A 57671-nucleotide genomic window follows, 5' to 3' on the forward strand; every position below is an offset into this window, starting at 1 on the left:
GTCATGTCACGATTACACCGACAAAACCTATTCCTGAAGGTAACGTCACTGCCAAGGCAACGGACAATGCAGAACATCCGAATAGTTCTACATCTGATCCTGTTAAAGCAACTGATACAACGCCACCAACTACTCCAACACTTGATACGGATTTAGGTGGTAAAGCTGGTACTCAAACACCTATTACGGTGACTACAGATCCAAATACGCATGTTGATTTACTTGATAAAGATGGTAATATCATTGGTTCGGGTACAACGGATGATACGGGACATGTCACGATTACACCGACGAAACCTATTCCGGAAGGTGATATTTACGCTAAAGCAATAGATAATGCTGAACATCCAAATAGCTCTGTATCTAAGCCAGTAAAAGCTACTAAATTGATTGTAAAATCTGATAAAAAAGCATTTATAAATGACCATTCAAAAGAGGATGGAAGCCATAATTCAACAAATAATAAACATACAATACCTGTTGAAAAAGGAAATATAACTAATACTATTACTAAAAATAAAGGAAAAGATTTACCAAGTACTGGTGAAAAAGAATCAACTAATAATTCTTTACCTTATTTAGTTACACTACTAGGTAGCTTTGCATTACTAATTAGTAGAAAAAAGGAAAGAAAAGATAACAACAGAAATAAGTAATTCTAATATATATACTAATTAGAAAAAATCCACTGAAATCTTAAATGATTTCGGTGGATTTTTGATTTTAACTATATTTATATTTGAAATAAAATTCATACAAAAATTCACATCAATTTTACTCGTAAAAATTTCTGTAATTTCTAAAAATATAAATTTACATCTACACATAGTTATGAAGAAACATTTTTATGAAATATTGATTAAGTCATAACTTCAACTCATTTATAAACGCATTAAAAAGAGACTACTATTTTTAAATATCACAACACTTATTATTAAATGAATTATATAATAAAATTATATAAATTAAGTTTGATTTCTATCTTTAGTATGAAATTAAACTAACAGTTATATATATTGAGTAAAATTGAAATGTCGTAATTATGAACTTAATTCAATATATTTCCTTAATATTACTGTTATTAATTTAATTAATTTTCATTTAAAAAAGTAAAGGAGAATATCGCACCTATGAATCAACATAATCAATTACAAAAATTTAGCATTCGTAAATATGCAATCGGTACTTTTTCAACCTTAGTAGCGACATTCGTATTTTTAGGAGTAAACCATGACGCACAAGCTAGTGAGCAATTAAATACCACTCAACAACATTCGAATAGCAATCATGAAAATTCAATTAACGAAAGCGCTAATACGCCAATTAAACCTTTAGATAATAAAATTACCACAGGTCAAGTTCAATCAAAACAAATCAATGACAATGTTAAAGAAACTAAATTAAATACACAAACTAACAATAAACAACAAGCTAATAACGATTTGAATGTTTCAAATCAGCCATCAAACACACATGTTAGAAAAAAGAGAGCTACTAATTCAGATGAAATTGATTTTAATCGAGTAGTAACAGGATCAGTTGATAATTCATCTGTTGCTGCACCAAATACTTCATCATCAACGCCTAATGATCAGCAAGCACCGCTTATTAAACCAACTTTCATTACAAGTGTAGGAGATGCAGCTAATACGAAAAGACCAATTGAGATTTTGACTTCACCAAATACTGATGTAGCTTTATTAGATAAAGATGGTGCGACAATGGGTACTGGTAGAACAAATGAAACTGGTCATGTCACTATTGTACCGCAACAATGGATTCCTAAAGGCAATGTTTCAGCTAAAGCAACACGTGGTTCAGAAAGTGTTACGTCAGACCCTGTTGAAGCATTAAATACTGATCCTCAACATAGACCATTTGTAATTGAAGTCACAACGGATCCTTTTACAAGAATAGAATTAAGAGACAAATATAATAAACCACTTGGAGCTTCTAGAACAAATGATAAAGGTCATGCGTATATCGTGCCAACAAGACCAATCCCAGAAGGTAATGTGACGGCTGTGGCAACAGATGATAGTGGTAACTCATCTACTTCAGATCCTAAAAAAGCAACTGACACAACACCACCTGACAAACCAATTATTCATACAAATTTAGTTGATAAGGTTGGTACATTAACTCCTATAGAAATCACAACTGACCCTGATACTAAAGTGGAATTATTTGATAAAGATAATCACTTAATAGGTAGTGGAATGACAGATCATACTGGACACATTACAATCACTCCTAGCAAACCATTAGTTGAAGGACCGATTACCGCTAAAGCAACTGATGATGCTGAAACGCCAAATAGTAGTTATTCAGATCCTGCAAATGTAACGGATTTAACACCACCAACTTCGCCTAATTTAGAAACTGACTTAGTTGGTAAAGCGGGTACCCAAACGCCAATCACTGTTACAACTGATCCGAACACTACTGTAGAATTGTTTGATAAAGATGGTAATAGTTTAGGAAGAGGGACAACTGATTCTACTGGACACGTAACGATTATACCTAATCGACCGATTCCTGAAGGCGATGTTACTGCGAAAGCGACTGACAACGCAGAACACCCGAACAGTTCTACTTCTCAACCTAAAAAAGCAACTGACACAACACCGCCTATCGTTCCAACAATTAATACAGATATAGCAGGTAAAGCGGGTACCCAAACACCAATCACTGTTACGACTGATCCGAACACTACTGTAGAACTGTTTGATAAAGATGGTAATAGTCTCGGTTCTGGAGAAACAGATGGTTCTGGTCAGGTGACAATCATACCTAATAAAGCGATACCTGAAGGTAATATCATTGCTAAGGCGACTGACCATGCAGAACATCCGAATAGTTCTACTTCTGAGCCAGTAAAGGCAACTGATACAACGCCACCTACAAAACCATCTGTTGTAGGTAGCTTAGATGGTAAAGCTGGCACTACTGATCCTGTGGAAGTTACTACAGATCCTAATACAAAAGTTGAACTTTTAGATAAAGATGGTAATGTGATTGGTTCAGGAGTGACTGATGGTACTGGTCATGCCTTTATTACGCCGATTAAACCTATTCCCGAAGGCAATGTGACAGTTAGAGCAACTGATAATGCTGAAGTTCCAAATAGTTCAACATCTGATCCAGTTAAAGCAACTGATACGACGCCACCAAATGCACCAACTTTTGATACTGATATCTCTGAAAAAGGGGGAACATTGACACCAATTTCAGTAACAACTGACCCTAATACACACGTAGATATTGTTGATAAAGATGGTAATATCATTGGCTCTGGCACAACAGACGATCAGGGTCATGTTACAATAACGTCTAATGTTCCAATTCCTGAAGGTAATATTTTCGCAAAAGCAACTGATAATGCTGAACATCCGAATAGTTCTACATCTCAACCTGTTAACGTTATAGATACTACACCTCCAATTAAACCAACCGTTCCTGGTGGGCTAGTAGGTAAAGCTAATACACAGGATCCTATTGAAGTTGTAACTGATCCTAATACGCACATAGAAATTTTCGATAAAGATGGACAACTCATCGGTACAGGCGATACAGATCAAAATGGTCATGCTCTAATTACACCTACAAAACCAATTCCTGAAGGACCAGTAACGATTAAAGCGACAGATCATGCCGAACATCCTAATAGTTCAACATCTGATCCAATCGACGCGACAGACACAACACCGCCTATAGTACCTAAAGTGAATACGGGTCTTGATGGAAAAGCAAACACTTATACACCAGTATCAATAACAACTGATCCTAACACTAAAGTAGAATTATTAGACAAAGATTTACATGTTATTGGCTCTGGCGTTACTGATGAAAAAGGTAATGCGATAATTACACCAACAAAGCCAATTCCTGAAGGTAATGTTTATGCAAAAGCAACTGACAATGCTACAAAACCTAATAGTTCAATATCAAAACCTGTCAAAGCAACTGATACAACACCACCACCTAAACCAGTAGTTAAAGGTAGTATGAATGGTAAAGCGGGTACTAAAGATCCTATTGAAATTATCACTGAACCATACACTTATGTAGAGATCATTGATAAAGATGGGCGCGTGATTGGCTCTGGTAAAACGGATAAAAATGGACATGTGGTCATCACACCAACCAAACCTTATCCAGAGGGCACTATAATTATTAAAGCAACTGATAATGCTCAACCGCCGAATAGTTCATTCTCAGATCCAATTAAAGTAACGGATACTACAGCACCTAAAGAACCAGTAATTCATACAACATTAATTCATAAAGCTAATACAAAAACACCTGTTAAAGTTACAACTGATCCTTACACACTTGTCGAATTACTAGACAAATATGGACATGTCATTGGTAAAGCTACAACGGATGGCAATGGTAATGCAACGATAAAACCAACAACACCAATACCTGAAGGTGACGTGACTGTGAGAGCTACGGATAATGCAGAACATCCCAATAGTTCATTATCAAAACCTGCCAAAGCCACATTGTCTGATAATGATAAATCAGGTAAAAATAACGGTCATACTGGAAATGAAATTCCAAAAGATTTAAAACATAATGAAAAATCAAGTGGTCAAAATGATTATTTAAGCGACTATAATGAAAAGGATAATAACTCTAATGATCACAATCGAAATAAAGTTAATTCATTACCTGACACAGGTCTTAACAAAGACAATGCATCATCATCTGCATTATTATTTACTTCATTATTAGGTGGAATTGCATTATTAACAAGAAGACATAAAAAAGAAGAAAAATAGTATTTTGCTAAATAACTAAAATAACGAGTCCGGGACATAAAGTTCTTGGATAAGTGAATAAAAGACAATTTCTATTGAAATAATATAGAAATTGTCTTTTTTATAAATTTTTTGATTATTTTCAGCTCGTTGAGCTACTACTTTTCTTATATTAAGTGCCATTAATACAAAACCAAGTTCTCTTTTGACTTTATTGAGTCCTCGGACAGACATCCGAGTGAAACCCAAAATAGCCTTCATAAATCCAAAAACATGTTCCACATCAATTTTTCTTTGACTGTAGATATTTTTTGTTTTTGGTTCTGAAATCTTTTTATTAATTTGGGCTTTAAAATATTCCCAATTATAATTCTTCATTATTCTTTTATTTGTTTTTGAATTGAAGTTCATACATTGATTTTTCAGAGGACATTCTCAACAATCATCACATTCATATAATTTAAAGTCTCATTTAAAACCATATTTATCATGGCGATTGGCATTCGCCTCAACTTTCGTACCATCAATAAAAATAGCCTGTTCATCTATAAGATTTTGTTTCAAACATTGACTATGAAATTGAATAAATAGTGATTCTAATAAAGCATCTACTTTTGGATTTACTCTAAATCGACTAATTGTTTTATAAGAAGGTTTTTGATTTTGTGATAGCCACATCATTCGGATGCTATCATTAAGTATTTTTTTAAGTAATACAATGTAAAATTACATATAAATACAAAGTATTTTGGCGAGACTCTTACGTTGATTATTAATGAACATAAGTGCTAGCGCACTTATGTAAGGAATTCTAGAGATGAATGACGAATGTTGTTGCGCGACTCCTAGTGGAAAAGAAAGTGTCGAGTGACTACAGGCACGAGCCTTTCCCACAGGAAAGCGTCGCAACTATAATGAGTGAATATGCATCTAAGAATTTCTTTAGAGGACTACAGGCTGAAGCTGTCCCCTAAGAAGGGCCCCAACACAGAGAAACTGAGTTAATCAGTTTCTACAAGCAAAGAGCGTTGGGCTAGCGAGCCAACAATACGGAGTATTGTAAATAAAGAAGCCAGTAAATGAATTTCTTAAAACTCATTTACTGGCTGTTTCTCTAGGAATTATGTCCCAGACTCGTTATATAATTAAATAATTCTATTTTTTCTTTTTAGTTAGTTTAAATAGGGTTTGTTGAGCTATTTGATTAGCTTCTTTATTTTGCTCTCTAGGGATCCATTTAACAAATAACAAGTCAAAACTTTGTTCAAGTATTTCTAAATTTTCAAAATAGGGCTTAAATCTAGCATTCTTTACGAATCCTTGATTGACACTATCTTCTATCAACTTTGAATCAGTATACAATAGCGCATTAACAACATTTAGCTCACGAGCATGTTCAAGTGCATATATCAGAGTTGCCCATTCTGCACTATGATTATCTAATTCACCTAAGTCATGCGTATATACATATCTTTTATCTTCTTCCTTAATAACTATGCCACAAGCACTTCTCCCAGGATTACCTTTAGTCGCTGCATCAAAGTAAATTTTTGCCATATAAATTTTACACCTTTTTAGATTTATTAATTACTTTAATTTTATCAAAGTATGAAATATGAAAATAGGGAATGACAAGAATTCACTAAGAACGCTTTTCCACTCCCTTAAAAAATTTTAATATCCTTCATCTAATTTATGAATTCGACCTTTACGATACATAGATTTAGCTACATAACCGAATGGTACGTTGAAAATTGTCGAAATTAGTTTTAATAAATACGTTGTTATAAATATTTCAAGTACAACCATATTTGGTAAAGTACCTGCAAAAGCAATTGTTACGAACAGTGCTGTATCAATAATTGAACTTAACATTGTGCTTCCGTATGCACGTATGATAAACGTCTTATCTGAACTAAATATTTTCTTAATAGCTGAAAAGATGAATACATCAACATGTTGTCCAATTATATACGCAATAATTGAACCTAATGCAATTCTAGGCACCAAATCAAAAATCGTTGAGAGTGATTTTTGAGCCATATCCTCAGGTGCTGGTATAAAATGAAGAGACATTTGCATCACAATGATCATGACCAACGTGGATGAAAAGCCTAACCACACAGCTCTTTTAGCAACTTTGCGCCCATATATATCATTTAAAATATCTGTTGCTAAATAAATTGACGCAAACATTACATTACCTAAAGTAGCAGATATGCCAAAAATATGAACTGTTTTTATTACTTGAATATTAGCAATAATAGTTCCAATTGCAACCCAGGCAATTAAACCTTGTTTACCAAAACATCGGAACATTACCACCATTAAAATAAATGTAACAAGAAACGATGCTACACCAAAAATCTCATTATACATAAAAAATCCTCCTAAATTTTGATGATGCGGGTGTTTAGAAACCGCAAAAACAACTTATTTATTTTATAGCAATTTATTGGCAATTGCAATAACCAACATCACATATATAATCATTTATCAATTATTAAATCGATTATTTCAAAATAACTCCAAATTAAGTTATACTTGTTCCATGCTTATAATAAAGTAATACTGTGCTTAAGGAGTGACGGTTATACTTACACATTCCGAAAAAAATGCAATTGATAAAATTGATGAATTAATGAACACTTATTGTGATAAATGCTTACTAAAAACACATATAAGAAAAACAGAAGGTAAAACACAGGCACATCATTTTTGTATTTCCGAGTGTTCAATTGGTAAACAAATCAAACAATTAGGAAATGAACTTCAATAGGAGGTAAGGACTATGCATATCGTTTCAATCGAAGAAACACCAAATCATAACACTATGAAGATTAATTTAAGTGAAAAGAGAGAAGATAATAAATCTAATACATTTACTTCTGCACAAGAAGGACAACCAGATTTTATAAATAACTTATTCGAAATTGACGGGGTAAAATCAATATTTTATGTTATGGATTTTATTTCTGTAGATAAAGAAGCCAATGCAGATTGGAATAATGTACTACCACAAATTCAATCTACTTTTGAATAAAGCATTATAAGGGGACATGTAGTTATGGAAATTGTACGAATAGAGCCAACACCAAGTCCTAATACAATGAAAATCGTCTTGTCTGAAAAGAGGGAAGACAATAAATCTAATACATTTACACAAATAGATGAGCATCAACCTCAATTTATTAATGATTTATTAGCAATTGATGATGTCAAATCTATTTTCTACGTAATGGACTTCTTAGCTATCGATAAGCAACCGAAATCTGATTGGGAAGTGGTCTTACCTCAAATCACTTCAACATTAAATAACGAATCATCGATTGATAGTGCTCAACAGCCTGATGAACATTATGGTGAAATTAAAGCTGAGACACTTATGTTTAAAGGCATCCCTTATCAAATTAAACTGACTACCGCTTCAGAAGAACGTCGCGAACAATTGCCGAACCATTTCGTTGATAGAATGTTAAAGACACAAAAAGACGGTGACAATGTTGTATTCTTACGTAAGTGGGAAGATCTTGGTATTAGATATGGTGAATTAGATGACGTTATGAATGAAGTATATGAAGAAATGATTGCACTATACCCAACTGAAAGGTTAGACGCGCTCGTTCAAACTGCATTAGAGACAGATGTTGTAGTTCCACAACAACAGTATCATCATGTTACTGTTAACGAATTTAAAGCAGCGTCTGATTGGAAAGATAAATTAAGAATGCTTAAAGCATTTCCATCACCAACAGTCGAAGATTTAGATTTATTAGACTTAGCCTTACAAGAAGAAAAAGCACCATTAAGACGACAAGCCATTGTATTAATCGGCATGATTGAAGATAAGGAAATCCTTCCATATTTATATAAAGGCTTACATGATAAAAGTCCAGCTGTTAGACGCACCGCTGGAGATTGTTTGAGTGATTTAGGGTTTAAAGAGGCATTACCAGAAATGGAACAAGCTTTAAATGACCCACAAAAAATAGTCCGTTGGAGAGCGGCAATGTTTTTATTTGATGAAGGTGGGCCAGAACAGTTACCAAGTTTAAAATCACACGCCGATGATCCTGCCTATGAAGTTAAACTTCAAATAGAAATGGCAATTTCTAGAATTGAAAAAGGCGATGAAGCGTTAGGCTCTGTATGGAAACAAATTGCAAATCGCAATAAGTCATAAATTTCAAGAAAAACTAAAATAGGAGTGGAAATAATGAATCCTTATGAACAATACATGAAAGAATTAGCTCAACAAATGCGAGCTGAACTTACTGAAAATGGTTTTAAAAGTTTAGAGACAAGTGAAGATGTATCAAATTATATGAATAATGTTAATGAAGAAGATACAACATTTGTAGTAATTAACTCTACATGTGGCTGTGCTGCTGGTTTAGCTAGACCCGCAGCTGTTGCAGTAGCTGAACAAAATGATAAAAAACCGACAAACAAAATCACAGTATTTGCTGGTCAAGACAAAGAAGCAACACAAACAATGCGTGACTACATCCAACAAGTGCCTTCTAGTCCATCATATGCATTATTCAAAGGGACAGAATTAAAGCATTTTATTCCTAGAGAGCATATTGAAGGCCGTGACATTCAAGATATCTGTATGGATATTAAAGATGCATTTGATGAAAATTGTTAAGAAACCTATTTGACTTACCAATCCCAAATATAAAATTAATAGTTAATTTTATATTTGGGATTTTTTTATTTTAATTTTATAAGTACGTATTATCTAGTATAATAAACAGTAATATAAACAATTCTAGGAGATGAACAAGATGTTAAATTCATTTGATTCAGCCTACCATGCTCTATGTGAAGAAATATTGGAAATTGGCAATCAACGTGATGATCGTACGCATACAGGTACTATATCTAAGTTTGGTCATCAATTACGTTTTGATTTGACCAAAGGTTTTCCATTACTTACAACGAAGAAAGTATCGTTTAAACTTATAGCTACTGAATTACTATGGTTTATTAAAGGCGATACAAATATACAATATTTATTAAAATATAATAATAATATTTGGAATGAGTGGGCATTTGAGAAATACGTACAATCAAATGATTACCACGGACCTGATATGACTAATTTTGGACATAGGGCGCTCCAAGACGAGGATTTTAATCAACAATACAAAGAGGAAATGTCTAAATTCAAACAACATATATTAAATGACGATGCATTCGCTAAAAAGTACGGAGATTTAGGTAACGTTTATGGTAAACAATGGCGAGATTGGGTAGATAAAGAAGGCAATCATTTCGATCAACTTAAAACTGTAATTGATCAAATAAAGCATAATCCAAATTCTCGACGCCATATTGTTTCAGCATGGAATCCTACAGAAATTGATAGCATGGCCTTGCCACCATGTCATACGATGTTCCAATTCTATGTTCAAGATGGTAAGTTAAGTTGTCAATTGTATCAACGTAGTGCAGATATCTTCTTAGGTGTACCATTTAATATTGCGAGCTATGCATTATTGACACATTTAATAGCAAAAGAATGTAATTTAGATGTCGGAGAATTTGTTCATACATTTGGTGATGCTCATATTTATTCTAATCATATTGAAGCAATTCAAACACAATTATCTAGAGATAGTTTTGAGCCACCAACCCTAAAAATCAATTCTGATGCTTCAATTTTTGAAATCAATTATGAAGATTTGGAGTTGGTTGGATATAACGCGCATCCTGCTATTAAAGCACCTATAGCAGTGTGATAAACAAAAGTACTAATTTAATCTAAATAAATTATAGATACGGAGGGGAATTATGACTTTATCCATTTTAGTTGCACACGATCAACAACGCGTCATAGGCTATAAGAATGATTTACCATGGCATTTGCCTAATGACCTCAAACACGTTAAAAAACTATCAACTGGAAATACATTGGTAATGGGAAGAAGAACCTTTGAGTCAATTGGTAAACCGCTTCCTAACAGAAGAAATGTCGTATTAACGAGTGATACATCTTTCAACGTCGAAGGTGTAGATGTGATTCATTCTATTGACGATATTTACAACTTAGAAGGTCATATTTTTATCTTTGGCGGCCAATCATTATTTGAAGAAATGATTGATAAAGTAGATGATATGTACATTACGGTAGTCGATGGTAAACACCAAGGTGACACATTCTTCCCACCTTATACATTTGAAGAATGGGAAGTAGAATCATCAGTAGAAGGAGAACTAGATGATAAAAACAGAATTCCACATACATTTCTACACTTAGTACGTAAACATTAAATTAAATTAAATTGATTAACCGGAGGCACTTATGACTAAACAAATTATCGTGACTGATTCTACATCAGATTTATCACATGACTATTTAAATCAACATAATATCCACGTTGTACCTTTAAGCTTAACGATTGATGGTAAATCATTCGTCGATCAAATTGACATTTCATCTGAGGCATATATTCAACGCATTGAAGAAAATGCGGATGTTAAAACAAGTCAACCACCAATCGGTAAATTCATTGAATTATATGAAGAACTTGGTAAAGAAGATGTTGAAATTTTTAGTATTCATATGTCATCAGGTCTAAGTGGAACATATCAAACTGCTCTTCAAGCCAGTGATATAGTCGACACTAAAGTAACCGTGATTGATTCTAAATCCATTTCATATGGACTCGGATACCAAATTCAACGTCTTGTTGAACTCATAAATACTAATCTTTCATCAAATGAAATTGTTGGTAAACTTAAAGAACTACAAAAAAACATCAAGCTTTTTGTTGTTATTGGACAGTTAAATCAATTAATCAAAGGTGGACGCATAAGTAAGACTAAAGGGTTGATTGGTAATATTATGAAAATCAAACCTATCGGTACATTAGAAGATGGGTATTTGGAAATTGTGCATAATGCACGAACACAAAATTCAAGTATACAATATTTAAAAAAAGAAATTTCAGAATTTATTGATAAACATAAAATTAAATCTATTGGTGTTGCTCACGCTAACGTACTTGATTTTGTTGACAAACTTAAATCACAGTTTGATGAAGCATTTGGGCAGCAAATATATGATGTGAATGTAACTACGCCAGTTATATCAACGCATACTGGTCAAGGTGCAATTGGTTTGGTTGTTGTTCGTGAACCAAACTAAACACGCATTTTATTACTTGCTTCCTATTTATATTAAATAAATAAAAGTATCGTTGTGAGTAGATTACTTTAAATTAACAAAGTTATATCGTAAATTTAATTAATGACAGAGGAGGTAATAATATGGCATATGCAACATTAGCTGGAGGATGTTTCTGGTGTATGGTTAAACCCTTTACATCATATCCAGGAATTGAAGATGTCGTATCTGGATATAGTGGAGGACATGTTGAAAATCCTACGTACGAACAAGTTTGCACTAATCAAACTGGTCATAGAGAAGCCGTGCAAATTCAATTTAATTCTGACATTACGTCCTTTGAAAATATCTTAGATGTGTATTTTAAAACATTTGACCCAACAGATGGTGGTGGTCAATTTTTCGATAGAGGCGAAAGTTATGAACCAGCTATCTTTTATCACGATGATGAACAAAAGAAAGCAGCAGAACTTAAAATTCAACAACTGAACGAGGAAGGCATTTTTAACAAACCGGTTATAACACCAATTCTTCCTTATAAGAATTTTTATCCTGCAGAAGCATATCATCAAGATTATTATAAGAAGAATCCTGCACACTATGAGCAATACCAACGTGGATCAGGAAGAAAATCATTCATCGAAACACATTGGGGGTCTCAAAATGATTAAAAAAGATAAGCATGAACTCAATGACATGGAATATCTTGTTACACAAGAAAATGGTACTGAACCTCCATTTCAAAATGAATATTGGAATCATTTTGAAAAGGGGATTTATGTAGATAAAATTTCAGGTAAACCATTATTTACTTCTGAAGAAAAGTTTGAATCTAACTGTGGTTGGCCAAGTTTTTCGAAAGCGCTTGATGATGATGAAATCATTGAACTGGTTGATAAAACATTCGGCATGGTTAGAACTGAAGTTAGGTCAGAAGAAGCTAATAGCCACTTAGGACATGTATTTAATGACGGTCCTAAAGAAAGTGGTGGATTACGCTATTGTATTAATTCAGCAGCAATTCAATTTATCCCATATGATAAATTAGAAGCGCTAGGCTACGGTGATTTAATTCCACATTTTGAAAAATAGGAGTGACTAATAATGTTTAAAAAATTATTCGGTAAAGGTAAAGAAGTTAATAAAGAAATTGAAATTTATGCACCACTAACTGGTGAATATATCAATATTGAAGATATCCCAGACCCAGTTTTCGCACAAAAAATGATGGGTGAAGGATTTGGTATTAACCCAACTGAAGGAGAAGTAGTTTCACCAATCGAAGGTAAAGTTGATAATGTATTCCCTACAAGACATGCAATTGGTCTTAAAGCAGATAACGGTTTAGAAATTTTAGTTCATATTGGATTAGATACAGTTCAATTGGATGGTCAAGGTTTCGAAATCTTAGTAAGTAGCGGTGATACTGTACAAGTTGGTGACCCTTTACTTAAATTTGATTTAGAATATATTAAAAATAATGCGAAAGATGTCATTTCACCAATCATTATTACAAATTCAGATCAAACTGAATCAATTTATGTTAATGATGTTAAAGCAGTGATTAAAGGTGAAACTAAAGTCGTAGATGTGACAATGAGCTAATGAAAGAACATTCTTTTTATCAATTTGCGCTAACAGCTAGAGGCCGTAAAGATAGCAAAGGAGATTTAGCTGAAGAAATATTTAATGATTTATCTTTTCCTAAACATGAAAAAGATTTCAATCAATTATCTGATTATATAGAAATGCAAAGTGATATAACATTACCGATGTCAGTATTTGATGATTTATATGAAGAATATACAGAATGGCTGAAATTCTAAATTTAAAATAGTCAATTCAAGTATATATAATTTTATGTTTTGCATTGTACATTCGCATTAGTTGACTGAATGAAACATGTGTTTGAAACAAGTTTTTAATTCTAGTTAACCTTGCCGGGGTGGAACTCTGAATTCACAACGAATTCTGTTCCACTCCTTTATCATTTTTATGTGTATATAGGTATTTGTTTTCTAATAAGTTGCGTTTATGTTTAAATAACGACATACTTATATTATCTTTTTAGATGAAATTAATATAAATACATACGATGTTATACGAGGAAGTGGTTTTATGAGTCATCATTCTGAGGAGAGACACAATCATGTTGACGCCAAACAAGATAATGGCAAATCTTCAAATAAGAAAATTCGATTTAAAGCTTGGCAATTCATATTACTTATATTAGGAATTATAGTATTAACGGCTGGAATAACAGTTGCCGCTACAATAGGTATTAGTCACAAAATAAGTGGATTAAATAAAGAGGAACGCCAAGAAATGAAAAAAATCGAGTATGCCTACAAGACACTTAATAATGATTATTATAAGAAACAAAGTGCTAGCGATTTATCTGAAGCCGCTATAGATGGCATGGTAAAAGAACTCAAAGATCCATACTCTGAGTACATGACTAAAGATGAGACGAAAAGTTTCAATGAGGATGTTTCAGGTGACTTTGTAGGAATTGGCGCTGAAATGCAGAAAAAAGATAAACAAATCATGATTACTAGCCCAATGAAAGATTCACCTGCCGAAAAAGCCGGTATACAACCTAAAGATGTTGTAACTAAAGTGAATGGAAAATCGGTTGTAGGTAAGCCATTAGACCAAGTAGTTAAATTAGTTCGTGGTAAAGAAGGAACAACCGTCAAATTAACGATCAAACGTGGTTCACAAGAAAAAGATATTAATATTAAGCGTGGAAAAATTCATGTAAAAAGCGTGGAGTATAAGAAAAAAGGCCATATTGGTGTCTTCACAATTAATAAATTCCAAGATAATACTGCTGGAGAACTCAAGTCAGCAATCATAAAAGCGCATAAAGACGGTGTGCGTAATATTGTATTAGATTTAAGAAATAACCCTGGTGGTTTACTTGATGAAGCAGTTAAAATGGCGAATATCTTTATTGATAAAAATCAAACGGTTGTCAAACTTGAAAAAGGTGACGATACTGAATCCATTAAAACGTCGAATGATGCTACAAAAGAAGCTAAAGACATGAAAGTCAGTATTTTAGTAAATGAGGGCTCTGCAAGTGCTTCTGAAGTCTTTACAGGTGCTATGAGAGACCACCATAAAGCAAAAGTTTACGGTTCAAAAACATTTGGTAAGGGAATAGTACAAACAACTCGTGAATTCAAAGATGGTTCATTATTGAAATATACTCAAATGAAATGGTTAACACCTGATGGTCATTATATTCACGGTAAAGGTATCCAACCTGATACTAAAATTGCATCACCTAAATATCAATCTATCAGTGTCATTCCTACTGATAAAACATATACTGTGGGTGATAACACCAAATATGTAAAATCAATTAAAATTGGCTTAGATGCGTTAGGTTATGACGTTGACGATGAATCAAATCAATTTGATACACAATTAGAAACAGCTATAAATTCATTCCAATCAGACCACCAATTACAAGTGAATGGTAAATTTGATAAAGAAACCAACGAGAAATTTACACAATTATTAGTTGAAAAAGCTAATAAAGAAGATAAAGTATTAGATGATTTAATAAACAAATTAAAATAAAGAGGTGTTTTTAAAACAATGATTAGGTTAGGTAAATTACAAGATATTTCACAAATAGAGGCATTAGTTGAGGAAGCTAAAGCATTAATGAAAGAATTTAATAATAATCAATGGGATGATAAATACCCAGTGTCAGAACATTTTGAAGAGGATATCAAAGCTGAAACACTATATGTTTTAGAAGAAAATGACACAATTTATGGCTTTATCGTGGTCGACCAACAACAATCAGAATGGTATGATGATTTAGAATGGCCAATCGAACGTCAAGGCGCCTATGTCATTCATAGACTTGCTGGCTCACAACAATACAAAGGTGCAGCTACAGCATTATTTGATTTTGCTGTAAAATTAGCTGAAGATCATAATATCCATGTTATATTAACAGACACGTTTGCTTTAAATAAGCCAGCACAAGGATTATTTGAAAAATTTGGTTTCATAAAAGTCGGTGAAGCAGAAATTGACTATCATCCATTTGATAGAGGCGCACCATTCTATGCATATTATAAAAATATTTAAGAATAGAGGTTAATTACTATGTCTAAAATAGCATTTACCGGTGGCGGTACTGTTGGACATGTTTCGGTCAATCTAAGTTTAATTCCAACAGCTACTGATAAAGGACACGACTCATTTTATATTGGTTCTAAAACAGGTATTGAACGTGAAATGATTGAATCACAGTTACCTAATATTAAATATTATCCAATATCTAGCGGTAAATTACGTCGATATTTATCAGTCAATAACGCGAAAGACGTATTCAAAGTTTTAAAAGGGATCATTGATGCACGTAAAGTATTAAAAAAAGAAAAGCCAGACTTGCTATTTTCTAAAGGAGGATTTGTATCAGTTCCTGTAGTCATAGCAGCACGCTCATTGAATATACCAACGATTATCCATGAATCAGATTTAACACCTGGTTTAGCTAATAAAATTTCATTAAAATTTGCTAAAAAAATCTATACTACGTTTGAAGATACTTTGAAGTACTTGCCTAAAGAAAAAGCAGACTTCGTAGGCGCTACGATTCGTCAAGACTTAAAAGAGGGTAATCAAGCACGAGGCTATCAATTAACCGGTTTCGATGATTCTAAAAAAGTATTACTTGTTATGGGCGGTAGTTTAGGTAGTAAAAAACTAAATCAAGCTATCCGTGAAAATTTAGAAGCCTTGCTTCAAGATTATCAAATCATTCATTTAACTGGACATGGATTAGTAGATGATCGTATCGATGCTAAAGGCTATGTTCAATATGAATTCGTAAAAGAAACATTAACAGATTTACTAGCTATTACAGACACTGTCGTGAGTCGTGCAGGATCTAACGCAATCTATGAGTTCTTAACATTGCGTATTCCTATGTTATTGATACCGTTAGGACTTGATCAATCTCGTGGGGATCAAATCGATAATGCAAAGAATTTCGAATCTAAAGGCTATGGTAGAATGATTCCTGAAGACCAGCTTACACAAGTTAAATTATTGGAACAACTTAAAGATATTGAGCATAATCGAGAATCGATTGTGAAACAAATGGAGACATACAACGAAAGTTATACCAAAGAGGATTTATTTAATAAAATTCTACAAGACGCTTTATAAACTCAGGAGGTGTAGACAATGAATCGCGCGAAACGTATTACCTTATTAATCGTTTTTACATTAATATTTGGTATCATTGCATCCTTCCATGAGTCTAGATTGGGTAAATGGATTGATACAGAAGTGTATGAATTTATTTATTCATCTGAAAGTTTTATCACTACCTCAATCCTTTTGGGGGCCACGAAAATTGGAGAAGTATGGGCCATGGTATGCCTTTCATTGATGCTTGTCGCTTATTTAATGCTAAAACGTTTCAAAATCGAAGCACTATTCTTCGTGATTGTCATGTCGCTATCTAGTATATTAAATCCATTATTAAAAAATATCTTCGACCGTGAACGTCCAACGTTATTGCGACTAATAGATATATCAGGATTTAGTTTTCCTAGTGGTCATGCTATGGGCTCAACATCATTCTTTGGTAGTGCAATGTTCATAGCAAATCGACAAGCGAATGGCAATAATAAAGGTATTATTATCGGATTATGTGCACTATTTATTCTTCTTATTTCTATTTCAAGAGTATATCTAGGCGTGCATTATCCTACAGATGTCATTGCTGGCATAATTGGTGGTGCTTTCTGTATCGTCCTTTCAACTTTAATACTTAAAAACCACTTATATCCAACCATTTAAACAAGAGGCTGGGACAAAAAATAATATAATGAAGCTATTTTGCAAATTCGCAGTAGCTGACTGAACTGAGAAGGCGCTTAATTCAAGCTTTTCTCAGTTCTAATCACCCTTGCGGGCGGGGCCCCAGCAAAGAGAATTTCATCAAGAAATTCTACAAGCAAAGCAAGCTGGGGGGGACAACGAATTTAAAAAGAATTCTGTCCCACTCCCTTCTATTTTAAAGTCATATGAATAAAGTATTCATAAATTAATCACGCCTTTGAAATTTAAATATATCATTCTCAACACTACATATAAAAAAAGCAGTGAACCTCGGCATTAGATTCACTGCTTTTTATTAAAACGTTTAAAGTAAGTTTGAAACTTTAACGTTAGTCTTTTACGGGCATATAAAAGGGGAATAACTTGAAAATGACCAATCCTTTAAGAACGAAATATATGTGGGGGGAATTGTCTTATTCGGTATTGATAATCATTTTCAAATACTATTATACATTATTGATAATCATTGTCAATTATAATTGCGAAAAATTCTCAATTAAATTTGATTATCTATTTACAATTTCAATCATTTATCTAATTCCAATCTCTGATGTGATAAAATGTAGGTTATGTTATGATAAAGTGCATTTGACTTAGTTCGAGCCAAAATGATTAATTTTAATGATGATCTCGCAAATTTACAATAGATGATTGAAATGAGAAAGTACTTTAATTAAACTTTTCTAAATGCTAGTCATTCTTGTGACGACATCCCGTCAAAGCGCATTTCCAGATGAGCAGTGCAATCTGGAAATCAAGACATTAGCATTTAGAATTCTGTCACGCTCACTTTAAAACTAAGATTAATGCATCTAAATAGAGGTGGAAATAAAAATGACCAACATTCTTATTGTTGAAGATGAACAGAACTTAGCTCGCTTCTTAGAACTAGAATTAACACACGATAATTATAGTGTAGATATAGAATATGAAGGGCAATCAGGACTTGATAAAGCGTTAAGTAACAATTATGACTTAATCATATTAGACTTAATGTTACCAAATATAAATGGTTTAGAAATATGTCGTCGTGTGAGACAAGAACAATCAACACCAATCATTATTATTACAGCGAAGAGTGATACATATGATAAAGTGACTGGCTTAGATTATGGTGCTGATGATTATATTGTAAAGCCCTTTGAAATTGAAGAACTCTTTGCACGTATTCGAGCAGTATTACGCCGTCAACCTCAGAAAGATATTATCGATATTAATGGTATTAAAATAGATGTTGATGCGTTTAAAGTTACAATCAATGGCGAACAGTTAGATTTCACTAAGACTGAATACGATTTACTCTATTTGTTAGCAACTAACCGAAATCGTGTGTTACAAAGAGAACAAATTTTAGATCATGTTTGGGGCTATGATAGTGAAGTCGAAACAAATGTCGTAGATGTCTATATTCGATATTTACGAAACAAACTTAAACCTTTTGATAAAGAAAAAACAATTGAAACCGTACGCGGTGTCGGGTATGTGATTAGATGATTAAAAAAGGTACGTTAAAATATAAATGGATGATAATTACAACACTGATAATGTTTAGTACCATTATTCTTTTTTGTTTAGTTATCATATTCTTTTTAAAAGCCACTTTAAGAGATGGAGAAATAGATGAAGCTGAACACAGTTCTAGTGATATCGTTAATTTAGTTGAATCTCGGTCAATGGATGATATCACAACGTTAGATTTGTCTGCTACTTTAGAGAACTTTGAAAAAGCGATTATTTACGACCGTAATGGTAAACAATTGATGCAATCTTCGAATGAAAATATGATTAATTTCAAACCTGAAGTGGACTTTGTTAATCCTGAAACAATTCAAATTACAAAACATCATGGTGTGCCATATTTAATCATAACTGAGCCAATACATAGTGACCGTTTTGAAGGTTACAGTGTTTTAATACATTCACTTGAAGGCTACAACAATGTTGTTCGGTCATTGTATTTTGTGGCAATCGCATTTGGCTTATTAGCAACAATCATCATGGCAGGTATTAGTTATATCTTTTCAACGCAATTAACGAAGCCCTTAGTAACAATGTCTAATAAGATGATTCAAATACGTCGTGATGGCTTTCAAAATAAACTTGAGCTTAAGACAAACTATGAGGAAACAGATAATTTAATTGATACCTTTAATGATATGATGTATCAAATTGAAGAATCTTTTAATCAACAACGCCAATTTGTTGAAGATGCTTCTCATGAATTACGTACACCGCTTCAAATCATTCAAGGTCATTTAAATTTAATTCAACGTTGGGGCAAAAAAGATCCGGCCGTCCTTGAAGAATCTTTGAATATCTCACTTGAAGAAATGAACCGAATAACAAAACTAGTAGAAGAATTATTGCTACTAACTAAAGATAAAGTGAACAATCAAGCTTTAGAGTTTGAAGAAGTAAACATCAATGAGGAAATACGTTCACGTATTAAATCTTTAAAACAATTGCATCCAGATTATGAATTTGAAACACATTTGTCCAAGAAGCCATTAACATTACAAATCAATCGTCATCAATTTGAACAACTGTTACTGATTTTTATAGATAATGCGATGAAGTATGATAAAGATAATAAGCAAATAGAAATAGCGACGCGATTAAGAAATAAACAAATCAGTATTGAAATTACAGACCATGGCCTCGGCATTCCTAAAGAGGATCAAGAATTTATTTTTGACCGTTTTTATAGAGTGGATAAATCACGAGCGAGAAGCCAAGGTGGTAATGGACTAGGTCTTTCAATTGCTGAGAAGATTGTTCAGCAGTATGGTGGTTACATTACGGTTGATAGTGAAGTAAACGAATACACAACGTTCAAAATTATATTTAAATAACGACATTAATTCAAGAGCCTGGGACAAGTACGATGTCTCAGGCTACAAATAAATATTGGCAATAGTTGACTGAATTAAACATGCACTTACAACAACCATTTTTTAATTTTAGTCTACCTTGCCGGCAGGGCCCCAGCAAAGAGAATTCATCAAGACATTCTACAATCTAAGCAAGCTAGGAGAGGAACAGAAATAAATTTTTAAAACTTTATTTCAAGTCCTCTCCCTTTTTCTACTTGATCATCTATCTAAATTAAGACTAACCAAACCTCATGTTCCAATTTCAATTCTACTTTTTATGATTTTATCATTAATCTTCACTCATAATTAGATAAATTTAGTGCACTTATTTTAGTTATTTTGTTTTTTCCATAATATTCTGTTAATGGACTTTATCAATGCTAGAAATAGTGCTATTATTGACCTGTAAGCGGTTTAACTATTTTGTGGAGGGTAATATTATGGCAAAGGATAACAAGGATGTTACAGAAGCTCCTGTAAACTTTGGCGCTAATCTAGGTCTAATGTTAGATTTATATGATGATTACTTACAAGACCCAAGTTCGGTTCCAGATGATTTACAAGTGCTTTTCAGCACAATTAAAAACGGCGAAGCTCACGTTGAAGCTAAGTCTACCACTGAAGGGAGTGGTTCATCAGCAGGCGACGGTACAATTAAACGTATTATGCGTTTAATTGATAATATTAGACAATACGGTCACCTTAAAGCTGACATTTACCCTGTTAACGCTCCAGAAAGAACCAATCTTCCTAAGTTAGAAATTGAAGAATTTAACTTAGATAAAGAAACATTGGAGAATGTCTCAGCAGATATCGTATCTGATCATTTCAAAGATATTTATGATAATGCTTACGAGGCAATTCAACGAATGGAGAAACGTTATAAAGGGCCGATTGCTTTTGAATATAATCATATTAATAACAATAAAGAACGTACGTGGTTAAAACGTCGTATCGAAACACCTTATAGAGCAAACATCAATAATGACGAAAGAAAGCAATTATTCGATACTTTAGCGCATGTTGAAGGCTTTGAGAAGTATCTGCACAAAAACTTTGTTGGTGCTAAACGATTCTCAATTGAAGGTGTCGATACATTAGTACCAATGTTACAACATACATTAAAGCGTGCAGCTGAAGTTGACATTAATAATATTCAAATTGGTATGGCACACAGAGGTCGTTTAAATGTTTTAACTCACGTACTCGAAAAACCATACGAAATGATGATTTCTGAATTTATGCACACAGACCCAATGAAATTCTTACCTGAAGACGGCAGCCTTGAATTAACTGCTGGTTGGACAGGAGATGTGAAGTATCATTTAGGTGGTGTGAAGACAACTTCATCATATGGTATTGAACAACGTATTTCATTAGCTAATAACCCAAGTCACTTGGAAATCGTTGCGCCAGTTGTAATTGGTAAGACACGTGCATCACAAGATGATACACACCATGCTGGTAAACCAACAACAGACTTCCATAAAGGTATGCCTATTATTATACATGGGGATGCTGCATACCCAGGACAAGGTATTAACTTTGAAACAATGAATTTAAGTAACCTAGATGGTTACTCAACTGGTGGTGCATTACATATCATCACTAATAATAGAATTGGATTTACAACAGAACCAGTGGATGGTCGTTCAACAACGTATTCTACTGATATTGCAAAAGGATACGATGTACCGATTCTGCATGTAAACGCAGACGATGTAGAAGCAACAATTGAAGCTATTGATATTGCAATGGAATTCCGCAAAGAATTTCATAAAGATTTTGTAATTGATTTAGTTGGTTATCGTCGATACGGGCATAATGAAATGGATGAACCTTCAATTACAAATCCACTTCCATATCAAAATATTCGTAAACATGATTCTGTTGAAATCATCTATGGTAATCAATTAGTGGCGGATGGCGTTATTTCTAAAGAACAAATGGATGACGTTATGGATAAAGTTCAAAAAGAAATGCGTGCTGCCCAAGATAAGATTGATAAATCAGATAAAATGGATAATCCAGATATGGAGAAACCTGAATCATTACAAGAACCATTGCAAAGTGATGATAAAGATTTCTCAATAGATCATCTTAAAGAAATCAATGATGCTATGCTTTCATATCCTGAAGATTTCCACATACTTAAAAAACTTAATAAAGTACTTGAAAAACGTCGAGAACCTTTTGAAAAAGAAAATGGTTTAGTTGATTGGGCTCAAGCAGAGCAACTAGCTTTTGCAACCATCGTTCAAGATGGCATTTCTGTTCGCCTAACAGGACAAGATAGTGAACGTGGTACATTCAGTCATAGACATGCTGTGTTACACGATGAAGAAAATGGTGATACCTATACACCGTTGCATCATGTACCTAATCAAAAAGCGACATTTGAAGTGCACAACAGTCCATTATCTGAAGCTGCCGTGGTTGGTTTCGAGTATGGTTATAATGTTGAGAATAAAAATAGTATGAATATTTGGGAAGCGCAGTATGGAGACTTCTCAAATATGGCTCAAATGATGTTTGATAATTTCATGTCATCAGCTCGTGCGAAGTGGGGAGAACGAAGTGGCTTAACACTATTCTTACCGCACGCATTTGAAGGTCAAGGCCCTGAACACTCTTCAGCACGTTTAGAAAGATTTTTACAATTAGCTGCAGAGAATAACAGTACGGTCGTTAACTTATCAAGTTCAAGCAACTATTTCCATCTATTAAGAGCACAAGCTAAAAGTTTGGGCACTGAAGCGATGAGACCTCTAATTGTAATGTCTCCGAAAAGTTTATTAAGAAATAAAACAGTAGCTAAGCCTATTGATCAATTCACCACAGGTGGATTCAAACCAATTATTGTTGAAGATGGAAATAAAGACAAAGTGACTAAACTCGTACTAGCTTCAGGTAAAATGTTTATTGATTTAAAAGAACATTTAGCTAAAAATCCTGACGATTCAATTTTGCTAGTTGCAGTTGAACGTTTATATCCATTCCCTGAAGGGGAAATTAAAGAAGTATTAAATGAATTACCAAATCTTGAGACTGTATCTTGGGTTCAAGAAGAACCTAAAAACCAAGGGGCTTGGTTGTTTGTTTATCCTTACTTAAAATCACTTGTAGGTAACCAATATAATTTAAGTTATCATGGTAGAATACAACGTGCAGCACCAGCTGAAGGTGATGGAGAAATTCATAAGCTTGTTCAAAATCAAATCATTGAAAGTAGCATTGAAAAATAACTAGGGGGAAATATTATGCCAGAGGTAAAAGTTCCAGAATTAGCAGAATCTATAACAGAGGGTACCATTGCAGAATGGTTAAAAAATGTGGGAGATAGCGTTGAAAAAGGCGAAGCTATTTTAGAATTAGAAACAGATAAAGTTAACGTTGAAGTAGTTTCTGAAGAAGAAGGTGTACTTCAAGAACAGTTAGCTTCAGAAGGCGATACAGTAGAAGTTGGTCAAGTCATCGCTACGGTTGGTGAAGGTAGTGGAAATTCATCAGCAAGTAAATCAGAGGTGTCAGAAGACGCTCAATCTAATAGTTCAGATGATAGCGGTAAGAAGGACGCACAACCAACTGAACCACAATCTAATAAAGAAGAGGAACCATCATCTTCTAACAATCAACGTATTAATGCGACACCATCAGCACGTCGTCATGCACGTGAAAATGGCGTGGATTTAAGTACTGTTTCTGGAAAAGGAAACGATGTTGTTCGTAAAGATGATGTTGAAAATAGCCAAAAATCAACTCAATCACAACCTTCGCAAGAAGCTAGCAAAAAAGAAGCACCTAAAAAAGCTTCAAGTGCGCCTAATAAACCAGTAATTAGAGAAAAAATGTCACGTAGAAAGAAAACAGCTGCTAAAAAATTATTAGAAGTATCTAATAATTCAGCTATGTTAACGACGTTTAATGAAGTTGACATGACAAACGTAATGGAATTACGTAAGCGTAAAAAAGAACAATTTATTAAAGATCATGATGGTACAAAATTAGGATTCATGTCATTCTTCACTAAAGCCGCTGTCGCAGCATTGAAGAAATATCCAGAAGTAAATGCTGAAATTGATGGCGATGATATGATTACTAAACAATATTATGATATTGGTGTCGCTGTTTCTACTGATGATGGTCTATTAGTTCCATTCGTACGAGACTGTGATAAGAAAAACTTTGCAGAACTAGAAAGAGCGATTGCTGACCTAGCAGTTAAAGCGCGCGAGAAAAAACTCGGCCTAGATGATATGGTCAATGGTTCATTCACAATCACTAATGGTGGTGTATTTGGATCAATGATGAGTACACCTATTATCAACGGTAATCAAGCAGCAATTCTTGGTATGCACTCTATTATTACTCGACCAATTGCAATCGATAAAGATACTATTGAAAATAGACCTATGATGTACATTGCTTTAAGTTATGACCACAGAATTATTGATGGTAAAGAAGCAGTAGGATTCTTAAAAACGATAAAAGAATTGATCGAAAGCCCTGAAGACCTACTATTAGAAAGCTAATCATAACGGAAAACAACCTCAAACTAATATTGATAAGGCTGGGGCATCAATCCTAGCTAAATAAAAGCTGAGACATAAATAATATAATGAAGCTATTTTGCAAATTCGCAGTAGCTGACTGAACTGAGAAGACGCTTAAATCAAGCTTTTCTCAGTTCTAATCATCCTTTTGGGGGGTGGGACAACGAATTTAAAAAGAATTCTGTCCCACTCTCTTCTTTATTTACGATACTTCCTATTGGTAGCTCGCTAGTCCAACTTTCTATGTATGAAAACTGTTTATTCGATATTTTCTATGGTGGGCCCCACACTAAACTCCGTTTCATGATCCATTTTAGAACTACTTAAGCCGGGTTAACCATTTTACAAAATTCACAGTTGCTGACTGTACTGAAAAGGCATTTGAACATACAAAAACCTTAGAATAACTCACTATTAGTTAGCAGTCTAAACTATGTTAATTTATATCTCTAGGCTATGTAAGTATGGCGTTAAATGATAAATATTTCTGCTCACATATTTATCACACTCAAACTTCGAAATGTTGCAAATACAAATAAAAACCATGTAAAACGAACTATCACAAAAATTTAAATGAACAACTACTACAACAACAACTTACTATTAAACACCCCCTTCCTATTCATCAAAGGATAGGGGAGTAGTTATATATTTGTTTTATAGGATATTAAATATATTTTATAAACAGACTTTATTAAGTTTTATATTTATATAATACGATTTTTGAAATTCTTAGACTTCGCCAATGCTTTATGTAGTTCATGATATAAATCGTATTTAAAATGCGTTATAATGAATAGGAAAAGACAAATATTAGGGGTGTCATTGCATGAGTGGACTTAGAAGTGTCACATTAGGGACAAGTGATCTTTCTAAAACAAACAAATTATTTAAAGATATTTTAGGACTTAATGTAGCAACTAAAAATAAAGCATTACGTTTTGGTGATGCAGATTTAAGTCCAGGTACACGAATACACTTTGTTGAAGTGCCAAATCCTGAATACCAAAACCAACATATCGCTAGTGTTGGTTTAAGAACACCATCTGATTCAGGTTTAGAAGAGTATCAAACCATTTTGAAAGATAATGATTTTAAGTTTGGTGAAGTAACTGAGTTAAATGGTAATAAGCATTTTAATTTTGAGGATAATAACGACCAAATCTTTGATATTTATTCAAATGAACTTAATACTGGTGTTGGTTTAGGTACACCTACTTTTGAAAGTACAGTAAACCCACTTCATCAAATCCAGGGTTTGGGACCTATTATTATTAAAGTGAATGAATTACCAGTTACCGCTTCTATTCTGACAAATGTATTTAACCTAACGCATTATGCAGAATATGAATCGTCAGCTTTTCCTGAAACAATGATTCAAGTGTTTCAAATTGGAGAAGGCGGTTTAGGTGGCGAAATTCATTTATATCAACCTAAAGATCCTATTGAACTAAAAGAAGAAGGTATTGTTGAACAAGTTGAGTTTAGTGCAAACTCTCAAGAGGCATTCGCACATGCGCAAAAGGAATTAGACGATATTGGAATTCCTTACCAAACGTTAGATCAAGGCGATGCTCAGTCATTACGCATTACCGAGAATAGTGGCATCTCGTTTATTTACACATTAGAAAAGTAATACAAAGACAATATGGAGGATTTAAATTTATGGCTATGTTACATGAAATGTGGAAAACACGTACACCAATTAAAAAAGTAGAAGTTATCAATACTGATGCAAAAAAATTCACAGTATCTGATATGTTAACAGTTGGTAAACAATATGATGTGATTAACGAAACCGAAGAGTACTATCAAATTATTGATAATTCTGGTTTAGTTGGTGGCTATTACAAATCATATTTTAAAGAAATTTAGTATAAATCGTTATGTATGTTCATGATTAAATTAAGACTTAGGGGTTAACTTTGGATATTAGATGATGTATAGGTTGTGCTAAACAATACATTACCTTCATTCAATTTAATCTCTTAGTCTATTTTTCATTTTAAAGAAGGAGCGTAAGTAATCAAAATGATTAAAAATCAATATATCAATTCAGATGAGTCAGTATTCAATGATGCTAAAGCTTTATTTAGTTTAAATAAGAACATTTTACTAAAAGGACCTACAGGTTCGGGTAAAACAAAATTAGCCGAAACACTTAGTGCTACTGTAGATACACCAATGCATCAAGTCAACTGTTCTGTAGATTTAGATGCTGAAAGTTTACTTGGATTCAAAACAATTAAAACTAATGATCAAGGGCAACAAGAAATTGTGTTTATCGATGGTCCCGTTATTAAAGCCATGCGTGAAGGTCATATCCTTTATATCGATGAAATTAATATGGCTAAACCTGAAACATTGCCAATTCTCAATGGTGTGCTAGATTACCGACGTCAACTTACTAATCCATTTACTGGCGAAGTGATCAAAGCTGCGCCTGGATTCAATGTCATCGCCGCAATTAACGAAGGGTATGTAGGTACACTTCCTATGAATGAAGCTCTAAAAAACCGCTTTGTCGTCATTCAAGTAGATTACATTGATGGTGATATACTTAAAGACGTTATTAAACAGCAAAGCCAACTTCAAGATGATGCAATTATTGAGCAAATCATTAAATTTAACGAAGATTTGCGCACGATGTCTAAACAGGGACAAATTTCTGAAGAAGCAGCAAGTATTAGGGCATTAATTGACTTAAGTGATTTAATTACTGTCATGCCAATTGAACGTGCGATTCAACGTACGATTATTGATAAATTAGAAGATGAGCGTGAACAACAAGCAATCAAAAATGCGATTGAATTAAACTTTTAGAGAGGGATTATTATGAGCGATCGTTTTATCAAATTTAATGATGAGCAATTAGATGCTAAGCAAGTTATGATGTTGCAAGACTTAGCACGCTTACTTCTCAAAAATGAACAAACACAAGTTAAAATTCAAAAATTCCCTTATTATGATCCAATCAACAACACATTGATTACAAGTTGGTTCTGGTCGCACCGTCCCGACCATATAGAGAAAGCTGGGCTTAAAACAGATGTCATGCTTGCCGCTTACGGATATCAAATGATGGATGAAACTATTGTTAATAATGTACTTCATGATGATGAATTTGCACATCCGAAGTTCTATCAACAACTTTTTAGATTACTTGAAGATATGCGTGTATTTAATCATATTCGTATTGCACGTCCTAGCACAGCTAAATTAATAGATTTACGTTTACAAACGCGATTGTCTTATACGGAGTCTCAAATCAAATTTTATAAGACTAAAACAGTATATACTGACTTGCTATTTTTATATTTAGAAAAAGCATTTCTAAGCCAAAACTTCTATGATATTCCAACCATAGATTCACAATTAGATGATATTTTGAATTCAATGTTTCTGTACTTACCTAACTTTTTCCAAAATGAAACATCAGAAGATAATATGTACTTAGCACAACGCATCATGTTTCAAATCGATGATATATTAAACAAAGATATGTTAAACGAATATTATCATCTTCCTCGAAGGGTATATGAAGCAATCCACGAAATGTCATTTGATGAGTTGAAACGAACAGATGCAAGTAACGTCGACGGTAAAGATAATACATCTGAAGATACAGATGCAGAAACTGCTGAAGCTGAAACAAAAGCTCAAGATAGCAAATCAGAAGGCGGCGCATATCTTGAAATGGAACTTCATGAGGGTGAAAATAGTGAGGTTATGAGTGATAATGATACTGCGCGTGAGGGTGATTCCACAGACGACATGACGGATATGATGACTAAAAAAGGGCGCGGGTCAGAAAATACACTGAACAACGATGAAGGCGGGTTCATTGGCGAGAACGCTTCATTTGCACTTAAAGGAATTAATGAAAATGTTGAAATTAAATGGAATGTACCTGATATTGAACCTGATTTCTTGCCAGCATATCAAGATGTTAAAAATGATGTTCAATTCGAAACAAAAGATTTAATTCAAATTATTAAAAAGACGATTGATCGAGAACATGTAGATGAACGTCACAATTTAACTAAAGGTCGTTTACAACGAGATTTAACTAATTGGTTTATCGATGACCAATATAAATTATTTTATAAGAAACAAGATTTAAGTAAGACGTTCGATGCTACTTTCACATTACTAATTGATGTGTCTGCAAGTATGTTCGATAAGATGGAGGAAACAATCAAGGGTGTTGTGCTTTTCCATGAAACGCTTAAAGCACTAAATGTTAAACATGAAATACTGGCATTCAATGAAGATGCATTTGATTCTGATGATCGTAAACAGCCTAACATCATTGATGAAATTGTTCATTACGATTATTCAACTATGGAAAAAAGCGGGCCACGAATTATGTCGTTACACCCGCAAGACGATAACCGTGACGGTGTAGCCATACGTATTGCTAGCGAACGTTTACTAAGAAGAAGTCATAATCAACGTTTCCTAATCGTCTTTTCTGATGGAGAACCTTCAGCTTACAATTATGCGCAAGATGGTATTTTAGACACGTATGAAGGGGTAGAAATGGCACGTAAATATGGTATTGAAGTATTTAATGTGTTCTTGAGTCAAGATGTTATTACAGAAGACATTGAACAAACTATTCATAATATTTATGGACAATATGCCTTATTTGTTGAGGGCGTAGAAAATCTTCCAAGCCATCTATCACCATTACTCGAAAAATTACTACTAAAATCATTTTAAAATTTTGTATAAGTATAGCTTTAAATATATATCAACTTTTCAAATTTTCTGAAATCACATAGACTTGCAATTCCTTTTTATGCTAGAATGTTTAATATTGCAAACATACACATAAAAAGGAGCAATTCTATGAATAAGAATACTTGGATTGTAGGATTTACGTTATTCGCTATGTTTTTCGGCGCAGGTAATCTTATTTTTCCACCAAATTTAGGTCAAGATAGTGGTCATTTCTTTTGGCCCGCTGTGATCGCATTTTGTTTAACAGGCATTGGCTTACCGTTACTAGGCGTTATTGTAGGCGCTTTAGACAAGCAAGGTTACGTAGGTTCTTTAAACAAAATATCACCTAAATTTTCAATTATATTTTTAATTATTATATATTTAACAATCGGACCTCTGTTTGCAATTCCGCGTACAGCTTCAACTTCATTCGAGATGACTGTCACACCAATTGCTCATACAAATAGTAATCTTATACTATTCATATTTACGTTGATTTATTTCCTAGTCGTTCTTTACCTTTGTATTAATCCAGGTAAAATTGTAGATCGCATCGGATCATTGTTAACACCACTATTGTTGATAACAATTTTAGCCATGATTATTAAAGGTTTCGTCGATTATAGTGGTAATACGCCATCTCATGGAAATCAAGTTGATTATAGTTCAGCTATCGGAAGTTTTTCGAAAGGCTTTACAGAAGGTTATTTAACGATGGATGCAATTGCAGCAATTGCTTTCTCAATGATTGTAGTGAATGCAATAAAAGCAACTGGGGTAAAACATGCAGATCAAATATTTAAACAAACAGTAATGTCAGGTTTGATTGCAGCTGTAGCACTCATCTTCATATACGTATCATTAGGATTTATAGGTAATCATATGAACGTAGACAATGAAACACTTAAAAATTTAACTGCTAAGGATCAAAATGTAGGTGCCTACTTATTAACAACAATGGCAGCAAGTGGTTTTGGTGTCTTTGGCAAATATTTATTAGGTATTATTGTTGCATTAGCTTGTTTGACAACTGCTTGCGGCTTAATAGTGGCTGTAAGTCAGTATTTCAATAGAATATTCCCTAAAGTTTCGTATAAAGCTTATACAATATTCTTTACTTTAATTAGTTTTATATTGTCCAATTTAGGTTTAAATGCAGTAATATCCATGTCTGTTCCAGTATTGAGTATTATTTATCCTGTTGCAATAACTGTGGTATTACTTATCTTACTTGCAAGATTTATACCAACTAAGCGAATTGCTCAACAAATACCAATTGTTGTCATTAGTATCGTTTCAATTTTGAGCGTTATTAGTTCTAATGGTTGGGTGAAGATGTCATTTATAGATGCTTTACCATTAAAGCAATATTCATTAGAGTGGTTCCCCATAGCAGTGATTGCTACCATTATTGGTTATATAGTCGCTAAGTTTGTAAAACAGGACTATATTATTTATCAAAAAGAATAGTTCTTTAACAAAATTTGCAACAAGTCGAAGATATTAAAAAGCACATCAGACTCAAATTGAGTTGTGATGTGCTTTTGTTTATGTGCTATTCTTTCTTCATAGAAAGTAAGTGTTGTTTTAATTCATCTTCTAAACCAACGAGTTCTTTTTCTGCTTCTTTACGTTTTTGGCGACCATTTTGTTGAATTTGAAGTGTTTGTTCTATCGTTTCGATAATATCGCTTTGTGTCGATTTAAGTGTTTCAATATCAACAATACCGCGCTCATTTTCAGTTGCAGTTTCAATTGCATTTTGTTTTAGCATCGCCGCATTTTGCGTAAGCAAATCATTGGTTGTATCAGTTACAGCACGTTGCGCGGACACTGCATTACGTTGTCTCATCAATGTAAGGGCAATCGCCATTTGATTTTTCCATAGAGGAATACTTGTTAAAATCGAACTTTGAATTTTCTCAGCTAAAGCCTGATTCACATTTTGAATCATACGGATTTGTGGTGCAGTTTGTATTGCAATTTGACGAGATAATTGTAAATCATAAATGCGTTTATCTAAACGATCAACAAATTGTTCCATATCCGCGACAGCTTGGATATCCATTTGATTGCCACTTTGATGCGCATTTGCTTGTAATTTTGGAATATCCTCAGCTTGTATTTCATGTTTTTTTCTTTTAGCAGCAGCAATATATAAATTAACATCATCAAAGTAATCTTTATTTTGTTGGTATAAACCATCTAATAATTTAATGTCTTTAGATAGATTATTTTTGTGTCTATCAAGTTGAATAGTAATTCTATCAATTTGCGAACTAACAGATTGCATTCTTGAAAACACTTCATTAATAGAAGCTTTCGTACGTTTAAATAAACGTTTCAACTTAGATTGTTTCTCTGGATTTAATTCATCAGGGTTGACGGCTTTTAGTTTTGACATTAGCTGATTAAGTGAATCCCCAACAGGTCCAATATCTTTTGTCTGCACTTCATCCAACATTTTATGCGAGAATTGAGACATGTTTTCTTGTAAATGAGTACCATAAGTTAGTAACCCATCATTATCTAAAGGTTTAATTTGTTGACTAATAGTTTCAATCTTTTGTAGTTCTTTATCAGTAAATTGTTGATGAAAATCGTCTAAAACTGTATTATCATGTGCTAGGTTAATGTTGTTTTCATTATTTAAATTATTAAACTGTTGTTGTTCTATATAATCATCTAATGGATGTGCGTTGTTAAATTGTTCATCTCGAGACATTTAAGTAAATCGCTCCATTTCTTTATTCTATTTATCTTTATGACGTGTTTGTTCCAATTTATTAAGTTGCATTTCAACATCTAGACGTTCGTAATCATCTTCATTGATTCTCTTCAAATCAGCAATTAGTGTACGTTTCACTTCATCTAGCGTGATACGTGTTTGTTCTAATTTTTGCTTTTCTTCAACTGATTTTTTTGGCATTTTAGCCAGTCGAGTATACGACTCAATTAAATTTAAAGCATTGTCTATATGTGAATAAAAGAAACTTTCAACTTTAAAGAACATTGCTGGTCGTTGTTTAACAGCAAAGTGAATAGACTTTGATATTCTATAGATGTCATTTATTTGTCTAAAATCCTGAATAGATCTTACATTGATAAATGACTTCAATATAGTACGTATCTTGTCTTGGGTTTGCTTTAAATGGTTTCTCACGTAATAATAGTCTCTTCGTGAAAGGCCAATTTCTGTTAAATACTTCTTAGACGTAAGTCGTTGAGTAGGGAAGTAGGACACAAAAAACATCCCAATTCCTATTAAACCATCAATAATGAATGATAAATCAAAGCCAAAAACGCTGATCAACCATGACACTATTGCTACTGGAACCCCCACAATCACGCCAAAAAGTCGAGAAATATTGTATCTCAAATGACATCTTCCTTTTTATATTTAAATCGATTTAAAGTCTGTAAAATCTTCACTCAAATTAGTTTCTTCAAGTTCATAGTGTGTAACATGTGAAGCAGGTGATGCACCATTGATCACAGCATTAATAAACTGATCAATATTATCGTCATTACCTATTGCATATATTTCAACATAATCATCTACATTCTGAACTGTACCTTTAACATGATATTTGATTGCTAATCTTTGAGTGTAATATCGAAAACCTACACCTTGAACAGTTCCAAACACTTGTAAATGCTTTTGCTTCATAGTATCACCTCTTAAACTTATTATACGTAGTTTTATACTAAAAAACTAATATTTACTATTGAATCAAGAGGCTATCAGTCAAAAGTATGAGCCGTTATATTTTTAATTCAGATATAAAATAGTTAAAATAAGTATTATAGGTTAATTGAGAGGGGATTTATATATGTGGACAGTTACCAAGATCAGAGCTGACTACGAGGGATGGTGGTTATTTAGTGACTGGACAGATAAAATTGTTGAACAACATCAATTTTCAACGTATGCTGAAATGATTGATTACTATAAAGATATAATTGCAAAAAGTAAAAATGATTATGATAATTATGTTGTTGGTAAATACAATATTCATGCATTTTATAACAACTGTGATTTAAACTTTTGTGAAGATTGTGAAGAAGACTTACAAATATTTTATAGTTTTATTGTATTAAATAATAAAGAAGTATATTATAATCTACCTAAAATTAATTAAAAGATAATTTTCTATAATTGTATTGCAATTTGGTAAGAACTAACATATAATTACTACTAAGCAATGGTTTTATTCCATATTGCAAAGAATATCTGTAAGAGTTATTTATAGCGTTTCGTTATTCATACATAATTGTCACATGTATTTTTTGTAATATGCGAATAATGCATATTGAAAGAATTTAGTCTTGGAGGTTTCAGAATTATGAAACAAGGTACAGTTAAATGGTTTAACGCTGAAAAAGGTTTTGGTTTTATCGAAGTTGAAGGTGAAAACGACGTATTCGTACACTTCTCAGCAATTAACCAAGATGGTTACAAATCATTAGAAGAAGGTCAATCAGTTGAATTTGAAGTAGTTGAAGGCGACCGCGGTCCTCAAGCTGCAAACGTTGTAAAACTATAATAAATAGATTGTAAAATATTGACTTTAGTAACACCTTACCAAGATGTAAGGTGTTTTTTATTTGGTTCTAAGAGAAATGCGGTTGATGAAACAAATTGATTGTTTCATTAACCGCATTTTTTATACAAAAAGAGCGCAAATATCTCTATAATATTAAGTGACCAAACCAAATAAAAGGAGAGATATCGCGCTTATGAGTAATTGTATCGCAGAAACATTAGAAATTAAAGATGAAAATATTATTTGGGAAAACCGTGTAGAACGTTTTTCCAATGGATATATAACAGCTAAATGTTATTTTGGCACATTAACTTATACGCCTAATCATTGTGAGAACTGTGGCTTCCCAAATGAAAACCATCGTATTGTTAAAAATGGTAAACGCCAAATATTAATTAAAGTACCTAAAGTTTCAGAAGTTCCTACGTATATTTCGCTCAAAAAACAACGTTTTTTATGTCGCCAATGCCATAGTACCTTTGTCGCTCAATCTGAAATAGTAGACAAACATTGTGTGATTTCAAATAATACAAAAAAATAATCTTAAATAAAAGTGTTCAAGACCGTTCGGTCAAATCTATTAGTGAAAGTACCAATACCTCATTCCATACGGTTACGCGTATTATTAATGAAGCAGCTAAAGAGATAGCTCAGACACCATCTAAATCCTTACCAGAACACATTATGATTGATGAACTTAAAACAGTAAACGGTCAAATGAGCATTGTGTACTGTGATGGCTTAACACATCAATTTGGAGATATCATCGAAAGTCGTAAAAAACGATTTGTTCTTGACTACTTTTATCATTTTTCTTTAGAAGAACGTAAAAAAGTAAAAACTGTTTCCATTGATATGTTTGAAGCTTATATTTACATGATTCAGGAATTATTCCCTAATGCGCGCATCATTATTGATCGTTTTCACATTGTTCAATCTATCAATAGAGAAATTAACACTGCGCGTATCCGTTTGATGAATGAAGTTAGATACACAGATCACCGATTTTATAATAAGTTAAAACGGCATTGGAAGATATTTCTTACCGATACAGAAAATCTAGAAAGCTTTGTTTATGGCCCTGTTAAACTCTTCGACAAATGGATGACACCTCAAGGTGTCTTGGATTATATGCTAGAAGGAAATGACATACTTAAATTTACGCATCAAGTAGGCCATCAGCTTAGACGGGCTTTAAAACTCAATCAATCGGAAAAGTTCTTTAGTTGTATTAAAGACGAAACATCTATTTCTAAAGGTTTAAATAGAGTATTAAATACATTCGATAAATTTTCACCACATATTATGAATACGTTCAATTTTCCACATTTATCAAATGGACCTATCGAAGGTTTTAATAATAAAATTAAAGTTCAAAAACGTATAGCTTACGGTTATCATAACTTCGAGAATTTCAAATGTCGTATAATCATCAAAGAACGATTATTTAAAAAAACAAAAAGGAAACCAAGACTAAAAAAGTCTGATTTCCACCTTGTCGCTTAATCTTATTATAATTAAATAATTTTTTTATTTATCAACCGATGTTTGCGTAGAACCTTTTATTTTAAGTTAATAATGGCTTTAGAAAAGGATTGTACGAAAAATGAGTTTACCTTTTATTGAATGGTACAAAATAAAATATTGTTTTTATTGTATAAATATATTATTATTATACTGATAAGTAGGAGAAAGGAGAGATGATTATGTTAAAACTTTTAGATATATTCCAATTTTCAATTGGTAGATTTTATATCGGCTATCGTGGCCGTCATATTAAATGGTAATATCAATCTTAAAAAATCGAAGAATAATTTGTATATTTGCAATTATTTGTATAATACTCAGTAGTTCAATGATGCTAAATTTATTAATAGGCTTAACTGCTTATCTAATAAAATCAGAATTTTTAGAGTTTATAGTTTTATTGTTAAGTATTAACATCTGTTTTTTAATAATACCTACTTATCTTTCTTCAATTTTTTCTTATAAATTCGATCCATACTCAATGTATAAATTTTCAAATATATTAATTTACACAATTATTTTTATTTTAGTGTTTTATTTTTTTGATGATTTTAAATTAACATTATTTTATTTAACAATTGCAATGGGAGAAGAATATTTATTTAGAGAAGTTGTTTATAAAATTCTATTAAATAATTTTAGTTTTATCAATTCAATTATTATAGGTTCTTTATTGTTTTCTTTGTTATTACATTTAAATGAGTCAATAATAACAAATTTATTAATTAGATTCCCATCTAGTATTTTATTATATTTATTAAGATATGCTTTTGGTCTTAGGGCATCTATAAGTGTTCATTGGATTTATAATATTTTAGTTTCAAAAGTAATAGGGTGATTGTATGAAATTAGCACTTATTTCGATTTTAGTAAATTGTATTTTTTATATTTATTTAGCTTATTTGGGCTTAGATATAAATTTATTTTTATCAACTGTTTTAACTATTATTATTCCTTGCTTAATTTCTTCAATAGCAATAATCTTTGTTAAACCATCAATATTACATGTGTTAATCACTGTTGCATTTAATGTTTTTTATTATATAATTTACAGTTTATATATTATGAATTTAGATGGTTATTTAGAATATGTTTCTAAATATAATATTGATAATAATGATATAAATATACAAGTGTCACCAAATATGTTAGAAATCTCTCAAGTAATTTTTTTAATATTGGCTTATTTAATACCTCAACTATTCATAATATTTATTAAATTTAAAAAAGGGAGAAACATGTTAGAATTTAAAGATATTTCAAAAAAGTATCATAAAAAAGCAATTTTAGAAAATATAAATTTCAAAATATGTAAAGGTGAAAAAGTCGGTTTGCTTGGTACTAATGGGGCAGGTAAAACTACTTTAATGAAGCTAATTGCTAAATCTCAGTTGCCTACCCAAGGTCATATTTTTTATAATGGCATTGATATAAATAGTAAAGATAACGTTTTAAATGATTTTGCATTTATGATTAATCAAATCTATTTCCCTGAAATTAGCGCTAGAAAAAATTTAGAATATTACTTAGAAATTAATAATAAAAAAGAATATTCTAACGATATAAGTAAAATTTTAAATCTAGTTGCTCTAGAAGATAACTCGAAGAAAGTAAAATACTTTTCATATGGTATGAAACAGCGATTATGTTTGGCGTTATGTTTAATAATCAAACCAAAAGTTGCTATTTTAGATGAACCATTTTTAGGTTTAGATCCTATTGGAGTACAAAAATTAATAACAATAATCGAACAATTTTCTAAAGAGAATGACACAATTTTTTTAATATCTAGTCATCAATTAAAAGAATTAGAAGGATTGTGCACAAGGTTTTTATTATTAAATAAACGAAAGATTACAGAAATAGATGTTAAAGAACAAAACAATATTATAAAATTGAAATTTAAAAAAACAATTAACAATATTGACAATTTACTTTCTAAGTTCTCATTTATTGAAAAAATCGACTTAAATATTGTCACTATAAAAAATGAGAACGATAACTTGTCTAAATTACTTGTAGAGTTAAGTGATAATTCTTTATTAGAAGTTATACATAACTCACATGATTTAGAATCATATTTTTATCAAGAGTAGGTATTACTAATGTTTAAATTTATATTCATGTTTGTTTTTAAGATACGTGCCACATGGTTACTTTTAATTTTAGGTCTATATCCTTTATTAATATTTTTAGCACAATTTTTAAATAGTAATTTCTTATCACTCTCAGCTAGTCAAGCTGGTAGTGTAAACTTTTTGGAAACCTTTATTGCGATATATGATACCCAGCAAAAGTCAATGCTATCATTAATAATAGTTGCTTATTTAGCATCAATATTATTCTATAATGAAATTAGTACTAGTCGTCTTCTTTTTTTCAAAGATCAGAATAGAAATAAAATTTTTAATAATAAATTTTTATCAATCATTATAGTTTATATTACTTTTCTAATTATATTATGTGTATCCTCAATAATTGTTTATTTATATTTTGTGAATAATCATGATTATTCATCACATTCTTTATTATTAAAAGATACTAAATATAATCATTATCTAATGACAAATTTGATAGGCTTATTTTTTACCGATGCTATTTTAATATTTTTATCACTTATTGCATCTATACGTTTTAATACTGGAGTAACTATTATTACTTTAATTACAGGATTTATTCTCATAAAAGTTACAGACAGTATTGATAAAATTAAGCTTTTCCCTTCTAATTTTATCAAATTAGATAGTAATATTAGCTTTTCGCAAAATTTATTAATAATGAGTGTTATTACTTTAGTATACATAGTAGTTATATATCTTGTATCAAAACTTATTTTTAAAAAAATACAATATTAATATATATATAATAGAATTAATTATTAAGATATTAAAAACCTACGTAGCAAAATTTATAAAGTCTACGTAGGTTTTAAGTTTAAATTTTTCTTTTAACATTCTTTAGAATTATTTTTAAAATTGATAATTGTTATTTAGTATCGTTAATAATCAATTGTCGTAATGATTGGCGTTTAATAACTTCACGTGCTTTACCATCTTTTAAGAAAAACACAGGTGGTTTCTGCATTTGATTGTAATTAGAAGCCATTGAGTAATGATATGCTCCTGTAGAAAGAATCGCTAGGTAATCACCACGTTGAACAGAAGAAGGGAGTTTCGCATTGCGAATAATAATATCGCCTGATTCACATAATTTACCAGCAATCGTTACCGTATCATCAGCTTCTTCATGACGATTCACTAATAACGCTTGATATTTCGCATCGTATAAAGCTGTTCTAATATGATCACTCATACCGCCATCAATCGATACATATTTATTCACATTAGGAATTTCTTTAATTGTGCCAACTTCATATAATGTTATACCAGCTTCACCAACGATTGAACGACCAGGTTCAATACCTATTTCTGGCACTTCATAATTCAATTTATCAGTTTCCGCTTTAATTGCGTTAGTTATTTCTGAGATGCCTTCCTCAATAGGGAAGCTAACATCACCTTCAATATATTTAATACCAAAACCTCCACCGATATTAAGCAGCTCAATTTTAATATCATTGTCAGATAACCAATTTAGTACTATTTTAGCAGTTTCAATCATTGCTTCAGTACCCTCGATTTGAGAACCGATATGGAAGTGAACGCCTTTTAAATGTAGACGTTTTGAATCACGCACTTTATTAACCGCTTCGATAGCCAAACCATGACGAATAGATAAACCGAATTTACTATCTTCTTGTCCTGTTTGAATAAACTCATGTGTATGCGCTTCAACACCTGGATTAACACGTATAACTACATCCACCGAATCACTTGCGTATTTATCGATTAATTCAATTTCTTCAAGAGAATCGATGACGAAGTAACCAACGCCATTTTCTAGAGCATATCGAATCTCATGTTTTGTTTTATTGTTACCATGGAAGTGAATTTTATTAGGATCAAATTTCGCCTCTAATGCAGTATATAATTCACCCTCAGATACTACATCTAATTGTAAATCCTCTTCTTGTACTAATTTAACCATTTGTATACAAGTGAAAGCTTTAGATGCATAAGAAATATTATATTTCAAACCGCTTTCTTGAAAAGCTTTATGGTATCTACGCATTTGATTGCGGATTTCATCTTCATCATAAACAATAGTAGGGGTACCAAAGCTTTGAGCAAGCGTCTTTAAACTTGTGCCTGCCATTGTTAATTCACCATAATCATTATATTTTACTGCCATTTTATCTATACTCCTTTATGAGAGAATCATGATTCATCGCACTAAGTTGTTCTGAGTTAGCGCCTACACCTTTGAATGTATATTCATCAATGCGTATATCGTTATTATATAATATCACTTCATCTTGTGCATCGACTTCATCATCAACTTCCACAAACATATGACTCATCATTAATGCGCGAATAGGGTAACGCTTACCATTAATTAATGCGTCATGTTTAGCTCTCGATTTAAGGATACCATCACCATAACCGATGTCTACAACTGCTAATCGTGTGTGATCACGAGTCGCTTCGAATGCGAAACTATACCCACAATAATCACCAACATTGACTTCACGCACTTGAATCACATTACCTTTAACAGTCAGTGATTGCTTAATAATCTGTGTGTCTAATCGACTATAAGGACGAGAACCATATAACGCGATGCCTACACGTGCATGGGTATGTTGCGGTAATAGTATTTGACCTTCACGATAATAGCTTGCACTATTTTGCGCATGAATGAAATCAAACTGATAACCCTCTTTTAACAATGCATTCACCACATTTATCCAAGCCTCTCGCTCTACACCATACTCTGGAACATCAAATTCATCCGCATAACCAAAGTGGGTCCATACGCCACTAATAATCATTTTATCTTCGTTTGTATTCGCTAGATGGTCTTCAATAACTTCTTTAATTTCTTCTAATGTTTTGAATCCAGAACGATGAAGTAAATTCTCATATTCGAGATGCACTTTGATACCACTTAAATCATTCTTATATTTATAATAGTACGCTAATGACGGTAAGGTCATTTGAATTTGATATTTTCTTACTTTTTCAAAATCATAAACTGCGTTCATCAAGAATATCGTGGCATTAGGTGCTAATTCGCGTACTTTAATGGCTTCTTTCAAAGAAGTAGTGCTAAATGTATGGATTCCTGCTTTCAAAAAAGAGGTAACAGCAAACGCCAAACCATAATGATAAGCGTTGTTCTTCACTACAGCCATTATTGAATTATCATTTTTAACTTGAATAGCATTTTGTAAAAACGCTTCTTTATCGACGGACCATATTGCTGTCAATGTGAATTACTCCTCTCCATAATGCATTAACAATTGTTCATAATAATTTGCCACATCAATTAATACTTTTTCATCAAAATTTAAATGAGAGGTATGAAGGCCAGTTACAAAATCTTTGTCTTCGTTACGTGTACCTACGAATGCAAAGTAAGCAGGCGCAAGTTGTTGGCCATAGAAACTAAAGTCTTCACCAAATAAGAAAGGTAGGGGCTTATCTATTACTTCTAGATTCGCAGCATTAATTGCTTGTTCTACACTTGCACGTAGTTTAGGACTGTTCATCGTAGGAGGATAGCCTTCTTCAAATTTCACTTCACATTCTACGTTAAATAATAAACTTACACTTTCAGCAATTTTATGCATTTGAGTTTTAACTACATTCAAATCATTAGGGTCATACGTTCTAATTGTACCTTCTAAATATCCGTGGCTAGCTACTGTATTTATTGCCTCACCAGCTTCAAAATGTCCCATATGAACAATGTTTCGTTTCAATCCGTTAAGATGATACTGCTGTATCTGACCAACTTGATTTAGAACATGTAATAGCGCTTCGCCACAAGAATGACCTTGTTCTTTATCTGCAACATGACTTGATAGCCCTTTTAAGAAGAAACGATACTCAGTTGCACTGGCTGTAATTTCTTCATCGCGGATTACAACTTGTCCTTCATCTGCAAATGGATTAACATGAATGCCAAAAACGGCTTCTATTGGATAATTATTAAACGCGCCTGCTTTAATTAAGCGATTCGCACCGCCACCAGTTTCTTCAGCAGGTTGGAATATAAATACAACATTATGCGGTAGTGTCCCTTTATCAAACATCTCTTTACAACGTTTAACAAATAACATTAATGCCGTTGTATGACCGTCATGGCCGCACGCATGCATCACGTTGTCTGTTTGACTACGATAGTCAACATCATTTTCTTCAAAAATAGGTAACGCATCAATATCTGCACGAAATGCAACGGTATGATCACTATTACCTTTTAAATAAGCAATTGCACCTGTTTCAAGCGGTCTCTCATAAGAAACCCCTAAGTCATCTAAAAAATGTGTAATGTATTCTGTTGTCTCAAACTCATGTAGACTTAATTCTGGATGTTGATGTAAATGTCTTCTATGTTTCGTTACAAACTCTAATTCGCTCATCATATCATTCCTTTGTTTACTATATTCGTCTTATCATTATTGTAACTTATTTCATCTTTTTATGTATGGTGTGATTGTAATTTAAAATATGATTAAAGTGTGAGAATAGAGAAAGAATAACGCGTCATACTTGCGCGTCATCACTCTCGAGAATAACTAAAACTGAGAAGAGCTTATGTTAAGCGCCTTCTCAGTTCAGTCAGCTATTACAATCATGCATTATAGCCATAAAATAATAAATTGTGTCACAGACACTTATCAAATACACATCGTATTAGTCATTCAATTTTCTTAATGCTGAAACGATTTCACGTTTAGAATCTTCAACTTCAGAAGTTTGTTTAATGACCTTGGCTGGTGTACCAGCAACAACTGCACCAGCTGGAACGTCTTGAGTGACAATAGCACCAGCAGCAACAATTGCACCTTCACCAACATGAACGCCTTCTAAGATAACCGCATTCGCACCGATTAACACATTATCATCAATGATTACTGGAGAGGCGCTAGGGGGTTCAATAACACCTGCTAACACAGCACCAGCACCTACATGTACATTTTTACCAGTTGTAGCACGACCACCGAGTGTTGCATTCATATCAATCATAGTGCCTTCGCCAACAACTGCACCAATATTTATCGTTGCACCCATCATTACAACAGCGCCATCTTTGATAATTGCTTGTTCTCGAATGAATGCACCTGGCTCAATACGTGCATTCGTATTCGTTAAATCTTTAAGCGGAATAGCTGAATTTCGTCGATCCATTTCAATTTCTAACTCCGTAATTACAGATTGATTTACTTCATAGAATGTCTTCCAATCATCTGCTTCACAAAAAATAACTTTAGAATCGTCAGAACCAAATACTTTAAAAGATTCTGGGAAGGTAACACCATCAAAATGTCCATTGGCATATACTTTTAATGGTGTAGATTTTTTAGCATCACTGATATATTGAATAATTTCTTCAGCTGATAAGTGTTGTACCATAATTGAACTCTCCTTAATAATAGATAGAATTTTATATTTTATAAATTATCAAACGTGTAATAACCATTAGATTGATTTATTAATTTTTCTGCGGCAGTAATGGCACCGTTAGCAAAGATATCCTTTGACTGTGCTTTATGCGTAATTGCAATGGTTTCGTCTATTCCAGCAAATAACACGTCATGTTCACCAACTATAGTGCCACCTCGAATAGAGTGAATACCAATTTCATCTTTACTGCGTTGTTCAGTGCGCTCATGACGATCATATACAGGTGTACTGTTTTGACGTAAGTCTTTGATGACGTCATATAATTTAACTAATGTGCCACTAGGGGCATCTACTTTTTTATTATGATGTGCTTCAGTCAACTCAATATCAAAATCTTGTAAAAGCGGCACTGCAGCTTCTAATATTTTAGTTAATGCATGCACACCATAACTCATATTTGCACTAAAGAAGACAGGCATGCTTTGACCTAATTCATTTAACTTTTCAACTATTTTTTCCTTTTCACCAGTAGTAGCTACCACTAAAGGCAATTGAAATTGCTCATCAAGTAGAGGTAATAATAGATTAGGATTTGAAAAGTCTATGGCCACATCCGCTTCATTTTGCGCATCAGCAATATGACTGTAATGCGTATATGGCGTTGTTTCATTGTTTTGTGGCTCTATAACACCTATAATTTCATGACCTTTGTCTTCTGCCAAACGTGCCACTCTCTGATTCATTGCGCCATAACCTATAAGTAATATTTTCATTAAAGTTCACCTGCTTTAAATTGTTGAAATGCGTCAATTAATACTTTAGCATCTTCTACTTCTAAAGGAATCAGTGGTAAACGTAATTCATAATCTCCGAATCCTAGATAACTCGTTAACGCTTTAATCGGAATAGGGTTAACATCAACAGATAATGCACTTAATAATTTACCAATCGGTTCAAAATCTTTTGAAATATCTTCTCCACGTTGTTTCGCATCGTATAATGCTTGGAATTCTCTAGGAATAGCATTACCAATAACCGATATAACACCATTGCCACCTCTATTATAAAAGTCAACAACATTGTCATCATTACCGCTATACAACGCAAAAGTTTCTTGATCAATACGACGTTTTACATCTTCATAATAATCAAAATCATTTGTAGCATCTTTAATTGCAACAATGTATTGATTATGACTTAATGTTTCAACCGTTTCTGGTTCAATCGTCATATTTGTTCGAGAAGGTACATTATAAAGTACTACAGGTAATTTAACTTCATTTGCAATCGTTTCAAAGTGTTTAATTAAACCACGTTGATTCGTTTTGTTGTAGTAGGGTGTAATCAGCATAATTGCATCCGCACCAAGTGCTTTTGCGCGTAGTGATGCTTGAATAGATTTGGCAGTATTATTAGTACCTGTACCTGCGATAATTGTCACACGATGATTGACTTGTTGAATTACTGATTCTAGAATATGCGCTTTCTCTTCTTCAGTTAAAGTAGGGCTTTCAGCTGTAGTTCCATTAACAATAATAGCTTTTACACCATTTTCTAAAAGGAAATCTACGTGTCTCTCTAATGCATTATAATCAACTTCATTATTTTTGAATGGGGTAGCAAGTGCTACACCTACACCTTCGAATAAATGTGGCATATTATCTAGCTCCTTTTAAATTGATTACTTGCTCTAATACTTGCACGGCATTCAAGGCTGCACCTTTCAATAAATTGTCTGACGTACACCATACGTGGAACGTATTATCCAATGAGTCATCTCTACGAATACGACCAACAAACACGTCATCTTTACCAGTAGAAGTAAGTGCCTGAGGATACTCATTATTGTCAGGATTATCAACTAATACAACACGATCATCTTTATCGAATAACGCTTTAATGTCTTGTACAGTTGCTTCTTTATCAAGCGTAACGTCAATCTCAACACTATGGCTATCTTGTACCGGAACGCGGGCACATGTAGCTGTGACTTTTAAATCTGGTTCATGTAAAATTTTGCGTGTTTCATCAATCATTTTTTGTTCTTCTTTTGTATATCCATTTTCTAAAAACACATCGATATGAGGTAACACATTATTGTAAATAGGGTGTGGATATGCTTCTGGTTCTTTCCCATTTGCACCTTCTGCTAAATCTCGTTTACCTTTAATACCAGAGCCCGAAACTGCTTGATACGTAGTATATGCCACACGTTTTAAACCAAATTGATCTTGTAACACTTTTAATGGCACTACCGATTGAATTGTTGAACAGTTAGGATTGGCAATAATACCACGTTTGAATTCTGGTTGATTAACTTCAGGTACAATTAAATCTACATCTTCAGTCATTCGCCATTGGCTTGAATTATCAATAACGATTGCACCAGCTTTTTCAAAAATAGGGGCGAATTGTGCACTTGTACCGCCACCAGCACTCATTAAAACATAGTCAAAGTGGGCACTAGCTGCATCTTCTGTTAGTTCTTGAACAACATATGTTTGACCTTGAAATTCAACTTCTTTCCCCGCAGATCTTGCAGATGAGAATAAGACCAATTCGTCAAATTGAATGTGTTTACGATCAATAGTTTCTAACATTTTTGTTCCAACTAATCCTGTTGCTCCAACCACTGCTAATTTTGTCATAATTTATCACTCCAATAATATTTGTTTGAATTTTCCTAAAATTTAATTTAAATGTTATATGAATTATATATCAAATGCCTCGTATAATCGCTCTACGGCTTTTTCGCCATTTTCAGCGTCAATGACATATGAAATACTGATTTCTGAAGTTGTTGTTTGATAAAAAGGGATGTTGGCGTTAATTAGTGTAATAAACGCTCTGGATGCTACGCCTGACATATCTCTCATGCCTGAACCAATTAATGAAATTTTGACATAGGCTTCATTAATTTTATAATCTAAAGCTTCAAATTGAGCGGAAAGCGCACTTAAAATATGTGAAATTTGATGCACATCACTATCTTTAATCGTAAACGATAATTGTAGCCCTTCGATGTTAACGATTTGCGATATCATATCTACATTAACTGAGCCATCTTCTAACGCTGTAAACAATTGCGTTAACAAACGATTGTCAGGTAGGGGGTAGCTTATCGTTACATGCATCATATGTTTATCTAAAGCGACGCCCGTGACTGCTTTCTTTTCTAGAATTTCTGTTCTTGGCATAATCCACGTTCCTTTCACATTTGATAGTGTTCTTCCCAAATACAGTGGTATATCGTAATTCTTAGCAAGCTCAACACTACGGGTTTCAAGTACACCTGCACCAAGTGCACTCATTTCCATCATTTCTTCGTAAGATACATAATCTAAGCGCTTTGCTCGACTAAGAACTCTTGGATCGGTTGCATAGACACCATCAACATCTGTATATATTTCACAAGGTATTTGATTACTTGCTGCTAAGGCAACTGCCGTTGTATCAGAACCACCGCGACCTAAAGTTGTAAGTTCTAACTCATCATTGATACCTTGAAAGCCTGCTACGACTAAAATGTCGTTATCTTGAAAAGCTTGATCAAAGGTTTTCGAATCAATTTCTGCAATTCTGCTTTTCAAATGATGACCAACCGTTTTAATACCTGCTTGATAACCAGTCATGGCTCTAGCAGTCACGCCGATATCATTTAACACCATTGATAAATAGGATACCGTTTGTTGTTCACCAGTAGTAAGTAACAGTGCAAGTTCTTCATCTTTAGGTGTCGCAGTCAAATGGAAGACATTATCCATTATTTGATCTGTTGTTTTCCCCATGGCACTGACTACTACAATTAATTGTTCACCTTCGTCTACTCGACGTTTCAGCATTTTAGCTATATTTTTTATTTTTGTAAAATCAGCAACGGATGAACCGCCAAATTTCAAAACACTTCGTTTCAATACGATACCTCCTACAGATTAGGGGAGGCACACGTTATAAAAAAAGAGCAAGTTCGGAATGCTCGAACTTGCTCATAATTTATATACAAGTGATGCACTCCATTATTTTTAAATAATGACAAACTCTCAGCTCTTAACCACAAAGTCCAACAAATCATACCTGCGATTATGATTCATTTCGGCATCGCACCCTTTCTATATTAGCTGTTGCAGACAGTGTATCTAATATATACTAATGATTGATGCGCCTCATCAATTTCTTATTCAATTGCTATGTTTTATATTATACATATGGCAATTGTGTCTGTAAACCGATAATTGTGATTTTTTGAAATAGACTGAAAAATTAAAGGCTATTTTTCATCATGAAGGTAAATATGAATTAAAAGTGTAAAAATTTCAGTGTTGAGACCTTTGATCAGTATAAAAAATTAAGATTGAGACACAAAGTAATCCTATTCTAGAACTTAATCGACGTGTTCTAAACGATATACTTTAATCTCAACCTTATTTTAAATTATAAATTTATTTTTGTAATACACCAATTTCTTGTAAATATTCTTCATAAGGGACTTCTTTAGATAAACCGCCTGGTTGATTTAGATCAATGACACGGTTTGCAATCGTATTGATGAATTCAAAGTCATATGACGTAAAGATGATTGAACCTTTAAATGAAGCAAGGCCATCATTTACTGCTGTAATACTTTCTAAATCAAGATGGTTCGTAGGTTCATCCAATAGTAAAACGTTCGCACTTGAAAGCATCATTTTACTTAACATACAGCGAACTTTTTCGCCACCAGAAAGTACACTCGCTTTCTTTTTAACTTCCTCACCACTAAATAACATACGTCCTAAGAATCCACGTAAGAACGTTTCAGTTTGTTCATCTTCAGGCGCATATTGACGTAACCAATCTACTAAATTCATGTCTACACCTTCAAAGAATTCTGAGTTATCTTTAGGGAAGTAACTTAATGATGTCGTTACACCCCATTTAAATGTACCTTCATCTGGCTCCATTTCACCAGCTAAAATTTTCAATAGTGTTGTTTTAGCAATTTCACTATCTCCAATTAATATCGCTTTATCATTTGGATTCATAGTGAATGAGATATTATCAAGTACTTTTTCACCATCAATCGTTTTAGATAGACCTTGTACGGTTAATAAATCATTTCCAATTTCACGCTCTGGCGTGAACTTAACATATGGATAACGTCTTGAAGAAGGTTGAATATCATCTAATTCAATTTTCTCCAATTGTTTTTTACGACTTGTCGCTTGTTTAGATTTAGAAGCATTTGCTGAGAAACGTGCAATAAAGTCTTGTAATTCTTTAATTTTTTCTTCTTTTTTCTTGTTTTGCTCTTGAGCCATTTTTTGAGCTAATTGACTTGATTGATACCAGAAATCATAGTTACCTACATATAATTTAATTTTACCGAAATCTAAATCAGCAATATGTGTACACACATTATTTAAAAAGTGACGGTCATGTGATACAACAATAACTGTATTATCGAAATTAATTAAGAAATCTTCTAACCAACTAATGGCAGGAATATCTAAACCATTGGTAGGCTCATCGAGTAGAAGTACATCTGGTTCACCAAATAAACTTTGAGCTAATAAAACTTTCACTTTTTGATTATTTTCTAATTCAGACATTTGTTTATCGTGTAATTCAGTAGCGATACCTAAACCTGAAAGTAGGGAAGCAGCATCCGCTTCTGCGTTCCAACCATTCATTTCAGCGAATTCACCTTCAAGTTCAGCAGCACGGATACCATCTTCATCACTGAAATCCGGTTTCATATAAATGGCATCTTTTTCTTTCATTACTTCATACAAACGTTCATGACCTTTGATAACGACGTCTAATACGCGTTCATCTTCATAAGCGAAGTGATCTTGTTTTAAAACAGCCAAACGTTCATCTTTACCCATTGAAACGTGTCCTGTTTGAGAATCAATTTCTCCAGATAAAATTTTTAAAAACGTTGATTTACCAGCACCATTGGCACCAATAAGTCCATAACAATTACCTTCAGTAAATTTAATATTTACATCTTCAAATAGTTTACGATCGCCGAAACGTAAACTTACATCAGTTACTTGTAGCATGCATTTACTCCTTTATTTATCGTTTATCTAACGCAAAAATTATATCATATTCTGTATAGAGTTTCGACCTAATGTAAATGTAAACGTGTGAATGCTTGTTTTTACTATGCATGTTATAATGATGTAGAATACAAACCCTTGAAGGAGAATATTATGGCATTAGATAAAGATATCGTTGGTTCAATTGAATTTTTAGAAGTCATTGGTTTAGAAGGTTCTACATACCTTTTAAAAGGTCCAAATGGTGAACAAGTAAAATTAAATCAATCAGAAATCAATGATGAAGATGAATTAGAAACAGGTGAAGAATACAGTTTCTTCATCTATCCAAACCGTTCTGGAGAATTATTTGCAACTCAAAATATGCCGGACATTACGAAAGACAAATATGATTTTGCCAAAGTGTTAAAAACAGACCGTGATGGTGCACGTGTAGATGTTGGTTTACCAAGAGAAGTACTTATTCCTTGGGAGGATTTACCGAAAGTGAAATCATTATGGCCACAAACTGGAGATTATGTACTCGTTACATTGCGTATCGATAGAGAAAATCAAATGTTTGCGCGCCTAGCTAGTGAAACAATCGTAGAAAAAATGTTTACGCCAGTTTATGATGACGAAAAACAAAATGAACTTATTAAAGCAAGACCATATCGATTATTAAGAATAGGAAGTTTCTTGCTATCAAATGATGGCTATAAAATCTTTGTACATGAATCAGAACGTAAAGAAGAGCCACGTTTAGGGGAAGAAGTAGAAGTTCGAATTATTGGTCATAACGATAAAGGTGAACTGAATGGTTCATTTTTACCTCTAGCTCATGAACGTCTTGATGATGATGGTCAAGTAATATTTGATTTATTAGTCGAATACGAAGGTGAATTACCTTTTTGGGATAAATCAAGCCCAGAAGCAATCAAAGAAGTGTTCAACATGAGTAAAGGTTCATTCAAACGTGCCATTGGTCACTTATACAAACATAAAATTATCAATATTGAAACAGGAAAAATTTCTTTAACTAAAAAAGGTTGGAGTCGTGTAGAAAAAGATTAATCATCTCGATTCAAACATTTTCCTTCTATTTAAATAGTGGTTTTAATACGCTATGTCATTTCAAGAAATTTTTCTAACCGCTAGTCATACATGTGGGGCTGGAAGATGAATTCGATAAGAATTCTCTCCAGCCCCTTTTTTATTTTCATAGACAATCTTTATGCTTAGTATTAATTTTTCTATAATCTTAACAAAAAATTTACATTTAAACCATTTTGTATTAACGAAAGGTATGTAATATAAGGACTGTAAGAAATACATATAACATTTTGGGTTATTTATTAGGAGGATATTTCAATGAAAAAATGGCAATTAGTTGGTACAACTGTTTTAGGCGCTTCGGTATTATTAGGCGCATGTGGCGGTGGAGATAGCAGTGGAAGTGGTTCTGGAGATGGCAAAGACCTTAAAGGTGAAGCCAAAGGTGAAGGTTCATCAACAGTAGCTCCTATCGTTGAAAAATTAAACGAAAAATGGGCTAAAGATCATCCAAACGCTACTATTTCATCTGGTCAAGCAGGTACTGGTGCTGGTTTTGAAAAATTCATCGCTGGCGAAACTGATTTCTCACAAGCTTCTAGACCTATTAAAGATGAAGAAAAACAAAAATTAGAAGACAAAGATATTAAATATAAAGAATACAAAATTGCACAAGATGGTGTAACAGTTGCTGTAAACAAAGATAACGACTTCGTTAAAGAATTATCTAAAGATCAATTGAAAAAAATCTACAGTGGCGAAGCTAAAACTTGGAAAGATGTAAATTCAAGCTGGCCTGATAAAGAAATCAAAGCATTCTCTCCAAACTCAAGTCATGGTACTTATGATTTCTTCGAAGAGGAAGTAATGAACAAAGAAGATATCAAAGCTGAGAAAAACGGAGATACTAACGTAATTGTTCAATCAGTTGAGAAAAACAAAGAGGGTATCGGTTACTTCGGTTATAACTTCTACGAACAAAACAAAGATAAATTAAAAGAAGTTAAAATCAAAGACGATGAAGGCAAAACTACTGAACCAACTAAAGAAACAATCAAAGACGGTTCATATGCTTTAAGTAGACCATTATACTTATATGTTAAAGAAAAATCATTAAAAGATAATGACGTAATGAGAGAATTCATCAAATTCACATTAGAAGACAAAGGTAAATCTGCTGAAGATGCTGGTTATGTAGCTTCACCAGAAAAAGTTTACAAAGATGAACTTAAAAGCTTAGACAAATATGACAAAAAATCAGATAAATAATAATCATTATTAATAACAAAGGGCTGGGAATTATTCAAGGGGTATTACAAGGTAGCAACTCTGCTACCTTGTTCTCCAATATATGGGTGATTGTTAAAATGTTTTAAGGTTAATTTGAACTCATTGTTTACCTGATAATTTCTAGCGCTTTTTTAAATTTATTGGGAGAAAAAGAGAGGGTTATATATGGCATCGGAAACTAATGTTAGAGACTTGATAGCTAAAAATAACGCTAAAAAGGGCGGTTTTAGTGATAAAATCGTACCCATTATTTTAGGTATTATAGCTGCAATCTCAATTTTAACTACAATCGGTATTCTATTCACTTTGATAACTGAAACAATAACATTCTTCACACGCGTATCTATCGTTGAATTCCTATTCACTAAAGACTGGAACCCAACAGGTTCTGATCCTAAATATGGTATCTGGGCACTTGTAATTGGTACTTTAAAAATTACAGTTATCGCAACGATCGTCGCAGTACCTATCGGATTAGGCGCAGCTATTTATTTAAGTGAATATGCAAGTGACAAAGCACGACGTATTATTAAACCAATTCTAGAAATCTTGGCAGGTATTCCAACAATTGTATTTGGTTTCTTCGCTTTAACGTTTGTAACACCTGTTTTAAGAACGTTTATTCCAGCGCTTGATAGTTTTAACTCTGTCAGCCCAGGAATTGTAGTAGGTATCATGATTGTTCCTGTCATTACAAGTATGAGTGAAGATGCTATGGCATCTGTGCCTAATAAAATTCGTGAGGGTGCTTACGGATTAGGATCAACTAAATTCGAAGTTGCTACAAAAGTAGTATTACCAGCTGCAGCCTCTGGTGTCGTAGCTTCAATCGTTCTAGGTATCTCTAGAGCCATCGGTGAAACAATGATCGTATCATTAGCGGCTGGTAGTTCACCTACAGCATCACTAAACTTAACAAGTTCAATTCAAACGATGACTGGTTATATCGTAGAAGTTGCAACTGGTGATGCTACATTCGGTTCAGATATGTACTACAGTATTTATGCCGTTGGTTTCACGTTGTTTATCTTCACGTTAATAATGAACTTAATTTCTTATTGGATTTCGAAACGCTTCAGAGAGGAGTATTAATATGACAGCTACTACAAATCCTAAAGCAAAAACATTAATAGACCAAAATAAAGTAGAAAAAAATATTTCAAGTCGTGGCAAAACGAACAAGCTAAATAAATGGTTATTCTTTACATGTATCGTAATCGCTTTAATCGTACTTGCAGCTTTATTAATTCAAACATTTGTTAAAGGTATTGGTTATCTTACACCAGATTTCTTTACGAGTTTCTCTTCTTCTACACCTTCACAAGCAGGTATTAAAGGTGCATTAGCAGGAACAATTTGGTTAATGGTAAGTATTATCCCAATCTCTATGATTTTAGGTGTTGGTACGGCAATTTACTTAGAAGAATATGCGAAAGATAATTTCTTTACGAGCTTCGTTAAAATTAGCATTTCTAACTTAGCCGGTGTACCTTCAATCGTATTTGGTTTACTAGGTTTAACATTGTTCGTTCGTGGTGGCGGTATTCAAGCGCTTGCTTTGGGTAATAGTGTTATCGCTGCAGCCTTAACAATGTCATTACTTATTTTACCTATTATTATCGTTTCAAGTCAGGAAGCAATCAGAGCTGTTCCAAACTCTGTTCGTGAAGCTTCATACGGCTTAGGCGCAAACAAATGGCAAACCATTAGACGTGTTGTATTACCTGCAGCACTACCTGGTATCTTAACTGGTTTCATTCTATCTTTATCTCGTGCACTGGGTGAAACAGCACCATTAATCTTAATTGGTATACCAACGATTCTATTAGCAACACCAACAAGTATTATGTCTATGTTTACAGCATTACCAACGCAAATTTACACTTGGGCTAAAATGCCTCAAGCTGAATTCCAAAATGTTGCATCAGCAGCAATTATCGTATTACTAGTCATCTTATTATTAATGAACGCAGTAGCCATTTTCTTACGTAACAAGTTCTCTAGAAAATATTAATCCAATCATATACATCATTCATTAGGGAGTGAAGATTGAAGCGACAATGACATGTTTATAATCATGCATCATTATCGTTTCAATCTTACAGATATAAAGGAGTTTTTAATTATGGCAAATACAAATGTTAAAGAGAAAGAATTAGCACAACATACAAATCGATCTCAAGACTCAATTTCAACAGTTGTTTCATCAAATGAAGTGAAACATAATAACGAAACTGATACGAATAAAAAAGTAGTGTATTCAACACAAAACTTAGATTTATGGTATGGCGATACACATGCTTTACAAAATATCAATTTAGATATTTTAGAAAACAATGTAACAGCAATTATTGGACCATCTGGTTGTGGTAAATCAACATACATCAAAACATTAAATCGTATGGTAGAATTAGTACCTTCAGTCAAAACTGCTGGTAAAATTCTTTACCGTGATCAAAATATCTTTGACGAAAATTATTCTAAAGAAAAATTAAGAACGAATGTTGGTATGGTGTTCCAACAACCAAACCCATTCCCAAAATCAATTTATGATAACATTACTTATGGCCCTAAAACACACGGTATTAAAGATAAGAAACTATTAGATGAAATCGTAGAAAAATCTTTACGTGGCGCTGCAATTTGGGATGAATTAAAAGATAGATTACACACAAATGCATATGGTTTATCTGGTGGTCAACAACAACGTGTTTGTATCGCTAGATGTTTAGCAATTGAACCAGATGTCATTTTAATGGACGAACCTACGTCTGCACTTGACCCAATTTCTACTTTAAGAGTTGAAGAATTGGTTCAAGAATTAAAAGAAAATTATTCAATTATTATGGTTACACACAACATGCAACAAGCTGCACGTGTATCAGATAAAACTGCATTCTTCCTTAATGGGTACGTTAACGAATATGACGACACTGATAAAATCTTCTCTAATCCTTCTGATAAACAAACAGAAGATTACATCTCAGGACGTTTCGGTTAATATTCGACTATGATGACCATTATTAGACAGAAATACGAAGGTCAATTGGGTGACTTAATTAAAGATATTCGTCACCTTGGTCTTCGTGTTTATTTTAATCTAGAACATGCTTTAGTGTCGTTAAGTGAAGAAGATAAAAATTATGCAAGAAAAGTAATCGAAAATGATAAAACGATTAATCATTTAGACTATGAAATTAATGAAAAGGTGATTATGCTCATCACTAAGCAACAACCTATTGCAACTGATTTAAGAATGATGATGGCAGCTTTAAAAATTTCCACAGACTTTGAACGAATGGGAGATAATGCAGCACATATCGCGCATATTAGACTCCGAGTAAAGATAACAGATCATTATGTGTTAACACGTTTAAAAACGATGGGGAAATTGGCAATGCTAATGTTGCAAGATCTTAACACCGCAACAAAGGAAGAAGATATCACATTGATTAAAGAAGTGATTGAACGTGATAAAGACATTGATGATCTTTATGCCAATATTGTTAACACGACATATCTAATCGATAACGATCCTTTTGTAGCCGGACAAGCACACCTTGCAGCTCGAAACCTTGAAAGAGTCGGGGACCACGTTAGAAATATAGCAGAAAGTATTTATTATTTCTATACTGGTGAACATTACGATAAATAACATAGAATTATTCCTAAATGAAATAACCCAAATCAAGTAAATAAACCCTGAAAATAACTGATTCAACTAGTTATTTTCAGGGTTTTAAAATTAATCAACAAACGTAATGACTTAACCTTGTTGTTCAATTTCATCTGTTAATTGTTCCGCTTCGTTTACTAAGTCAGAAATATATTTGATTGCTGCTTTAAGTGGGGCATCTGTTGTAATATCAACACCTGCAATTTTTGCCAAAGCAACAGGTGATTGGCTTCCACCTGCTTGTAATGTGTTTAACCATGCATCTACTGCGGGTTGACCTTCTTGCTTAATTTTTTGTGAAACAACCGTACCAATGGTTAATCCTGCAGAGTATGTGTATGAGTACAATCCCATATAGTAGTGGGGTTGGCGCATCCAAGTTAATTCCGAACCATCTGTTAACTCAACAGCGTCACCAAAGAATTGTTCATAAACATCTTGCATGATATGGTTGAGTACTGGCGCTGTTAGTGATTCACCATTATCCACTTTGCGGTATACTTCACGTTGATATGCAGCTTCTAATAAGTGAGTAACCATATTATGATAATACGTACGTGATAATATTGAACCAATGACCCAACGTTTAAATTTAGGGTCTTCACTATTACTGAATAAATAATTAGCCATTAACATTTCATTCATAGTAGATGGTGCTTCAACGAAATACATTGATGCTTCAGAATCTAACAAGTGTTGATGTTGCTGTGCTAAAGTGAAATGTCCTGCATGACCTAATTCGTGTGCTAATACAAATGTTTCAGTCATTTTACCTGTCCAAGAAATAAATACATATGAATGTGTAGCATATGGACTAGCACAATAAGCACCTGTATCTTTACCTTTATTCTGTGCAAAATCAATCCAGCGCTGATTATAAGCATGTTCCACCATTTGAATATAGTCATCACCAAGTACCTTTAGTGCACCATGAATATATTGTTTAGAATCTTCTATTGATATTTCAGGCTCATAACTTGGATCAACAGATACTTTTAAATCTTCGAAGCGCATTTTGTCTAGCTTGTGAATACGTTGTAATAGTTTAGCGTATTTCTGCATTACTGGCGCTAAATCACTCATAATCACATCAATCTGTCTGTCATACATTTCTCGAGTAACTTCTTGATCATGTAATAAGTAGTCAATGACAGAATCATAACCTCTTAAATCTGCTTCGATTTTTTCTTGTTGCACATGTTGGTTATATGTCGCAGCAGTTGTATGTTGATATTTCTTTAATGCGTTACTAAAGCTTTTGAAACTTTTACGTCTAAATTCAGGATCAGCATTATCTTCATATTCATTTTCAAATGTAGCGTAATCCATAGGGTATGTCACATTATTATGTTCAAATGATTCAAAGGCAATGTCTAACATTTTCGTAGTGCCATATAATTCATAGGCACTTTGGAAAGTAGGTGACAAACTAGCCAATACTTGCTCAACTTCTGGAGATAATTGATATGGTTTGCTTTCAATTAATTTTTCTAAGTAGTGTGGCACATCAGATTCAGCTATTGCTTGTTTAATAACATCCTCAGGTAGTAATACAATTTCGGATTCTACAAAGGATAACTGACTTGAAATTTTCCCATAATTTGTCGATAATTTAGCACTTAATGTTTGTGCCTCTGTGTTTGCTGTATCGACACTTAGTCTTAATTCTGCATAATTGCCTAGACGATCAAGCTGAATAAGGATATTTTCAAATTCAGTTAACACTTTTTTAATCATCGTAGCATCAGTAATTTTACCTTTGTATTGTTGGTTAAATGATTTTGATTGGTTTAGGACATTATCTAACGTTTCATAAAAATGTGCGTCACTTTCAAATAAATCATTTAAATTCCATTTTTCTGATTCTGAAACATCTTTTCTAAATGGTAAACCTGACGTCATATATTTCACTCCCTCAATTATTTTTCACAACTATTATACACAATATTATTTTCAAACTCATTATTAAGCCTTAAGGCCGAGTTAAACTCGTAAGCAAAGATGTATGATTTAATTACGTATTATTGTATAGTATTTAAAAGAACTTTTTTTAGATTGGAGATACACATGACTATTTTTGATATGCCAAACTATTTATGGATTACTATAGTTGCAATGATCATTTTGACTGTCTTTAGTGCTTTAGTA

53 protein-coding genes, 4 pseudogenes and 1 riboswitch (1 of these 58 running past the window's edge) are annotated in these 57671 nt (G+C 32.9%); of the genes and pseudogenes, 41 read left to right on the top strand and 16 right to left on the bottom strand.

The features are described from left to right. Positions 1-656 (top strand): annotated as a pseudogene (locus AK212_RS13670) (YSIRK signal domain/LPXTG anchor domain surface protein); the annotation flags it as partial. 474 nt (positions 657-1130) lie between these two features. Then, positions 1131-4787, top strand: coding sequence for a YSIRK-type signal peptide-containing protein (locus AK212_RS10565; RefSeq protein ID WP_174841945.1), 3657 nt, complete (start codon positions 1131-1133; stop codon positions 4785-4787). A 26-nt stretch (positions 4788-4813) separates the two neighbouring features. Here the strand turns inward: AK212_RS10565 and AK212_RS13200 are convergent. The 3 genes and pseudogenes from AK212_RS13200 to AK212_RS10585 all read right to left on the bottom strand — a co-directional run. Next, positions 4814-5267: pseudogene (locus AK212_RS13200) on the bottom strand (transposase); the annotation flags it as partial. 654 nt (positions 5268-5921) lie between these two features. After that, positions 5922-6323 carry a ribonuclease HI family protein gene (locus AK212_RS10580; protein ID WP_053030816.1) on the bottom strand — a complete coding sequence of 134 codons (402 nt, stop codon included), beginning with the start codon at positions 6321-6323 and terminating at the stop codon, positions 5922-5924. Between the two features lie 117 nt (positions 6324-6440). Beyond that, on the bottom strand, positions 6441-7145 hold the full coding sequence (locus AK212_RS10585; protein WP_053030819.1) for a queuosine precursor transporter: 705 nt from the start codon (positions 7143-7145) through the stop codon (positions 6441-6443). A gap of 205 nt (positions 7146-7350) precedes the next feature. Between AK212_RS10585 and AK212_RS13205 the strand changes: the two genes are divergently transcribed. The 25 genes and pseudogenes from AK212_RS13205 (at position 7351) to brnQ3 (ending at position 31405) form a co-directional block, all read left to right on the top strand. Continuing rightward, the gene (locus AK212_RS13205) at positions 7351-7545 is read left to right on the top strand and encodes a zinc-finger domain-containing protein (RefSeq protein WP_075108495.1); all 195 of its coding nucleotides are present in this window, start codon (positions 7351-7353) and stop codon (positions 7543-7545) included. 12 nt (positions 7546-7557) lie between these two features. Then, positions 7558-7809, top strand: a complete 252-nt coding sequence (locus AK212_RS10590; protein WP_053030822.1) for a NifU N-terminal domain-containing protein — start codon at positions 7558-7560, stop codon at positions 7807-7809. Between the two features lie 24 nt (positions 7810-7833). Further along, entirely contained in the window at positions 7834-8949 is a 1116-nt protein-coding gene (locus AK212_RS10595; protein WP_053030824.1) for a conserved virulence factor C family protein, read from the top strand. Between the two features lie 33 nt (positions 8950-8982). Continuing rightward, positions 8983-9417 carry a bacilliredoxin BrxA gene (brxA, locus tag AK212_RS10600; RefSeq protein ID WP_053030826.1) on the top strand — a complete coding sequence of 145 codons (435 nt, stop codon included), beginning with the start codon at positions 8983-8985 and terminating at the stop codon, positions 9415-9417. Positions 9418-9556: 139 nt separating this feature from the next. Next, positions 9557-10513, top strand: a complete 957-nt coding sequence (locus AK212_RS10605) for a thymidylate synthase (protein ID WP_053030828.1) — start codon at positions 9557-9559, stop codon at positions 10511-10513. A gap of 52 nt (positions 10514-10565) precedes the next feature. Continuing rightward, on the top strand, positions 10566-11045 hold the full coding sequence (locus tag AK212_RS10610) for a dihydrofolate reductase (RefSeq protein WP_053030831.1): 480 nt from the start codon (positions 10566-10568) through the stop codon (positions 11043-11045). Positions 11046-11076: 31 nt separating this feature from the next. Then, positions 11077-11922, top strand: coding sequence for a DegV family protein (locus tag AK212_RS10615; RefSeq protein WP_053030837.1), 846 nt, complete (start codon positions 11077-11079; stop codon positions 11920-11922). A 122-nt stretch (positions 11923-12044) separates the two neighbouring features. Then, positions 12045-12572, top strand: coding sequence for a peptide-methionine (S)-S-oxide reductase MsrA (gene msrA, locus AK212_RS10620; RefSeq protein ID WP_053030840.1), 528 nt, complete (start codon positions 12045-12047; stop codon positions 12570-12572). After that, positions 12565-12993 carry a peptide-methionine (R)-S-oxide reductase MsrB gene (gene msrB / locus AK212_RS10625; RefSeq protein WP_053030843.1) on the top strand — a complete coding sequence of 143 codons (429 nt, stop codon included), beginning with the start codon at positions 12565-12567 and terminating at the stop codon, positions 12991-12993. Before msrA ends, msrB begins: the two co-directional genes overlap by 8 nt. A 12-nt stretch (positions 12994-13005) precedes the next feature. After that, a complete protein-coding gene (locus AK212_RS10630; RefSeq protein WP_053030845.1) occupies positions 13006-13506 on the top strand; it encodes a PTS sugar transporter subunit IIA in 501 nt (166 codons plus the stop codon). After that, on the top strand, positions 13506-13727 hold the full coding sequence (locus AK212_RS10635) for a YozE family protein (protein ID WP_053030848.1): 222 nt from the start codon (positions 13506-13508) through the stop codon (positions 13725-13727). Before AK212_RS10630 ends, AK212_RS10635 begins: the two co-directional genes overlap by 1 nt. Before the next feature lie 292 nt (positions 13728-14019). Next, positions 14020-15492: a S41 family peptidase gene (locus AK212_RS10640; RefSeq protein WP_053030851.1), complete on the top strand. Its 1473-nt coding sequence runs from the start codon at positions 14020-14022 to the stop codon at positions 15490-15492. 18 nt (positions 15493-15510) lie between these two features. Beyond that, positions 15511-16014 carry a GNAT family N-acetyltransferase gene (locus AK212_RS10645; protein ID WP_053030854.1) on the top strand — a complete coding sequence of 168 codons (504 nt, stop codon included), beginning with the start codon at positions 15511-15513 and terminating at the stop codon, positions 16012-16014. Between the two features lie 18 nt (positions 16015-16032). After that, on the top strand, positions 16033-17100 hold the full coding sequence (locus AK212_RS10650) for an undecaprenyldiphospho-muramoylpentapeptide beta-N-acetylglucosaminyltransferase (protein ID WP_053030856.1): 1068 nt from the start codon (positions 16033-16035) through the stop codon (positions 17098-17100). Between the two features lie 18 nt (positions 17101-17118). Beyond that, on the top strand, positions 17119-17739 hold the full coding sequence (locus AK212_RS10655; RefSeq protein ID WP_053030859.1) for a phosphatase PAP2 family protein: 621 nt from the start codon (positions 17119-17121) through the stop codon (positions 17737-17739). 411 nt (positions 17740-18150) lie between these two features. Then, positions 18151-18257: pseudogene (locus AK212_RS13875) on the top strand (hypothetical protein); the annotation flags it as partial. A gap of 358 nt (positions 18258-18615) precedes the next feature. Next, positions 18616-19275, top strand: a complete 660-nt coding sequence (locus AK212_RS10660; protein WP_053030862.1) for a response regulator transcription factor — start codon at positions 18616-18618, stop codon at positions 19273-19275. After that, positions 19272-20633 (top strand): HAMP domain-containing sensor histidine kinase, encoded by a 1362-nt coding sequence (locus AK212_RS10665; RefSeq protein WP_053030865.1) that lies wholly within the window; start codon positions 19272-19274, stop codon positions 20631-20633. The genes AK212_RS10660 and AK212_RS10665 overlap by 4 nt, the downstream gene beginning before the upstream one ends. Before the next feature lie 461 nt (positions 20634-21094). After that, a pseudogene (locus AK212_RS10670) lies at positions 21095-23903 on the top strand (2-oxoglutarate dehydrogenase E1 component). An 11-nt stretch (positions 23904-23914) separates the two neighbouring features. Next, the gene (gene sucB / locus AK212_RS10675) at positions 23915-25186 is read left to right on the top strand and encodes a dihydrolipoyllysine-residue succinyltransferase (protein WP_053030870.1); all 1272 of its coding nucleotides are present in this window, start codon (positions 23915-23917) and stop codon (positions 25184-25186) included. Positions 25187-26036: 850 nt separating this feature from the next. Further along, on the top strand, positions 26037-26843 hold the full coding sequence (locus AK212_RS10680; protein ID WP_053030878.1) for a VOC family protein: 807 nt from the start codon (positions 26037-26039) through the stop codon (positions 26841-26843). A gap of 35 nt (positions 26844-26878) precedes the next feature. Next, positions 26879-27082 (top strand): DUF6501 family protein, encoded by a 204-nt coding sequence (locus AK212_RS10685; protein ID WP_053030986.1) that lies wholly within the window; start codon positions 26879-26881, stop codon positions 27080-27082. 156 nt (positions 27083-27238) lie between these two features. Continuing rightward, complete coding sequence (locus AK212_RS10690; RefSeq protein WP_053030879.1) at positions 27239-28030, top strand: ATP-binding protein; 792 nt, start codon at positions 27239-27241, stop codon at positions 28028-28030. A gap of 12 nt (positions 28031-28042) precedes the next feature. Beyond that, positions 28043-29932: a vWA domain-containing protein gene (locus AK212_RS10695; protein WP_053030882.1), complete on the top strand. Its 1890-nt coding sequence runs from the start codon at positions 28043-28045 to the stop codon at positions 29930-29932. A gap of 129 nt (positions 29933-30061) precedes the next feature. Then, entirely contained in the window at positions 30062-31405 is a 1344-nt protein-coding gene (gene brnQ3, locus AK212_RS10700) for a branched-chain amino acid-like transporter carrier protein BrnQ3 (RefSeq protein WP_053030884.1), read from the top strand. Between the two features lie 85 nt (positions 31406-31490). On the opposite strand, the gene AK212_RS10705 is transcribed toward brnQ3, so the two are convergent. From AK212_RS10705 to AK212_RS10715, 3 genes are read right to left on the bottom strand one after another with little or no spacing between them, the layout of a single operon-like run. Then, positions 31491-32660: a toxic anion resistance protein gene (locus AK212_RS10705; protein ID WP_053030886.1), complete on the bottom strand. Its 1170-nt coding sequence runs from the start codon at positions 32658-32660 to the stop codon at positions 31491-31493. 27 nt (positions 32661-32687) lie between these two features. Then, a complete protein-coding gene (locus tag AK212_RS10710; protein ID WP_053030888.1) occupies positions 32688-33314 on the bottom strand; it encodes a 5-bromo-4-chloroindolyl phosphate hydrolysis family protein in 627 nt (208 codons plus the stop codon). A 21-nt stretch (positions 33315-33335) separates the two neighbouring features. Further along, positions 33336-33605: an acylphosphatase gene (locus AK212_RS10715; protein WP_053030890.1), complete on the bottom strand. Its 270-nt coding sequence runs from the start codon at positions 33603-33605 to the stop codon at positions 33336-33338. Between the two features lie 163 nt (positions 33606-33768). Here AK212_RS10715 and msaA point away from each other — a divergent pair, with 163 nt between their 5' ends. From msaA to AK212_RS10750, 7 genes are all read left to right on the top strand, one after another. Further along, positions 33769-34077: a regulatory protein MsaA gene (gene msaA / locus AK212_RS10720; RefSeq protein WP_053030892.1), complete on the top strand. Its 309-nt coding sequence runs from the start codon at positions 33769-33771 to the stop codon at positions 34075-34077. Between the two features lie 204 nt (positions 34078-34281). Continuing rightward, on the top strand, positions 34282-34482 hold the full coding sequence (gene cspA / locus AK212_RS10725; protein WP_002433901.1) for a cold shock protein CspA: 201 nt from the start codon (positions 34282-34284) through the stop codon (positions 34480-34482). Positions 34483-34675: 193 nt separating this feature from the next. After that, positions 34676-35023, top strand: a complete 348-nt coding sequence (locus tag AK212_RS10730; protein ID WP_053030894.1) for a transposase family protein — start codon at positions 34676-34678, stop codon at positions 35021-35023. Positions 35024-35061: 38 nt separating this feature from the next. After that, entirely contained in the window at positions 35062-35988 is a 927-nt protein-coding gene (locus AK212_RS10735) for an ISL3 family transposase (protein ID WP_244881445.1), read from the top strand. A gap of 352 nt (positions 35989-36340) precedes the next feature. After that, on the top strand, positions 36341-36847 hold the full coding sequence (locus tag AK212_RS10740; protein WP_242450162.1) for a CPBP family glutamic-type intramembrane protease: 507 nt from the start codon (positions 36341-36343) through the stop codon (positions 36845-36847). A 4-nt stretch (positions 36848-36851) separates the two neighbouring features. Continuing rightward, entirely contained in the window at positions 36852-38105 is a 1254-nt protein-coding gene (locus AK212_RS10745) for an Msa family membrane protein (RefSeq protein ID WP_207104984.1), read from the top strand. Positions 38106-38114: 9 nt separating this feature from the next. Then, positions 38115-38864 (top strand): hypothetical protein, encoded by a 750-nt coding sequence (locus tag AK212_RS10750; protein WP_053030898.1) that lies wholly within the window; start codon positions 38115-38117, stop codon positions 38862-38864. Positions 38865-38994: 130 nt separating this feature from the next. Here AK212_RS10750 and lysA read toward each other — a convergent pair whose 3' ends face one another. The 9 genes from lysA to AK212_RS10795 form a co-directional block, all read right to left on the bottom strand. After that, positions 38995-40260 (bottom strand): diaminopimelate decarboxylase, encoded by a 1266-nt coding sequence (gene lysA / locus AK212_RS10755; RefSeq protein WP_053030900.1) that lies wholly within the window; start codon positions 40258-40260, stop codon positions 38995-38997. A gap of 1 nt (position 40261) precedes the next feature. Next, positions 40262-41338: an alanine racemase gene (locus AK212_RS10760; protein WP_053030903.1), complete on the bottom strand. Its 1077-nt coding sequence runs from the start codon at positions 41336-41338 to the stop codon at positions 40262-40264. A gap of 6 nt (positions 41339-41344) precedes the next feature. Then, entirely contained in the window at positions 41345-42496 is a 1152-nt protein-coding gene (locus tag AK212_RS10765; protein ID WP_053030905.1) for an amidohydrolase, read from the bottom strand. Between the two features lie 274 nt (positions 42497-42770). Then, positions 42771-43490 (bottom strand): 2,3,4,5-tetrahydropyridine-2,6-dicarboxylate N-acetyltransferase, encoded by a 720-nt coding sequence (dapD, locus tag AK212_RS10770; protein WP_053030907.1) that lies wholly within the window; start codon positions 43488-43490, stop codon positions 42771-42773. Positions 43491-43528: 38 nt separating this feature from the next. Beyond that, on the bottom strand, positions 43529-44254 hold the full coding sequence (gene dapB, locus AK212_RS10775; protein ID WP_053030909.1) for a 4-hydroxy-tetrahydrodipicolinate reductase: 726 nt from the start codon (positions 44252-44254) through the stop codon (positions 43529-43531). Continuing rightward, on the bottom strand, positions 44254-45138 hold the full coding sequence (gene dapA / locus AK212_RS10780; protein ID WP_053030911.1) for a 4-hydroxy-tetrahydrodipicolinate synthase: 885 nt from the start codon (positions 45136-45138) through the stop codon (positions 44254-44256). The genes dapB and dapA overlap by 1 nt, the downstream gene beginning before the upstream one ends. Position 45139: 1 nt before the next feature. Continuing rightward, complete coding sequence (locus AK212_RS10785) at positions 45140-46129, bottom strand: aspartate-semialdehyde dehydrogenase (RefSeq protein ID WP_053030913.1); 990 nt, start codon at positions 46127-46129, stop codon at positions 45140-45142. Between the two features lie 63 nt (positions 46130-46192). Continuing rightward, positions 46193-47395, bottom strand: a complete 1203-nt coding sequence (locus AK212_RS10790; protein WP_053030915.1) for an aspartate kinase — start codon at positions 47393-47395, stop codon at positions 46193-46195. Between the two features lie 84 nt (positions 47396-47479). Next, positions 47480-47656: riboswitch (Lysine riboswitch) on the bottom strand. A gap of 264 nt (positions 47657-47920) precedes the next feature. Then, complete coding sequence (locus AK212_RS10795; RefSeq protein WP_053030917.1) at positions 47921-49525, bottom strand: ABC-F family ATP-binding cassette domain-containing protein; 1605 nt, start codon at positions 49523-49525, stop codon at positions 47921-47923. Positions 49526-49678: 153 nt separating this feature from the next. Here AK212_RS10795 and cvfB point away from each other — a divergent pair, with 153 nt between their 5' ends. The 6 genes from cvfB (at position 49679) to phoU (ending at position 55502) form a co-directional block, all read left to right on the top strand. After that, a complete protein-coding gene (gene cvfB, locus AK212_RS10800; protein ID WP_053030919.1) occupies positions 49679-50578 on the top strand; it encodes an RNA-binding virulence regulatory protein CvfB in 900 nt (299 codons plus the stop codon). Positions 50579-50875: 297 nt separating this feature from the next. Continuing rightward, positions 50876-51826, top strand: coding sequence for a PstS family phosphate ABC transporter substrate-binding protein (locus AK212_RS10805; RefSeq protein WP_053030921.1), 951 nt, complete (start codon positions 50876-50878; stop codon positions 51824-51826). A 186-nt stretch (positions 51827-52012) separates the two neighbouring features. Then, positions 52013-52939 (top strand): phosphate ABC transporter permease subunit PstC, encoded by a 927-nt coding sequence (gene pstC, locus AK212_RS10810; RefSeq protein WP_053030923.1) that lies wholly within the window; start codon positions 52013-52015, stop codon positions 52937-52939. A gap of 1 nt (position 52940) precedes the next feature. Then, positions 52941-53861, top strand: coding sequence for a phosphate ABC transporter permease PstA (gene pstA, locus AK212_RS10815; protein ID WP_053030925.1), 921 nt, complete (start codon positions 52941-52943; stop codon positions 53859-53861). 111 nt (positions 53862-53972) lie between these two features. After that, a complete protein-coding gene (pstB, locus tag AK212_RS10820) occupies positions 53973-54848 on the top strand; it encodes a phosphate ABC transporter ATP-binding protein PstB (RefSeq protein WP_053030927.1) in 876 nt (291 codons plus the stop codon). Between the two features lie 12 nt (positions 54849-54860). After that, positions 54861-55502: a phosphate signaling complex protein PhoU gene (gene phoU, locus AK212_RS10825; protein WP_053030929.1), complete on the top strand. Its 642-nt coding sequence runs from the start codon at positions 54861-54863 to the stop codon at positions 55500-55502. Positions 55503-55613: 111 nt separating this feature from the next. Here the strand turns inward: phoU and pepF are convergent, their stop codons facing one another. Beyond that, positions 55614-57425: an oligoendopeptidase F gene (gene pepF / locus AK212_RS10830; protein WP_053030931.1), complete on the bottom strand. Its 1812-nt coding sequence runs from the start codon at positions 57423-57425 to the stop codon at positions 55614-55616. A 165-nt stretch (positions 57426-57590) separates the two neighbouring features. Between pepF and AK212_RS10835 the strand changes: the two genes are divergently transcribed. Then, positions 57591-57671: the 5' portion of a hypothetical protein gene (locus tag AK212_RS10835; protein ID WP_053030933.1), read on the top strand. It continues 261 nt past the right edge of the window; the window shows 81 of its 342 coding nt (coding positions 1-81); the start codon lies at positions 57591-57593; its stop codon lies off the right edge, out of view.

The organism is Staphylococcus borealis (assembly GCF_001224225.1).
Taxonomy (GTDB): Bacteria; Bacillota; Bacilli; order Staphylococcales; family Staphylococcaceae; genus Staphylococcus; species Staphylococcus borealis.

Coding starts and splice junctions, on each gene's coding strand:
- AK212_RS10565 (WP_174841945.1), top strand. CDS start 1,131: ATGAATCAACATAATCAATTACAAAAATTTAGCATTCGTAAATATGCA.
- AK212_RS10580 (WP_053030816.1), bottom strand. CDS start 6,323: ATGGCAAAAATTTACTTTGATGCAGCGACTAAAGGTAATCCTGGGAGA.
- AK212_RS10585 (WP_053030819.1), bottom strand. CDS start 7,145: ATGTATAATGAGATTTTTGGTGTAGCATCGTTTCTTGTTACATTTATT.
- AK212_RS10590 (WP_053030822.1), top strand. CDS start 7,558: ATGCATATCGTTTCAATCGAAGAAACACCAAATCATAACACTATGAAG.
- AK212_RS10595 (WP_053030824.1), top strand. CDS start 7,834: ATGGAAATTGTACGAATAGAGCCAACACCAAGTCCTAATACAATGAAA.
- brxA (WP_053030826.1), top strand. CDS start 8,983: ATGAATCCTTATGAACAATACATGAAAGAATTAGCTCAACAAATGCGA.
- AK212_RS10605 (WP_053030828.1), top strand. CDS start 9,557: ATGTTAAATTCATTTGATTCAGCCTACCATGCTCTATGTGAAGAAATA.
- AK212_RS10610 (WP_053030831.1), top strand. CDS start 10,566: ATGACTTTATCCATTTTAGTTGCACACGATCAACAACGCGTCATAGGC.
- AK212_RS10615 (WP_053030837.1), top strand. CDS start 11,077: ATGACTAAACAAATTATCGTGACTGATTCTACATCAGATTTATCACAT.
- msrA (WP_053030840.1), top strand. CDS start 12,045: ATGGCATATGCAACATTAGCTGGAGGATGTTTCTGGTGTATGGTTAAA.
- msrB (WP_053030843.1), top strand. CDS start 12,565: ATGATTAAAAAAGATAAGCATGAACTCAATGACATGGAATATCTTGTT.
- AK212_RS10630 (WP_053030845.1), top strand. CDS start 13,006: ATGTTTAAAAAATTATTCGGTAAAGGTAAAGAAGTTAATAAAGAAATT.
- AK212_RS10635 (WP_053030848.1), top strand. CDS start 13,506: ATGAAAGAACATTCTTTTTATCAATTTGCGCTAACAGCTAGAGGCCGT.
- AK212_RS10640 (WP_053030851.1), top strand. CDS start 14,020: ATGAGTCATCATTCTGAGGAGAGACACAATCATGTTGACGCCAAACAA.
- AK212_RS10645 (WP_053030854.1), top strand. CDS start 15,511: ATGATTAGGTTAGGTAAATTACAAGATATTTCACAAATAGAGGCATTA.
- AK212_RS10650 (WP_053030856.1), top strand. CDS start 16,033: ATGTCTAAAATAGCATTTACCGGTGGCGGTACTGTTGGACATGTTTCG.
- AK212_RS10655 (WP_053030859.1), top strand. CDS start 17,119: ATGAATCGCGCGAAACGTATTACCTTATTAATCGTTTTTACATTAATA.
- AK212_RS10660 (WP_053030862.1), top strand. CDS start 18,616: ATGACCAACATTCTTATTGTTGAAGATGAACAGAACTTAGCTCGCTTC.
- AK212_RS10665 (WP_053030865.1), top strand. CDS start 19,272: ATGATTAAAAAAGGTACGTTAAAATATAAATGGATGATAATTACAACA.
- sucB (WP_053030870.1), top strand. CDS start 23,915: ATGCCAGAGGTAAAAGTTCCAGAATTAGCAGAATCTATAACAGAGGGT.
- AK212_RS10680 (WP_053030878.1), top strand. CDS start 26,037: ATGAGTGGACTTAGAAGTGTCACATTAGGGACAAGTGATCTTTCTAAA.
- AK212_RS10685 (WP_053030986.1), top strand. CDS start 26,879: ATGTTACATGAAATGTGGAAAACACGTACACCAATTAAAAAAGTAGAA.
- AK212_RS10690 (WP_053030879.1), top strand. CDS start 27,239: ATGATTAAAAATCAATATATCAATTCAGATGAGTCAGTATTCAATGAT.
- AK212_RS10695 (WP_053030882.1), top strand. CDS start 28,043: ATGAGCGATCGTTTTATCAAATTTAATGATGAGCAATTAGATGCTAAG.
- brnQ3 (WP_053030884.1), top strand. CDS start 30,062: ATGAATAAGAATACTTGGATTGTAGGATTTACGTTATTCGCTATGTTT.
- AK212_RS10705 (WP_053030886.1), bottom strand. CDS start 32,660: ATGTCTCGAGATGAACAATTTAACAACGCACATCCATTAGATGATTAT.
- AK212_RS10715 (WP_053030890.1), bottom strand. CDS start 33,605: ATGAAGCAAAAGCATTTACAAGTGTTTGGAACTGTTCAAGGTGTAGGT.
- msaA (WP_053030892.1), top strand. CDS start 33,769: ATGTGGACAGTTACCAAGATCAGAGCTGACTACGAGGGATGGTGGTTA.
- cspA (WP_002433901.1), top strand. CDS start 34,282: ATGAAACAAGGTACAGTTAAATGGTTTAACGCTGAAAAAGGTTTTGGT.
- AK212_RS10730 (WP_053030894.1), top strand. CDS start 34,676: ATGAGTAATTGTATCGCAGAAACATTAGAAATTAAAGATGAAAATATT.
- AK212_RS10740 (WP_242450162.1), top strand. CDS start 36,341: ATGCTAAATTTATTAATAGGCTTAACTGCTTATCTAATAAAATCAGAA.
- AK212_RS10745 (WP_207104984.1), top strand. CDS start 36,852: ATGAAATTAGCACTTATTTCGATTTTAGTAAATTGTATTTTTTATATT.
- AK212_RS10750 (WP_053030898.1), top strand. CDS start 38,115: ATGTTTAAATTTATATTCATGTTTGTTTTTAAGATACGTGCCACATGG.
- lysA (WP_053030900.1), bottom strand. CDS start 40,260: ATGGCAGTAAAATATAATGATTATGGTGAATTAACAATGGCAGGCACA.
- AK212_RS10765 (WP_053030905.1), bottom strand. CDS start 42,496: ATGAGCGAATTAGAGTTTGTAACGAAACATAGAAGACATTTACATCAA.
- dapD (WP_053030907.1), bottom strand. CDS start 43,490: ATGGTACAACACTTATCAGCTGAAGAAATTATTCAATATATCAGTGAT.
- dapB (WP_053030909.1), bottom strand. CDS start 44,254: ATGAAAATATTACTTATAGGTTATGGCGCAATGAATCAGAGAGTGGCA.
- dapA (WP_053030911.1), bottom strand. CDS start 45,138: ATGCCACATTTATTCGAAGGTGTAGGTGTAGCACTTGCTACCCCATTC.
- AK212_RS10785 (WP_053030913.1), bottom strand. CDS start 46,129: ATGACAAAATTAGCAGTGGTTGGAGCAACAGGATTAGTTGGAACAAAA.
- AK212_RS10795 (WP_053030917.1), bottom strand. CDS start 49,525: ATGCTACAAGTAACTGATGTAAGTTTACGTTTCGGCGATCGTAAACTA.
- cvfB (WP_053030919.1), top strand. CDS start 49,679: ATGGCATTAGATAAAGATATCGTTGGTTCAATTGAATTTTTAGAAGTC.
- AK212_RS10805 (WP_053030921.1), top strand. CDS start 50,876: ATGAAAAAATGGCAATTAGTTGGTACAACTGTTTTAGGCGCTTCGGTA.
- pstC (WP_053030923.1), top strand. CDS start 52,013: ATGGCATCGGAAACTAATGTTAGAGACTTGATAGCTAAAAATAACGCT.
- pstA (WP_053030925.1), top strand. CDS start 52,941: ATGACAGCTACTACAAATCCTAAAGCAAAAACATTAATAGACCAAAAT.
- pstB (WP_053030927.1), top strand. CDS start 53,973: ATGGCAAATACAAATGTTAAAGAGAAAGAATTAGCACAACATACAAAT.
- phoU (WP_053030929.1), top strand. CDS start 54,861: ATGACCATTATTAGACAGAAATACGAAGGTCAATTGGGTGACTTAATT.
- pepF (WP_053030931.1), bottom strand. CDS start 57,425: ATGACGTCAGGTTTACCATTTAGAAAAGATGTTTCAGAATCAGAAAAA.